Annotated in this window: 61 protein-coding genes and 1 tRNA gene (2 of these 62 only partly in view); 30 read left to right on the top strand and 32 right to left on the bottom strand. The window is 66.4% G+C overall.

The window, feature by feature from the left end:
* The 4 genes from SOM28_RS07880 to SOM28_RS07865 form a co-directional block, all read right to left on the bottom strand.
* Positions 1–54: the 5' portion of a Ppx/GppA phosphatase family protein gene (locus tag SOM28_RS07880; RefSeq protein WP_320467763.1), read on the bottom strand. It extends 933 nt beyond the left edge of the window; 54 of the gene's 987 nt are visible here — the first part of the coding sequence; its start codon is at positions 52–54; its stop codon lies beyond the left edge, outside the window.
* A gap of 90 nt (positions 55–144) precedes the next feature.
* Positions 145–1329, bottom strand: coding sequence for a GGDEF domain-containing protein (locus tag SOM28_RS07875; protein ID WP_229414883.1), 1185 nt, complete (start codon positions 1327–1329; stop codon positions 145–147).
* On the bottom strand, positions 1319–1594 hold the full coding sequence (locus SOM28_RS07870; RefSeq protein WP_123068906.1) for a hypothetical protein: 276 nt from the start codon (positions 1592–1594) through the stop codon (positions 1319–1321). The genes SOM28_RS07875 and SOM28_RS07870 overlap by 11 nt, the downstream gene beginning before the upstream one ends.
* A gap of 103 nt (positions 1595–1697) precedes the next feature.
* Positions 1698–2321, bottom strand: a complete 624-nt coding sequence (locus SOM28_RS07865; protein WP_123068905.1) for an exopolysaccharide biosynthesis protein — start codon at positions 2319–2321, stop codon at positions 1698–1700.
* 221 nt (positions 2322–2542) lie between these two features.
* Between SOM28_RS07865 and SOM28_RS07860 the strand changes: the two genes are divergently transcribed.
* On the top strand, positions 2543–3163 hold the full coding sequence (locus tag SOM28_RS07860; protein ID WP_320467762.1) for a PEP-CTERM sorting domain-containing protein: 621 nt from the start codon (positions 2543–2545) through the stop codon (positions 3161–3163).
* 230 nt (positions 3164–3393) lie between these two features.
* A complete protein-coding gene (locus tag SOM28_RS07855; protein ID WP_320467761.1) occupies positions 3394–4011 on the top strand; it encodes a PEP-CTERM sorting domain-containing protein in 618 nt (205 codons plus the stop codon).
* 1 nt (position 4012) lies between these two features.
* Here the strand turns inward: SOM28_RS07855 and SOM28_RS07850 are convergent, their stop codons facing one another.
* Together SOM28_RS07850 and SOM28_RS07845 are read right to left on the bottom strand one after the other, a co-directional pair.
* Positions 4013–4993: a tripartite tricarboxylate transporter substrate binding protein gene (locus tag SOM28_RS07850; protein WP_320467760.1), complete on the bottom strand. Its 981-nt coding sequence runs from the start codon at positions 4991–4993 to the stop codon at positions 4013–4015.
* A gap of 34 nt (positions 4994–5027) precedes the next feature.
* On the bottom strand, positions 5028–6089 hold the full coding sequence (locus tag SOM28_RS07845) for a porin (RefSeq protein WP_320467759.1): 1062 nt from the start codon (positions 6087–6089) through the stop codon (positions 5028–5030).
* Between the two features lie 123 nt (positions 6090–6212).
* On the opposite strand from SOM28_RS07845, the gene SOM28_RS07840 reads away from it, so the two are divergent.
* The 9 genes from SOM28_RS07840 (at position 6213) to SOM28_RS07800 (ending at position 17657) form a co-directional block, all read left to right on the top strand.
* Complete coding sequence (locus SOM28_RS07840) at positions 6213–6899, top strand: response regulator (RefSeq protein WP_040777660.1); 687 nt, start codon at positions 6213–6215, stop codon at positions 6897–6899.
* A gap of 4 nt (positions 6900–6903) precedes the next feature.
* The gene (locus tag SOM28_RS07835) at positions 6904–8355 is read left to right on the top strand and encodes a sensor histidine kinase (RefSeq protein ID WP_320467758.1); all 1452 of its coding nucleotides are present in this window, start codon (positions 6904–6906) and stop codon (positions 8353–8355) included.
* Positions 8356–8493: 138 nt separating this feature from the next.
* A complete protein-coding gene (locus tag SOM28_RS07830; protein ID WP_320467757.1) occupies positions 8494–10017 on the top strand; it encodes a CitMHS family transporter in 1524 nt (507 codons plus the stop codon).
* 184 nt (positions 10018–10201) lie between these two features.
* Positions 10202–11701, top strand: coding sequence for an ArnT family glycosyltransferase (locus SOM28_RS07825; RefSeq protein WP_320467756.1), 1500 nt, complete (start codon positions 10202–10204; stop codon positions 11699–11701).
* On the top strand, positions 11702–12631 hold the full coding sequence (locus SOM28_RS07820) for a glycosyltransferase family 2 protein (protein ID WP_320467755.1): 930 nt from the start codon (positions 11702–11704) through the stop codon (positions 12629–12631). It begins immediately after the preceding gene.
* A complete protein-coding gene (locus SOM28_RS07815) occupies positions 12624–13490 on the top strand; it encodes a lysylphosphatidylglycerol synthase transmembrane domain-containing protein (protein WP_320467754.1) in 867 nt (288 codons plus the stop codon). The genes SOM28_RS07820 and SOM28_RS07815 overlap by 8 nt, the downstream gene beginning before the upstream one ends.
* 104 nt (positions 13491–13594) lie before the next feature.
* On the top strand, positions 13595–14320 hold the full coding sequence (locus tag SOM28_RS07810; protein WP_414675159.1) for a fused MFS/spermidine synthase: 726 nt from the start codon (positions 13595–13597) through the stop codon (positions 14318–14320).
* Between the two features lie 146 nt (positions 14321–14466).
* Entirely contained in the window at positions 14467–17298 is a 2832-nt protein-coding gene (locus SOM28_RS07805) for a bifunctional diguanylate cyclase/phosphodiesterase (protein ID WP_320467752.1), read from the top strand.
* A 137-nt stretch (positions 17299–17435) separates the two neighbouring features.
* Entirely contained in the window at positions 17436–17657 is a 222-nt protein-coding gene (locus SOM28_RS07800) for a hypothetical protein (RefSeq protein WP_123069664.1), read from the top strand.
* Between the two features lie 22 nt (positions 17658–17679).
* On the opposite strand, the gene SOM28_RS07795 is transcribed toward SOM28_RS07800, so the two are convergent.
* Together SOM28_RS07795 and SOM28_RS07790 are read right to left on the bottom strand one after the other, a co-directional pair.
* Entirely contained in the window at positions 17680–18051 is a 372-nt protein-coding gene (locus SOM28_RS07795; protein WP_123069665.1) for a hypothetical protein, read from the bottom strand.
* Positions 18052–18110: 59 nt separating this feature from the next.
* Positions 18111–18251: a hypothetical protein gene (locus SOM28_RS07790; protein ID WP_183407431.1), complete on the bottom strand. Its 141-nt coding sequence runs from the start codon at positions 18249–18251 to the stop codon at positions 18111–18113.
* A 186-nt stretch (positions 18252–18437) separates the two neighbouring features.
* Here SOM28_RS07790 and SOM28_RS07785 point away from each other — a divergent pair, with 186 nt between their 5' ends.
* Positions 18438–18677 carry a hypothetical protein gene (locus SOM28_RS07785; RefSeq protein WP_320467751.1) on the top strand — a complete coding sequence of 80 codons (240 nt, stop codon included), beginning with the start codon at positions 18438–18440 and terminating at the stop codon, positions 18675–18677.
* An 18-nt stretch (positions 18678–18695) separates the two neighbouring features.
* Here SOM28_RS07785 and SOM28_RS07780 read toward each other — a convergent pair whose 3' ends face one another.
* Complete coding sequence (locus SOM28_RS07780) at positions 18696–18902, bottom strand: hypothetical protein (protein WP_123069667.1); 207 nt, start codon at positions 18900–18902, stop codon at positions 18696–18698.
* A 209-nt stretch (positions 18903–19111) separates the two neighbouring features.
* Between SOM28_RS07780 and SOM28_RS07775 the strand changes: the two genes are divergently transcribed.
* Both SOM28_RS07775 and SOM28_RS07770 read left to right on the top strand, forming a co-directional pair.
* Positions 19112–20008, top strand: coding sequence for an alpha/beta hydrolase (locus tag SOM28_RS07775; protein WP_320467750.1), 897 nt, complete (start codon positions 19112–19114; stop codon positions 20006–20008).
* Positions 20009–20025: 17 nt separating this feature from the next.
* A complete protein-coding gene (locus SOM28_RS07770; protein ID WP_320467749.1) occupies positions 20026–21027 on the top strand; it encodes a Kelch repeat-containing protein in 1002 nt (333 codons plus the stop codon).
* Between the two features lie 10 nt (positions 21028–21037).
* Here the strand turns inward: SOM28_RS07770 and SOM28_RS07765 are convergent, their stop codons facing one another.
* Complete coding sequence (locus tag SOM28_RS07765; protein ID WP_123069670.1) at positions 21038–22144, bottom strand: S-(hydroxymethyl)glutathione dehydrogenase/class III alcohol dehydrogenase; 1107 nt, start codon at positions 22142–22144, stop codon at positions 21038–21040.
* Positions 22145–22282: 138 nt separating this feature from the next.
* Here SOM28_RS07765 and SOM28_RS07760 point away from each other — a divergent pair, with 138 nt between their 5' ends.
* On the top strand, positions 22283–23314 hold the full coding sequence (locus SOM28_RS07760) for a GlxA family transcriptional regulator (protein WP_320467748.1): 1032 nt from the start codon (positions 22283–22285) through the stop codon (positions 23312–23314).
* Between the two features lie 16 nt (positions 23315–23330).
* On the opposite strand, the gene SOM28_RS07755 is transcribed toward SOM28_RS07760, so the two are convergent.
* Positions 23331–23633: a 2Fe-2S iron-sulfur cluster-binding protein gene (locus SOM28_RS07755; protein ID WP_320467747.1), complete on the bottom strand. Its 303-nt coding sequence runs from the start codon at positions 23631–23633 to the stop codon at positions 23331–23333.
* Positions 23634–23756: 123 nt separating this feature from the next.
* Between SOM28_RS07755 and SOM28_RS07750 the strand changes: the two genes are divergently transcribed.
* Both SOM28_RS07750 and SOM28_RS07745 read left to right on the top strand, forming a co-directional pair.
* A complete protein-coding gene (locus SOM28_RS07750) occupies positions 23757–24776 on the top strand; it encodes a L,D-transpeptidase family protein (RefSeq protein WP_320467746.1) in 1020 nt (339 codons plus the stop codon).
* A gap of 44 nt (positions 24777–24820) precedes the next feature.
* Positions 24821–25516, top strand: a complete 696-nt coding sequence (locus tag SOM28_RS07745; RefSeq protein WP_320467745.1) for a M23 family metallopeptidase — start codon at positions 24821–24823, stop codon at positions 25514–25516.
* On the opposite strand, the gene SOM28_RS07740 is transcribed toward SOM28_RS07745, so the two are convergent.
* The 5 genes from SOM28_RS07740 to SOM28_RS07720 form a co-directional block, all read right to left on the bottom strand.
* A complete protein-coding gene (locus tag SOM28_RS07740) occupies positions 25485–27323 on the bottom strand; it encodes a M4 family metallopeptidase (protein ID WP_320467744.1) in 1839 nt (612 codons plus the stop codon). The genes SOM28_RS07745 and SOM28_RS07740 overlap by 32 nt on opposite strands.
* A gap of 143 nt (positions 27324–27466) precedes the next feature.
* A complete protein-coding gene (locus SOM28_RS07735; protein WP_123069676.1) occupies positions 27467–28072 on the bottom strand; it encodes a hypothetical protein in 606 nt (201 codons plus the stop codon).
* Positions 28073–28099: 27 nt separating this feature from the next.
* Positions 28100–29284 carry a zinc-dependent alcohol dehydrogenase gene (locus SOM28_RS07730; protein ID WP_320467743.1) on the bottom strand — a complete coding sequence of 395 codons (1185 nt, stop codon included), beginning with the start codon at positions 29282–29284 and terminating at the stop codon, positions 28100–28102.
* Positions 29285–29461: 177 nt separating this feature from the next.
* On the bottom strand, positions 29462–30343 hold the full coding sequence (gene ypfJ, locus SOM28_RS07725) for a KPN_02809 family neutral zinc metallopeptidase (RefSeq protein ID WP_320467742.1): 882 nt from the start codon (positions 30341–30343) through the stop codon (positions 29462–29464).
* Between the two features lie 22 nt (positions 30344–30365).
* On the bottom strand, positions 30366–30548 hold the full coding sequence (locus SOM28_RS07720) for a hypothetical protein (protein ID WP_123069679.1): 183 nt from the start codon (positions 30546–30548) through the stop codon (positions 30366–30368).
* 148 nt (positions 30549–30696) lie between these two features.
* Between SOM28_RS07720 and SOM28_RS07715 the strand changes: the two genes are divergently transcribed.
* On the top strand, positions 30697–31632 hold the full coding sequence (locus SOM28_RS07715; RefSeq protein WP_123069680.1) for a methyltransferase: 936 nt from the start codon (positions 30697–30699) through the stop codon (positions 31630–31632).
* Here SOM28_RS07715 and SOM28_RS07710 read toward each other — a convergent pair.
* Complete coding sequence (locus SOM28_RS07710; protein ID WP_183407429.1) at positions 31622–32005, bottom strand: winged helix-turn-helix domain-containing protein; 384 nt, start codon at positions 32003–32005, stop codon at positions 31622–31624. The genes SOM28_RS07715 and SOM28_RS07710 overlap by 11 nt on opposite strands.
* 233 nt (positions 32006–32238) lie before the next feature.
* Here SOM28_RS07710 and SOM28_RS07705 point away from each other — a divergent pair, with 233 nt between their 5' ends.
* Positions 32239–32868, top strand: coding sequence for a response regulator (locus SOM28_RS07705; RefSeq protein ID WP_123069682.1), 630 nt, complete (start codon positions 32239–32241; stop codon positions 32866–32868).
* A gap of 61 nt (positions 32869–32929) precedes the next feature.
* Here SOM28_RS07705 and SOM28_RS07700 read toward each other — a convergent pair.
* From SOM28_RS07700 to SOM28_RS07680, 5 genes are all read right to left on the bottom strand, one after another.
* Positions 32930–33019, bottom strand: a tRNA-Ser gene (locus tag SOM28_RS07700).
* 89 nt (positions 33020–33108) lie between these two features.
* Entirely contained in the window at positions 33109–33831 is a 723-nt protein-coding gene (locus tag SOM28_RS07695; RefSeq protein ID WP_320467741.1) for an MOSC domain-containing protein, read from the bottom strand.
* A gap of 10 nt (positions 33832–33841) precedes the next feature.
* Positions 33842–34495, bottom strand: coding sequence for a MarR family winged helix-turn-helix transcriptional regulator (locus tag SOM28_RS07690; protein ID WP_123069684.1), 654 nt, complete (start codon positions 34493–34495; stop codon positions 33842–33844).
* A gap of 45 nt (positions 34496–34540) precedes the next feature.
* A complete protein-coding gene (locus SOM28_RS07685) occupies positions 34541–36070 on the bottom strand; it encodes a RimK family ATP-grasp domain-containing protein (RefSeq protein ID WP_320467740.1) in 1530 nt (509 codons plus the stop codon).
* A 71-nt stretch (positions 36071–36141) separates the two neighbouring features.
* Positions 36142–36690 (bottom strand): GNAT family N-acetyltransferase, encoded by a 549-nt coding sequence (locus SOM28_RS07680; protein ID WP_123069686.1) that lies wholly within the window; start codon positions 36688–36690, stop codon positions 36142–36144.
* A gap of 161 nt (positions 36691–36851) precedes the next feature.
* Between SOM28_RS07680 and SOM28_RS07675 the strand changes: the two genes are divergently transcribed.
* Both SOM28_RS07675 and SOM28_RS07670 read left to right on the top strand, forming a co-directional pair.
* Positions 36852–37541 (top strand): P-loop NTPase family protein, encoded by a 690-nt coding sequence (locus SOM28_RS07675; RefSeq protein WP_320467739.1) that lies wholly within the window; start codon positions 36852–36854, stop codon positions 37539–37541.
* A complete protein-coding gene (locus tag SOM28_RS07670; RefSeq protein ID WP_320467738.1) occupies positions 37538–38020 on the top strand; it encodes a GNAT family N-acetyltransferase in 483 nt (160 codons plus the stop codon). Before SOM28_RS07675 ends, SOM28_RS07670 begins: the two co-directional genes overlap by 4 nt.
* Here the strand turns inward: SOM28_RS07670 and SOM28_RS07665 are convergent.
* From SOM28_RS07665 to SOM28_RS07650, 4 genes are all read right to left on the bottom strand, one after another.
* Complete coding sequence (locus tag SOM28_RS07665) at positions 38010–38768, bottom strand: hypothetical protein (protein ID WP_320467737.1); 759 nt, start codon at positions 38766–38768, stop codon at positions 38010–38012. The genes SOM28_RS07670 and SOM28_RS07665 overlap by 11 nt on opposite strands.
* A gap of 97 nt (positions 38769–38865) precedes the next feature.
* A complete protein-coding gene (locus tag SOM28_RS07660; protein ID WP_123069690.1) occupies positions 38866–39387 on the bottom strand; it encodes a redoxin domain-containing protein in 522 nt (173 codons plus the stop codon).
* Positions 39384–39926, bottom strand: coding sequence for a carboxymuconolactone decarboxylase family protein (locus SOM28_RS07655; protein ID WP_320467736.1), 543 nt, complete (start codon positions 39924–39926; stop codon positions 39384–39386). Before SOM28_RS07655 ends, SOM28_RS07660 begins: the two co-directional genes overlap by 4 nt.
* Positions 39927–40177: 251 nt before the next feature.
* The gene (locus SOM28_RS07650; RefSeq protein WP_320467735.1) at positions 40178–41620 is read right to left on the bottom strand and encodes a catalase; all 1443 of its coding nucleotides are present in this window, start codon (positions 41618–41620) and stop codon (positions 40178–40180) included.
* Between the two features lie 234 nt (positions 41621–41854).
* Here SOM28_RS07650 and SOM28_RS07645 point away from each other — a divergent pair, with 234 nt between their 5' ends.
* The 5 genes from SOM28_RS07645 to SOM28_RS07625 are packed head-to-tail and all read left to right on the top strand — an operon-like array spanning position 41855 to position 44768.
* Positions 41855–42829, top strand: a complete 975-nt coding sequence (locus SOM28_RS07645) for a catalase family peroxidase (RefSeq protein WP_320467734.1) — start codon at positions 41855–41857, stop codon at positions 42827–42829.
* Complete coding sequence (locus SOM28_RS07640; RefSeq protein ID WP_320467733.1) at positions 42826–43395, top strand: sigma-70 family RNA polymerase sigma factor; 570 nt, start codon at positions 42826–42828, stop codon at positions 43393–43395. Before SOM28_RS07645 ends, SOM28_RS07640 begins: the two co-directional genes overlap by 4 nt.
* On the top strand, positions 43392–43607 hold the full coding sequence (locus SOM28_RS07635; RefSeq protein ID WP_221176147.1) for a zf-HC2 domain-containing protein: 216 nt from the start codon (positions 43392–43394) through the stop codon (positions 43605–43607). Before SOM28_RS07640 ends, SOM28_RS07635 begins: the two co-directional genes overlap by 4 nt.
* Before the next feature lie 52 nt (positions 43608–43659).
* Positions 43660–43908 carry a hypothetical protein gene (locus tag SOM28_RS07630; RefSeq protein ID WP_320467732.1) on the top strand — a complete coding sequence of 83 codons (249 nt, stop codon included), beginning with the start codon at positions 43660–43662 and terminating at the stop codon, positions 43906–43908.
* The gene (locus tag SOM28_RS07625; protein WP_123068861.1) at positions 43908–44768 is read left to right on the top strand and encodes an alpha/beta hydrolase family protein; all 861 of its coding nucleotides are present in this window, start codon (positions 43908–43910) and stop codon (positions 44766–44768) included. Before SOM28_RS07630 ends, SOM28_RS07625 begins: the two co-directional genes overlap by 1 nt.
* Here SOM28_RS07625 and SOM28_RS07620 read toward each other — a convergent pair.
* Genes SOM28_RS07620 through SOM28_RS07605 form a run of 4 tightly spaced genes read right to left on the bottom strand, consistent with a single transcriptional unit; the run spans position 44765 to position 47978 of the window.
* Entirely contained in the window at positions 44765–45052 is a 288-nt protein-coding gene (locus SOM28_RS07620) for an RNA-binding protein (protein ID WP_123068860.1), read from the bottom strand. The genes SOM28_RS07625 and SOM28_RS07620 overlap by 4 nt on opposite strands.
* Positions 45053–45068: 16 nt before the next feature.
* Positions 45069–45836, bottom strand: a complete 768-nt coding sequence (fabI, locus tag SOM28_RS07615) for an enoyl-ACP reductase FabI (protein WP_320467835.1) — start codon at positions 45834–45836, stop codon at positions 45069–45071.
* Positions 45836–47026 (bottom strand): acetate/propionate family kinase, encoded by a 1191-nt coding sequence (locus SOM28_RS07610; RefSeq protein ID WP_320467731.1) that lies wholly within the window; start codon positions 47024–47026, stop codon positions 45836–45838. The genes fabI and SOM28_RS07610 overlap by 1 nt, the downstream gene beginning before the upstream one ends.
* A 1-nt stretch (position 47027) precedes the next feature.
* Positions 47028–47978 (bottom strand): phosphate acetyltransferase, encoded by a 951-nt coding sequence (locus SOM28_RS07605; protein WP_320467730.1) that lies wholly within the window; start codon positions 47976–47978, stop codon positions 47028–47030.
* Positions 47979–48097: 119 nt separating this feature from the next.
* On the opposite strand from SOM28_RS07605, the gene SOM28_RS07600 reads away from it, so the two are divergent.
* Positions 48098–48664, top strand: a complete 567-nt coding sequence (locus SOM28_RS07600) for an isochorismatase family protein (RefSeq protein WP_320467834.1) — start codon at positions 48098–48100, stop codon at positions 48662–48664.
* Here SOM28_RS07600 and SOM28_RS07595 read toward each other — a convergent pair.
* Together SOM28_RS07595 and SOM28_RS07590 are read right to left on the bottom strand one after the other, a co-directional pair.
* The gene (locus SOM28_RS07595; RefSeq protein WP_320467729.1) at positions 48655–50160 is read right to left on the bottom strand and encodes a DASS family sodium-coupled anion symporter; all 1506 of its coding nucleotides are present in this window, start codon (positions 50158–50160) and stop codon (positions 48655–48657) included. The two genes, SOM28_RS07600 and SOM28_RS07595, sit on opposite strands and share 10 nt — an antisense overlap.
* 115 nt (positions 50161–50275) lie before the next feature.
* The gene (locus tag SOM28_RS07590) at positions 50276–50617 is read right to left on the bottom strand and encodes an ArsR/SmtB family transcription factor (protein ID WP_320467728.1); all 342 of its coding nucleotides are present in this window, start codon (positions 50615–50617) and stop codon (positions 50276–50278) included.
* Between the two features lie 100 nt (positions 50618–50717).
* Between SOM28_RS07590 and SOM28_RS07585 the strand changes: the two genes are divergently transcribed.
* The 3 genes in view from SOM28_RS07585 to arsH are tightly spaced (at most 19 nt apart) and all read left to right on the top strand, a layout consistent with a single transcriptional unit that may run on beyond the window.
* A complete protein-coding gene (locus tag SOM28_RS07585; RefSeq protein WP_123068854.1) occupies positions 50718–51191 on the top strand; it encodes an arsenate reductase ArsC in 474 nt (157 codons plus the stop codon).
* Positions 51185–52465 carry an arsenic transporter gene (locus SOM28_RS07580; protein WP_320467727.1) on the top strand — a complete coding sequence of 427 codons (1281 nt, stop codon included), beginning with the start codon at positions 51185–51187 and terminating at the stop codon, positions 52463–52465. The genes SOM28_RS07585 and SOM28_RS07580 overlap by 7 nt, the downstream gene beginning before the upstream one ends.
* A gap of 19 nt (positions 52466–52484) precedes the next feature.
* Positions 52485–52810, top strand: the 5' end (the start) of a protein-coding gene (arsH, locus tag SOM28_RS07575) for an arsenical resistance protein ArsH (protein ID WP_320467726.1). 391 nt of this gene lie beyond the right edge of the window; only the first 326 of its 717 coding nucleotides appear in the window; the start codon lies at positions 52485–52487; its stop codon lies beyond the right edge, outside the window.

The following is a 52810-nucleotide window of genomic DNA, read 5'->3' as shown; positions in this document are numbered from 1 at the left end:
CTCGACGGCGGCGTAGACAGGCGATTCAGGCGATTCGATCGATGAGGCTTGCATGGCATGTCCAGTTGAACTGGCCGCAGGATAAGCCGCGCCCATGACATGCGCGTGACGGCGCGGTGCAAACTCTCCCTTTGGAGAGACCGCTCAAACCTCGGCCAGCGTCTCGCTGGCCAGCTCCACCCGGTTGCGCCCCGCCTGGCGGGCCTGCTGCAAGGCCTCGTCGGCGCGCTGGAACAGGGTCGTGGTGCTATCCTCGGGGCGGATGGTGGTGACGCCGAAGCTGGCGGTCAATTTGATCATCGCGCGCTCGCCCTTGAACGGGGTCGACTCGATCGCGGCGCGGATGCGCTCGGCGACCAGCGCGGCCTCTACGAGGTTGGTGCGCGGCAGCAGGAGCGCGAACTCCACCCCGACCACGCGTCCCAGCTGGTCGCTGTCGCGCAGCTGGCGCCGGCACAGCTCGACCATCTGGCGCAGCACGACGTCACCGGCCGGATGGCCGTAGCTGTCGTTGACGCGCTTGAAACCGTCCGGATCGAACACCACCAGCGAGGTCGGCTGGCCCGGACGGCGCGCCAGCGCCATCCACGGGCCCAAGAGCTGGAAGAAGCCGCGCCGGTTCGGCGCGTCGGTCAGCGGATCGATCACCTCGGCGCGCTCGAGCGCGTCCTGCAGGCGCTCGCGGGTCAGCAGCAGCACGCCGAAGGCATTGCCGAGCATGAGCAGGTACAGGGCGCCGCTGGACAGCTGGCCCAGCAGTTCGCTCGTCAGCCAGCCCCAGCCGCCCGGAAGCAGCAGCACCGACAGGCCGCGCGAGGCCACTACCAGGGCCAGGGCCATGCTGGACAGCGCCAGGAAGCGCTGCAGCAGGCTGACGTCGCGCCAGCGCCAGGCCAGGGCCAGCGCGCCCGAGAAATAGAAGCCGCCCAGCAGCAGCGAGGCCGCCACGGCGCGCAAGGCTTCCTCGTCGATCAGGTAGCACAGGAAGAAACCGAGGATGGCGAGGCCGCCGACGATCATGGTCGGGGTGCGCCAGCCGCGTCGGCGCGCCGCTTCCCACGAGGCGCCGCCTTCGACTGCCACGCCGGCGAACAGCAAGGCATAGCCGCCCGGCACCGCGATCGGGGCCGGCACCACGCCGGCGTCGCCCAGGGCCAGCAGCAGCCAGGCGCCGCCCTGGATCTGTTTCGACAGGCTCCACAGCACCAGCGCCGGCGAGCGGGTCGGTCCGTGATTGAAGAAGGTCAGCAGCGCGCACAGGGCCAGGTTGCCCAATGCCAGTACCAGGACCATGGTCGACGCGTCCAGCATCATTGTGTCAGTACTCATGTTCGACGTTCAGGGTGCCGTCGCCGACCTTGCTGGCCCAGGCGCGGGTGAAATAGTCCCGCTCCGCGTCCAGGGGCGGTTCGTGCCAGAACACGATCAGGGTGCCCTTGTGATCGTGCAACTGGGTGACTTTATCGACGAAACCGCCATCGCCAAAGCCGTCCGCCAGCGCTGCCGCGTAACCGTACACGCGCTGCAGCCGCTCCAGGCGGTCGGGCTCGGCCACGGCATTGGTCGCGGTCATGGTGGGATGGTCCAGGAACATGGGCTCTCCGTCGAAGCGGCCAGCTTATCAGAAGAAGATGCTTTGCAACAAGCCAACTCTTCCGCCTCGACGTTGCTCCCGGACATCAACGCCTTTGCCGGGTTCAGCCGGCGAAGCGGTTGAACACCTCGCGGATGGCCAGGCCGCCGCCGCCGATCAGGACGGCGAAATACAGGATCGTCACGACATTGCTGACGTGGCCCAGCAGGATGCACAGGCCGTCGCGCTGCAACAGGCCGATGGCCAGGAACAGGATCGCCACCGCCGGGAAGGTATTGCTGAATGGAATCAGACCGAACGGCATCATCAGCAGCACCGCGCCCAGGATCAGGGCCAGGTTGTTGATGACCGCCATGGTGCCGCTCGCCACCAGCCACTGGATGCGGTTCGGGCGGCTGACCCGCTCGAGCTTTTTCAGCCACGACAAGGCCTTGCGCAGCAATGGGCGCAGCTTGCGGGTGCCGATGATGCGGTGCTCGATCTTCGACGGGATCCACAGGTTGCGGCCGAACAGGCGGCTGACGCTGATGAGCAGGATGGCGGCGCCGAACACGGTGCTGACGCCGGGGATCGACACCGGGATCAGGAACACCAGCGTCAGCAGGGTGACCAGGATCAGCAGGCCATCGTTGCCGACACGCTGTATCAGTTCGCTGAGAGTGATGCCGGTGCGCGGCAGGGAACGGACCAGCGAGCGGAGCGTCTGGGAAATCGGGGCACTGTTCATTGCGTTTCTATTCCTGGAGTCAATGACGGAGCGACAGTATACGCGCTACCGGGGGTCGGCACTGTCGATTGCCGGGCAATCGTCATTGTGCACCGCGCCGCCCTCTCACACCGCATGCGAATCCGCATCCATTTGCGCGGAGGCGACGTTGTTGTCAATACATGCCAATTCCCGGCATTGTGTTTACTAAACTGCAACTCCCCCAACCCGAAAGGATCGCCATGAAACCCACTTTTGCACTGGCCGCACTTGCCTGTGCCTTCCTTGCACCCGCCCATGCCGCCGTCGTCCATACCTCGTCCGCCGCATTCCTGCCGCAAGTGGCGGGCGGCGCCTACACCGAGACCTTCGACACCGCCCTTTCGGACGCGCCGCGCGCGTTGGACTTCGCGCAAGGGGATTATGCCTATACGGCGTTTGCCGGTCGTGGCCTGTACGGCGACGGCAACTTCCTGAGCACGTCGACCACCCCCAGTTCGCTGACCATCTCGTTCACGGGCGCCGACGTCACCGCCTTCGGCGCCAATTTCTACAATACCGGTGTCGACCTGGCCTTCCGCGCGACCGAGATCATCATCGCGCTCAGCGACGGCACGATCGCGCGCTTCACACCCAGCTCGGTCGAGGACAGCTACCGCGGCTTCACCTCGGACGTCGCCATTGCCTCCGTCACCCTCAGCAGCACGAACTTGCTCGATTTCGCCAGCCTCGACAACCTGACGGTCGGCGCCTGGATCGGTGAAGCGCCGGGCGAAGTGCCTGAGCCGGCCAGCCTGGGTCTGATCGGCATCGGCCTGGCCGGTCTGCTGGGCCTGCGGCGCCGCGCATCGTCGGCCAATTAGACGGAAATAGCCTGGCGCAAGTTACAGGGCCCCGCTTCCGGCAGAAGCGCGGTCCACGACAGGCGTCGGGAAATCTTACATATGGTCGAGAAAACGGCGAGGCGACGGCCAGGCAGGTCTTCTATCTTGATCTAAATCATTGTTCTCTAACAAATCTCGCGATCGGGCACAGGGCTTGCTTAACAGTATCCGCCGCAAACCACATAACCACGATAACGAAGGGATTTGTCATGAAACAGCTACTCGCACTGCTTGCCGTCTCCGCCTCGATGTTCGCCGCCCCTAGCCACGCCGCAGTGGTCTATACCTCAGCCGCCGACTTCCTGCCGCAAGTCGCCGCCGGCGCCTATACTGAAACCTTCAGCTCCCCTGATTTCAGCATCCCACCGACGATGAATTTTGCAGGCGGCGCTTATTCGTACTCCGCCTCCGCCCCTGACGGCGTATGGCTGAGCGGGAGTTTCCTGGGCACTTACAGATCCACCAACGCACTCGCCATCACGTTTACCGGCGCGACCGTGACTGCCATCGGCGGCAATTTCTTCAATTCCAGCAACGCCGATGAGTTCCTCAGCACCATGATCACCATCGCCCTCAGCGACGGCACCAGCACCTCGTTGTCCCCACTGTCGCTGGCGGACAGCTACCGCGGCTTCACGAGCCTGGTCGGCATTGCCTCGATCACCCTGACCGCCGCAACCGGCCTCAATTTCGCCTCGGTCGACAACCTGACGATCGGCACTGCCATCGGCGAGCTTCCTGTCGACGTGCCGGAACCGGCCAGCATCGCCCTGCTGGGTGCGGGCCTGCTGGGTGTCGGCGCCCTGCGTCGTCGTCGCCAGTCCTGAACTAGCGCTCGCGCAAGAGCTTGAACTGCCGCGCCTGGCGGTGATGGCCGGCGACCGACTGCTTGATGTAGCGGGTGAGCGCGTCGCCGGTGAGCGAAAACGGATACAGGCCGGCCCGGGCCCGCTTTTCGGCGAATTCCGGGCTGGCCTCCATATTGTCGAAAGCCTTTACCCAGCGCCGGTAGTCGGCCTCGCGCACGTCCGGCCCCATCCACACGCCGCGGATCACGGGCCAGACCACGTCGTAGCCCTGCTCGCGCGCGGTCTTCACATTTGCCAGCGCACCCGGTAGCCGCTGTTCGGACAGTACCGCCAGCACCCTCACCCTGCCACCGCCCGTGTACAGCAAGGCTTCGGAGGTGTCGCCCGACACCGCCTGCACGTGGTTTTCCTGCATCGCGATGAACTGCTCGCCGCCGCCCTCGAGGGCGACGAAGCGCATCTTGCGCGGGTCGATGCCGGCCATTTGCGCCAGCAGCGCCATCTTGATCCAGTCCTGGCTGCCGACCGTGCCCGACATGCCGATCAAGACTTTCTTGGGATCGCGCTTCAGGGCGTTCAACAGATCGTCGAGCGACTGCCAGGGCGAATCGGCGCGCACCGCGATCATGCCGTAGTCGGCGCCGAAGGCCGCCACCCAGCGCACGTCGTCGACGTCGGCGTCGCCGAATTTGCCCAGCGCGAGATTCAGTACCGAACCGCCGGAAAAGGTGACCAGGGTATTCGCCTCGGCGCGGCGCTGCGACACGATGGTGTGCCAGGCCACCGCGCCCACCCCGCCCGGCAGATAGCTCAGTTGCAGCTCGGGCGCGCCTGGCTGGCCGTGCAGGGCTTTCTGGGCCAGCTTGCAGGTCAGGTCCATGCCGCCGCCGGGCTTGGACGGGATCAGGCATTCCGCCCCGCGCGGCTGGGCGCCGCCGGGCGCGGCCAGCGCCAGGCCCAGGATGGCAAGGAAGGTGTGCACGAATCTCATGGGACGCATGATAGCGCCATGCCGGCCGCGGTGCCGGTCCGGCTCAGAAACGATGCTGCATGCCGGCGCTGACGCCGCTCTGGGTCGTGCCGAATCCGGGGTCGTCGCGCGACAGGCCGACGAGCTGGCCATGGTCGGCTTTCGCGTGCGCCACCGACAGATAAAGGTCGGTGCGCTTGGACAGCGCCAGCATGCCGCGCACGACGAACATCGTCGGGTCGGCATCCTCGAGGGCTGGCACGTCCTTCGTGTTCACGTGATAGACGGCGCCGGTCAGGGTCACGTTGTCGATCGTGCGCGAGATGCCACCCCAATACGTGTCGGCGCGCAGGTCGGCGCCGGCGCGGGCCGCGTCGAGCTTATAGCCGCGCATGCCGGCGGTGTAGCGCCACTTGCCTGTTCGATAATCCGCGCCCAGGTGGTAGGCGCGGGTTTCGTCGCGCGCCGGCAGGCCGGCTACCGCATTGCCGTTGATCTGCTCATACGAGGCCATCATCCCGAGGCCGCCATCGCCGAACCACGAGCCGCCCACCGCCAGCTTGCGGCCCTCGGCCAGGCTCCCCGAGCGCTCGCCCAGGCCGACCGTGGCGCCATAGGTGAAGCCGCCGCTTTTTCCCGTGTACTTGACCAGGTTGTCGAACTGGGTCGTCATGCCGTACTTCGACGGTCCGGTGGCGCTGGCGCCGGTGGCCCAGGAATAATTGGGCGCGAAGCCCAGCGGATCGAACTTGATCACCAGCTCGTAGGTGGTGGTGAACGAGCGGCCGATGACGATGCGCCCGAGCGAACCGTCCAGGCCGACCCAGGCCTGGCGCTTGAACACGGCGCCGTCGCTTTCGCCGGTATCCATCAGGATACCCCCTTCGAGCTGCCAGATCGCCTTCAGGCCGCCGCCCAGGTCTTCGCTGCCGCGAAAGCCCCAGCGCGAGGTGTTCTTGCCGCCCGAGATGACGCGCACCATCTTGCCCTGGTCTTCACCGGCATGGTTGACGTACTCGACGCCGGCATCGATCAGGCCATAGACCTGCACATTGCTCTGGGCGTGGACGGAATGGTTCAGGGAAAGCGCTGCCAGGACGGCGAGCGCGAGGGCCGACTGCTTCATGGTGTCTCCGAATCTTGTTATGGTTGTGCTGCTTTATCGCTCGACTATATGCGCCGCCAGCTTTCAGTTTGCTTTCAACACCTCCCCTTTCCACGGCCCCGCCATTGCGCTTACACTGGCGCGATGAGAATCCTGCTAGTTGAAGACCACGTCGAGCTGTCGCACTGGGTGTCGAAGGCGCTGCGCGACGCCCATCTGACCGTCGAATGCGCGAGCACCGGCGCCGATGCCGACGCCCTGCTGCACACCCAGGACTACGCGCTGGTGATCCTGGACCTGACCCTGCCGCGCATGGATGGCCTGGACGTGCTGCGCCGCCTGCGCGCCCGCGGCGGCGCGCGCGGCGGCACGCCGGTGCTGATCCTGACCGCGCGCGGCGGCCTGGAAGACAAGGTGCAGGGACTGAACCTGGGCGCCGACGACTACCTGGCCAAACCGTTCGAGCTGGCCGAACTCGAAGCGCGCGTCAAAGCGCTGCTGCGCCGGCGCAGCGGCAACGAGGCGCTGGTGCACCGCTGCGGCCAGCTCGCCTTCGACACGGTGTCACGCATGTTTTCGTATTGCGGCGAGCCGCTGGCGCTGACGCCGCGCGAGCATGCGGTGCTCGAAGCGCTGATCGCAAGACCGGGCCGCGCGCTGTCGAAGGAAAAGCTGTTTCAGGAAGTGTTCGCCCTGAGCGACGACGCCAACCTGGACGCCATCGAGCTGTACATCCACCGCATCCGCAAGAAGCTCGAGCGCCCGGGCGGCGATGCCGCCATCGTCACCCTGCGCGGCATCGGCTACCTGATGCAAGAAAAGCCTGCCTGAGGCCATGGCCCAGCGCATCTCCCTGCTGCAACGCGCCGCGGCCCGGCCGCTCGGCAGCCTGCGCCAGCAGCTGCTGCGCTGGCTGATCCTGCCGCTGGTGGCGCTGGTCGCGGCGAATGCCGTGTCGCTGTACCGCGACGCACTGGAGGCGGCCGACGTGGCCTACGACCGCTCGCTGCTGTCGTCCACGCGCGCGCTGGCCGAGCGTGTGACGGTGAGAGATGGCAAGGTGGTCGCCAACGTCCCTTATGTGGCGCTGGACAGTTTCGAAACCGATACCCTGGGCCGCATCTACTACAAGGTCACCGGCCTCGATGGCGAGACCGTCAGCGGCTACGGCGACCTGCCGCCGGTGCCGGCCAACGTGCCGCGCAGCGACCTGTATCCGGCCCTGGTGCGCTTCTACCACGCCAGCTACAACGGCGAACCGGTGCGCATCGCGGCACTGCTGCAGCCGGTCTACGACGATTCGATGCGCGGCATCGCCCTGATCCAGGTCGGCGAGACGCTCGACGCGAGGAATGCCCTGTCGCGCGACATCCTGCTCAACACCCTGTGGCGCCAGGCACTGCTGGTGCTGGCGGTGGCAGCGCTGGTGTGGTTTGCGGTGCGCCTGGTGCTGCGGCCCCTGATGCGGCTCAAGAACGAAGTCGAGACGCGCCCGCTGTCCGACCTGTCGACCATCGACCAGGCGCTGGTGCACAAGGAGGTGCGGCCGCTGGTGGCGGCCATGAACGGCACCATGGCGCGCATGCAGGACCTGATCGCCAGCCAGCGCCGCTTCATCGCCGACGCCTCGCACCAGCTGCGCACCCCGCTCGCGGTGCTCAAGACCCAGGCCGCGCTGGCCCTGCGCGAAAACGATCCGGAGGCGATGCGCGCCATCGTGAGTTCGATCGCCGGCACCACCGACTCGGCGATCCACCTGGCCAACCGCCTGCTGGTGCTGGCGCGCATCGAGCATGGCGGCGGCGGAGAGCAAGTGCAGCCGGTGGCGCTGGCGGCCATTGCGCGCCAGGTGGGCCTGGAGCTGGCCCTGCCGGCAGTGCAGAAGGGCCTCGACCTGGCGCTCGAAGCGCAGGCCAACGCCGACACCATGGTCGTCGGCCGGGAACTGCTGCTGCACGAACTGGTGGCGAACCTGGTCGACAATGCGATCCGCTACACACCGGCTGGCGGCAGCGTGCTGCTATGGGTTGGGCGGCGCGACGAGCATGTCGTGCTGGCCGTGAGCGACAGCGGCCCCGGCATCATCGAGGCCGAGATCGACAAGGTGGTGATGCCTTTCTACCGCGCCCAGTCCACGCTGGAAGCCAATCCCGGCGGCACCGGCCTCGGATTGGCGATCGTGCGCGACGTCGCCAGCCTGCATGGCGCCACCCTGGCGCTCGGACGCTCGGACGCTGGCGGCCTGAAAGTCGAGGTGATCTTCGATGTGCCGCGCGCTGAAAGCTGATTGAAAGCTTGCGCGGCCTATAGTTGGCGAAAACGGGGCCCAGCCCCATTACGACAACGATCGGAGACATCATGAAGCAGCCTGCTTTCGCGCGCGCCGTCCTGGCCACGCCATCCCTTATCCCCCGCGGAGCATGACATGCTGACCATCCTCGCCTATTCGATGATCGTCGTCTTCATGTTCCTGATCATGACCAAGCGCCTGCCGGCGCTGGTCGCGCTGATCGTCGTGCCGATCGCCTTCGGCCTGATCGGCGGCTTCGGCGCCGGCCTCGGCCCGATGATGCTGGAAGGGATCCGCTCGCTGGCCCCCACCGGCGTCATGCTGATGTTCGCCATCCTGTATTTCGGCATCATGATCGACGCCGGCCTGTTCGATCCGATCGTGCGCGTCATCCTGAAACTGGTACAGGGCGACCCGATGAAGATCGTGGTCGGCACCGCGGCGCTGGCGATGTTCATCTCGCTCGACGGCGACGGCGCCACCACCTATATGATCACGGTGTCGGCCATGCTGCCGCTGTACATGCGCCTGGGGATGAGCCGCCTGGTGATGGCCTGCGTCATCATGCTGGCCGGCGGCGTCTTCAACATCCTGCCGTGGGGCGGCCCGACGGCGCGCGCCGCCACTGCGCTGGGCGTGGACGTGAGCGACATCTTCGTGCCGATGATTCCCGCGATGGCGGTGACCGCCGTGTGGGTGCTGTTCGTCGCCTATATGCTGGGCATGAAGGAGCGCAAGCGCCTGGGCACCGTAAGCCTGCCGGGTCAGGCCAAGGCAGAGGTCAGGAAAGCGGCGCCGGCGCCCGTCCTGCAGCCGGCCTTCAATGAACTCGCCGTGGCTGGCAGCATGAACGGCACCACCGGCCAGTGGAGCCCTGCCCTGGCCGCCGCCACGCGCGAAGGCAATGTGCATGCCTTCTCGGCCGGCCGCATCGACACGGATGCCAGCGCAATCGGTGGATCGGGCGGCTCGGGCAATTCGGGCGGTGGCGACGAGCCGCCGGTCGGCGTGTCCTCGCTCGACACCGCGCGTCCCAAGCTGATCTGGGTGAACTTCCTGTTGACCGTGGCGCTGCTGGTGCTGCTGGTGCTGGGCGCCCTGCCGCTGCCGGTGCTGTTCATGATCTTCTTCGCGATCGCCATCACCGTGAACTATCCGGGCCTGGAAGCGCAGAAGGCGCGCATCGAGGCGCATGCGGCCAATGTACTGCCGGTGGTGTCGCTGATCTTCGCGGCCGGCATCTTCGTCGGCATCCTGCAGGGCACGAAAATGGTCGACGCCATCGCCCTGAGCGTAATCGCGGCGGTGCCGGACTGGATGGGGCCTTATATGGCGATCGTCACCGGCCTGCTGAGCATCCCGTTCACCTTCTTCATCTCGAACGATGCCTTCTATTTCGGCGTGGTGCCGGTGCTGGCCAAGGCGGCCGAGGTGTATGGCATCACGGCGGCGGAGATCGGCCGCGCCTCGGTGATCGGCCAGCCGGTCCACCTGCTCAGCCCGCTGGTCGCATCGACTTACCTGCTGGTCGGCATGTGCAAGGTCGAATTCGGCGACCACCAGCGCTACACCCTGATCTGGTCGATCTCGGCCTCGCTGGTGATGCTGGTCGCGGCCGTCATCTTCGGCGTGGTGCCGCTGATGGGATCAGGAGCCTGAGGTCATTTTCTGAAATGGATGCGATGGCGACTGTGCCCGGCCAGGCGACGGCTTGCGCATCCTCGATCTTCTCAAGTGCCTTCAATCCGGTCGATGTTTGATCGTTCGCGTCCCTCGCCTCTTCATTCGCTGCTGCAATCGCCTGGAACACTCAATACTGAGCATATCAGCGTAGAGGGCGACCATGACAGAAGGAATCCGGATTGACGCCCGTGACGCGGCACACGCGATTCGCGGCGAACAAGGCCATCTCCTTGCTGCACTGCTAGCCTACTTTGCCGCGCACCTGTTGATCCAGATGACGGTCAATGGCTCGCTGGAGCGGGACGAGGCCGAGATCGTATATCTTACGCAGCAACTGCAGCTTGGTTACGGCACCCAGCCGCCGCTGTACGCATGGTTGCAGTGGCTGGCATTCTCGATGTTCGGTCTGAACTGCTTTTCGCTGGCACTGCTCAAGGTTCTGATCCTTGTTGCCCTGTACCTCGGCATGTACCGGACGGCGCTCCCGCTGATCGGCGTCCATGGTGCGTCGGCCGCCGCCGCCTCGCTCGTACTTTTCCCGCAGATAGGCTGGGAATCGCTGCGCGACCTGACCCACTCCGTGCTCCTGACCAGCATCGCCTGCGCAACGCTATGGTGTTATTTCGCCGTGCTGCGCAAGCCCCGTGCAGGGCGCTACGCGTTGTTCGGCCTGCTGGTCGGACTCGGCCTGCAGGCGAAATACAACTTCGGCATTTTCTTGACCGGACTGATCTGTGCCAGCCTCCTCGTGCGCGAGCATCGGGACGTCCTCTGGAACCGCAAAGTCGTGATCGCGGCAGGAGCCGCGTTCCTGGTGTTCCTGCCACATGGCGTGTGGTTGATGCAGAACCTGGACGCCGCCGCCACCGGCACCATGCGCAAGCTGGCGGAAGGCACTGGAGAAGCCGGCTACCTGAACAACGTTGGCGCCGGGCTGGCGAGCCTGCTGTCGGCAGTCCTGGCATTTGCGGTGCTGCCGGTGCTCGTCTACCTGCTTGCCTTGCGCGGCCTGCACAAGCAGATTGCACTCGATATCCGCTCGCCGGAAAGTCGCTTTTTCCTCTGGCTGTACGCCAGCTTTCTAGCGGTGCTGGTCGCTATTGTCTTCACAGGCGAGGTCGGGAAGATCAAGGATCGATGGATGATGCCGCTGCTGTTCTCGCTGCCGCTGGCATTGTTTGCCGTCGCACCTGGGTTGTCGCGACAGGCCGCTTTCGAGCGCCTTCGGCCGGTCGTCGTCGGGGTCGGCTTGCTTGTTCTCATACTGCTACCGATGCGCACCTGGTTCGGACCGGCGCTTGGCAAGGTCTCCCCACCGCACCATCCCTACCCGGAACTGGCCTCGGAACTCGTGCACCGTTTCCCGGCGACGACTACGGTGGTTACCACAGGGACGCTCATCGCCGGGAATCTTCATTTTGAACAGCCCCACCTGCGGACCCTGCTGCTGGAGCACGCTATCCGTAGCGAGGAGCGACTTGCCGGGCAGGTCCTGCTGGTCATGGACGAGGACGCAAAGATAGGCTGGCTTGACCGCTTCCGCCTGGCCTACCCACAAGCCCAGGTCACGGAGCAGGGCCGGATCCGTCTCGGCTACCGTTTCGGGGGCGAGGGAAGCATGACCTTCGAATACGTCCATCTCAAAGTGGAGGACGACTAAATGCTGCTGTCAGTCGTGATTCCGGTAATGAACGAACAGGGCAATATCGCGCCGCTGGTAGATTGCATTGCCGCCGCCCTGTCCGACATCGAGCATGAGGTGATTTTCGTCGATGACGGCTCGCACGACGACACGATCGCCGAAATCGAGCGTTACGCGCGGCCCAACACCCGGGTCCTGGTTTTCAACCGCAATTACGGGCAGACGACAGCGATGGCTGCCGGTATCGATGCAGCGCGCGGCGAATTGATTGTCATGCTCGACGGCGATCTGCAGAATGATCCCTGCGACATACCGCTGATGATGGAAAAATTGGCGTTGGAGAACTGGGACGTGGTTGCCGGTATCCGCACCAAGCGCAAAGATGGCTTTTTGCTGCGCAAGGTCCCGAGCAAGATTGCGAATTTTCTCATCCGCCACTCGACAGGTGTGTTCATCCGTGACTATGGCTGCACGCTGAAGCTGTTGAAGGCAGACGTCGCCAAGGGCCTGAGCTTGTATGGTGAGCTGCATCGCTACATGCCGGTACTGGCGAGCATGTACGGCGCCCGCATGACCGAGATGGAGGTGCGCCACCACGCGCGACACGCGGGTGTGTCGAAATATGGCATTGGTCGCACCCTCAAAGTCGCCAGCGATCTGCTGCTGATGCTGTTCCTCAAGAAGTATGGTCAGCGCCCGATGCATTTTTTTGGCGGCGCCGGCCTGTTCCTGTTTTCGACGGGCTGCCTGGTTAACCTCTGGCTGCTGCTGCAAAAGCTGATGGGAGAATCCATTGGCGGCCGGCCACTGCTGATATTGGGCGTGCTGCTCACGTTGGCCGGCATCCAGCTGATCACTACCGGCTTCGTTGCGGACCTGATGATGCGGACTTATTACGAATCGCAGAAGAAGAAGCCCTATACGATCAAGAAAGAGATTTGTGTTTAGTGGCCGTAAAAAGCTCGCACTGCAGGTCACGATCACTGCGATCCTGGTAGCACTGGTATTACGGCAGCTTGACATGACCCAGTACCGGCATCTATCGCTGACAGGGCCTGTCCTGGCCGGACTGCTGGTCGGCGTCGTGTTGTTTAATCTGTCAAAGATTGCCGGAGCTTTGCGACTCAACATCTACCAGCGCCACGTTGGAATCCGAATTGGCGAAGTCGATAACCTGAAGCTGTATTACGCCGGCATGTACCTTAACCTTGCGCTGCCTGGCGGCATCGGCGGCGACGGGTACAAGATATTGGTATTGCGCCGTCAGGGCGCGGCATCAGGAAAAGTGCTGGTCGGGATCACGCTGTTCGACCGTTTCAGCGGCCTGCTGGCCCTTCTGCTCCTTGGCTGTGCTTTAGTGCCACTCCTTGGTCTCACCTGGCCGAGTCACACAGTTCACGCCTGGGTGGCGGGCTGCCTGATGATCGTCGTGGCCCTGGTTCTGTCGCACCGTTGGCTGTTGAAGATGCGGTGGCCCGGGGTTTTCTCCGCCTGTTGCGGCGCTCTCGTGGTCCAGACCCTCCAACTTGCGTGCATGGCGGCCATCATTGCCGGATTAGGCGTGCCGCTCGGTCAGTATCCGCACTATTTGGCCGTGTTCCTCGCATCTTCAATCGCCGCGGTCCTGCCCGTCACCATTGGCGGCCTTGGCATGCGCGAGCTGACATTTCTTTATGGGCTGCGCCTGCTCGGCCTGGGATCGGAGGTCGGGGTGCTGGCCGCAACCGCGTTCTTTCTGATTACCGCAGGATCGTCGCTGATTGGGGCTGCGTTGCTTCCAAGGAGTTGGGAAACGCTGCGCGCGTAGGTAACGTCCCCAAACTGCGCCGGCGAGGCGCACCGCTCGCATATACTTCCTCCATGCCCGCTCCGCTCCCCCGCCCTGCCAGTGACACCACTCGCCCGCCCCTTGTGCGCACCGAAGGCGACCGCCGCACCCTCGAATTCACGCCCGGCGACGTCCAGAGCGAGATGCTGGTCTCGCGCCCCGACGCGCTGGTGCTGGAATACACGCGCGCCATGATGTGCTTCGCGCTGTTCGTGCCCGATCCGCGCCACATCGTGATGGTCGGCCTGGGCGGCGGCTCGCTGGCCAAGTTCTGCTACCGCCATTTTCCACGCGCCCGCATCACCGTGCTCGAGATCCGGGATGACGTGATCGCCCTGCGCGACCAGTTCTGCCTGCCGCGCGACGACGCCCGCCTGCGTGTCCTGCACTGCGACGCGGCCGACTACCTGGCGAGCATGCCGGGCAGCTGCGACGTGCTGCTGGTCGACGGCTTCGACAGCCAGGGCCTGCCATCTGCCCTGGCGGGCAGCGCCTTCTACGCAGCCTGCCGGCGCGCCCTGCATCCGGGCGGCGTGCTGGTAGCGAACGTGTTTACTTATGATCCCCAATATGCTGGCGCGCTGCAGCGACTGCGCACCGCCTTCGACGGGCGCCTGGCCTGGTTTACCCGCATCGCCGGCAATAACCGCATCCTGTTCGCGATCCGCCCCGCCCACCCGGACACCACGCCGGGCCGCGGCGAACGCCTGCTTACCCGCATGGCATGCAAGGAAGGCCGCGGCCTGGGCTGGAGCAACCGCCTGCTGGCGCGCCTTCTCATCGCCTGGCTGGCGCGGCGCCGGGTGTGAACGTGTGGACGAATTGTCTCGCACGATAGGATTCGTTTGCGAGCCCATCGCGTTTATGACACACTTGCGCGGATTAATGCCTACCAGCAAGCAGTTTTCTGTCAACACACCCACACAGTCAGACGATAGTCCAGGAACACGACCCGATGCCGCGCCGACCGATCCGTTCACTGACACTCGCGGCGGCCCTCACATTGGGCGGCGGCCTGGCCGCTTCCTTCGGCCTGTTCGTGGGCGTCAGCCACCTCGAGTACGACAATATGGCGCTGGCCTTCGGCCAGCGCGCCGACGAGCGGGTGGCGGCGGTGCGCCAGGGGATGGACGGGGCGATCGAAGTGCTGGCGGTGACCAACCAGCTGTTCTCGAACGGCGAGCCGGTCAGCCGCGAGCGTTTCGCCGACTTCACCTCGCGCCTGCTGGAGCGGCACCGCTTCATCCAAGCCTTCCATTACCACCGGGTGGTGCCGGCCAACGAGCGCGCGGCGGTCGAGGCCGAGCTCCAGCGCGTGCGGCCGGGCGCCGTCTTCACCGAAAAGACACCGAACGGCCTGGCGCCGGCGCCGGCGCGCGGCCGCTACCACGTGATCGAGTACGTCGAGCCGATGGCCGGCAACGAGGGCGCCTTCGGCCTGGACCTGGGCCGCGATGCATCGCTCATGACTGCGCTCGACGAAGCGAAGAACAGCCGCCAGCCCACTGCGACCAGCCTGTTCACGCTGGTGCGGACCGGCACCATCGCCTTCGACCTGGTCATGCCGGTGTTCGGCAAGCGCGGCGAACTGCTCGGCAATACCGCGGCCGTCGTCCGCGGCAAGGAACTGGTGCACCAGTCGCTGCTCGAGACCGGCCTGCTGGACCGCACCGACATCTTCGTGTCGGTGTATGCCGGCGAGCACGCCGATCCGGCGGCCTTGCTGATGTCGACCGGCCCCACCGCGCCCCGGGCGCGCCCGGCGCTCATCAGTTGGCTGCGGCCGGACCATGGCGCCCGCGCCACCGTGCTGAAGGCCGGCGGACGCCCATGGCGGGTCGAGGTCGCCGCCGCGCCGCGTCCCTTCCTGGCCGACCACATGGCCTCGGTGGCGCTGCTGGCGGGCGGCATCCTGGTGACCCTGCTCGGCACCGCCTTCGTCCAGTCGGCGGGGATGCGCGCACGCAAGGTCCAGCAACTGGTGCGCCAGCGCACCTCGGACCTGCGCCGCAGCAACCGCCGCCTGATCGAGGACATGGCCGCGCGCGAGCGCGCCGAAAAGGCGCTGCTGCAAAGCGAGCAACGCTTCCGCCAGCTGGTCGCGATGTCGTCCGACTGGTATTGGGAGCAGGACCGGGATTTCCGCTTCACGATGATCACCGGCGGCTTCACCGAGAAGTCCGGCGTGGCGGTTCAGGGCCTGATCGGCAAGACGCGCTGGGAATACGTGCCGGGCCTGCTCGACAACGAGAGCGGGCGCGAGCACCTGGCCAGGATGCAGGCCCACGAAGCCTTCGCCAACCTCGAATACCAGATCGTCGACGACCACGGCGACACCCGCTGGTTCTGCGTGAACGGCCAGCCCGTGTTCGATGACGATGGCGTGCTGCAGGGCTACCGCGGCACCGGCAGCGACATCACCGAGCGCAAGCTGACCGAGCAGCGCGTGCACCACGTGGCCCAGCACGACGTGCTGACCGGCCTGCCCAACCGCTCGCTGCTGCAGGACCGCCTGGGCCAGGCGATCGCCTACGCCAACCGCGGCGGCCGTCCGGTATGGGTGATGCTGATCGACCTCGACCGCTTCAAGTTCGTCAACGACAGCATGGGCCACAAGGCCGGCGATGTGCTGCTGGTGACGGTGGCGGCGCGCTTGCGCTCGTCGCTGCGCGATGCCGACACCGTGGCGCGCCTGTCGGGCGACGAATTCGTGGTGATCCTCAACGAGCATGCCGACGAGCCGCTCGCTCCGGCCATCGTGCAGCGGGTGATGGATGCGGTGGCGCAGCCGGTCATGCTCGGCAACAAGGAATTCTTCGTCACCTGCTCGATCGGCGTGGCGGTGTATCCGAGCGAAGGCACGTCGAGCGACAACCTGATCGAACATGCCGACATCGCCATGTACCGCGCCAAGAAACTGGGCCGCAATAACTTCCAGTTCTACACCCCGGCCATGAACGAGGAGTCGCTGGAGCGGGTGCGCATCGAAAGCGCGCTCAGGAATGCCCTCGAACGCAATGAATTCGTGCTGCACTACCAGCCGCAGGTCGACCTCAAGAGCGGCCAGATCGTGGGCATGGAAGCGCTGATCCGCTGGAACCATCCGGAACTGGGCATGGTGCCGCCGAGCCGCTTCGTCGGCGTGGCCGAGGAGACCGGCCTGATCGTCCCGATCGGGGCCTGGGTGATGCGCACCGCCTGCGCCCAGAACAAGGCCTGGCAGGAGGCCGGCTACCAGCGCCTGCGGGTGGCGGTGAACCTGTCGGCGCGCCAGTTCGGCGCCCCCGACCTGCTGCAAAGCCTGGAATCGGCGCTGAACGACACCGGCCTGGACCCGGCCTGCCTCGAGATCGAGCTGACCGAAAGCCTGTTCATGAGCGACGTCACGCCGGCGGTGGAGCTGCTGCACCGGATGAAGGCGCTTGGCGTGAACCTGTCGATCGACGATTTCGGCACCGGCTACTCGAGCTTTTCCTACCTGTCGCGCTTCCCGATCGATGTGCTCAAGATCGACCGCTCCTTCGTGGCCGACATCACGCATGACGCCAACGACGCCGCGATCGTGACCTCGATCATCGCCCTGGCCCACAACCTGAAGCTGGCGGTGATCGCCGAGGGAGTCGAAACAGCGGAACAGCTCGATTACCTGCGCAGCCGCGGCTGCGACGAGATGCAGGGCTATTACTTCAGCAAGCCGCTGGCGGCCGACGATTTCGAGCAACTGCTGCGCCAGCGCCGTGCGCTGCCGGCGCAGATCGTCGAGCAGGAAGCGTCGCTGCCCGTTTAAATCGTCGCTGAGGCGGCGCCGCAACGCCCCTATCCGGGAAGCATGAGAATTGCCTTCTCGAAAACATTTCCATAGCCATTTGATTATCGGTGGACGTACAATACTCGTGCCTATATTGCACTGACGGAGTACGAACCATGATGATCAACGAGACGCCCGACGCGGCAAGCGTATCCGGCGTGCAGGCGGGCCACAGGCAGCGCGTGGACGGTCGCACGCGCGACCTGGTGAACCAGGCGATAGCGTCGATCCCGACGCTCGGCCTGGCGCGCGCGGCGGAATTCCTGGCCACGATGAACGTGCCGGCCGAGGTGGCGGTGCGGGCGCTGGTCTATCCGAAGCTGCGGCGCGCCAGCTAGTCACCGGCGTCGCCGCGGAAAATCAGCGGCGTTCTTCCTGCTGGTCGATGTCGGCCAGCGATTCGCGGCCGCGCTCGCTCAGCGCATGGCCACCCGCCTCGAGCGGCAGGATATGCGATTTGCGGCCCAGGAAACGCAGCACATCGTCATCGACCGCCGCCATCGGATCGGCCGCGAGCGCGCGCAGGCCCAGCACACAGCGGCGCAGGAACAGCACTTCTTCGCCCTTTTCGGTGAGCGTCAGCCGCTTGTCGCGGCCAAAGGACATCAGCTTGATGCCGCACAGGCGCTTGGTGTTGCGCCCGACGCAGGCCGTCGCCAGATCCTGCTTGCCACCACGGCGCACCAGTTCCAGCGCGTCGTATTCGTCCGTCGTCAGCTTTTCGTTTTTCATTACCGCATTCAGTTAAGCAAAGGGCGCATGGTACGCGCCCCGGCCCATCGCGGCAACCTTCAGCGCAGCGAACGCAGCGCGTACCAGCCGATCCCGGCGCCGGCAATTACCCCGAGCACCAGCGCCAGCCGGCCATGGGCGGAACCCAGCAGCGGTCGGCGGCCCAGGTAAATCTTGTTGTACAAGGTCGAACCCATCATCTCCTCCTGTTTTTTTATTGTTACAAGCTCATTATAGAAACCGCATTGTTGCCGCTATGTGACAGCGAGCACACGCGCGTCGCGGACGACGAAAAAGCAACACCATGGGCGGCTTCCTGCCGCGCGCCGGGCCTGCAGGTGGCCTGTTAGGATCGTACGACATTGACAACTTTAGCGGAGCACAGCATGAACGACCCAACGCCCAGTATCGATCCCAAGAACAAGGGCCGCGCGATGTACGACGAGGCGGACATCGGTAGCGGCGAACGCTCTCCGGGGCAGCATGAAACCGATGAAATGATTCGCGGAATTCCTCCATTGCCATCCAACCGGCAGGCCGACGAAGGCGCGCCGAACAGTGGCAAGGAGAACAATGAAGGCGGCGGTACGCCGGAGGGCAACCGCCAGGGGACGCCCGGCGTCTGATCCGGGGCGCACAGGTTTCTAGTTCGCCCGGATCGGCGGTTCGGGCAGGCGTGGCTCCTCGACCGGGGCATTGACTGGGTCGGGGACGTCGTCCGGCACCGGTGGTGGCGCGGGTGGCGCCGGCGGTTCGCCGGGATATTCCGGATCGGGTGTGGAATGGAAGTGCTGGCCGACGCGCTCGTGCCGGCGCTCTTGCCTGGAATCGTACGACTGTAGTTCGCTCATATGGGCCTCTCAGGTTGGACGCGCGCCGCGGCGATGCAGGCGGGCGCGCGATGACATGGAAGGCAACGCCGTTGCCTGTGGTGCACTCGTGCGCAGACTAGCACGGATCAAGCAGCCCGGTTTTTCGATTGATCCACCACCAATGCAATGTTCTTCAGCAAGAACAACTCGGCTATAGTGGCGTTTTATCCAATTAGGCAATATCTCACATGCGCCTGGCCAGCCTGCTTCCTGCCCTCCTGCTCGGCGCGCTCCTGAACGCCCACGCCGCCGCTCCGATGAAACTCGACGACTACCTGGCCCTGACCGGCCCTGCCCCCAGCGCCAAGCTCGCCTATGGCCCCGCTCCCTCGCAATACGCCGAACTGTTCGTGCCGCAGGGCGCGGGACCGTTCCCGGTGGCGGTGCTGGTGCATGGCGGCTGCTGGACCAGCAAGTTCGGCGGCATCGCCCAGTTCCGCAATATGGCCGGCGCCCTGGCCGCGCACGGCATCGCCGTCTGGAATGTCGAATACCGGCGCGTGGACGAGGAAGGCGGCGGCTATCCCGGCATGTACCTCGACATGCATGCGGCGCTCGACCTGCTCGCCGCCAATGCATCGGCGCACAAGCTGGACCTGGCGCGCGTCGTCGCGGTCGGCCACTCGGCCGGCGGCCAGCTGGTGCAGTGGATCGCGGGCCGCTCGCGCATCCCGGCCGGCAGCCCCCTGTACCGCGCCGATGGCCTGAAGGTCGACCGCATCGTCAGCCTGGGCGGCCTGGCCGACCTGCGCCACGAGGCGGCGCTGATCAAGTCCAGCTGCGACCGCGATATCGCGCAACTGGCCGGCACGCCGAGTTCCGAACGGCCGGACGTGCTGGTCGATACCAATGCCGCCGACCTGATGCCCAACGGTAGCCGCACCTGGCTCGTCACGGGCGCGCTCGACACCATTTCTCCGCCGCGCGTGGCCCACGACTACGCGGCGCGGGCAAAAGCGGCCGGAGATAAGGCCGAGGTCGTGATCCTGCCGGATGCCAGCCACTACGATGAGGTGGCCGCGACCTCGCCCGCCTGGCCGCAGGTGCTGCGGGTGATCGAACAGGCGCTTGCCATCCAACAGTAATCCAGGGAGTCTCCATCGTGAAACCGATCATGCCGGCACTGCTGGCGATGAGCTTGCTCGTTACGTCCGGCGCCGCCCTGGCGCAATCCTGGTCGCGCGTGGCCGACGCCTCGCTGGCGCGCCAGGAAATCTATCCGACCGTGTTGAACGACAATATCTACGTGGCCGGCGGCATCCTGAGTGTGGCGCCGGGCTTTACCGATCTCTTCGAAGCCTATGACGCGGGAGCGGATCGCTGGACCAGGCTGGCGTCGCTGCCCGAAGCCCGTCACCACATCGCCCTGGCCGCGGCCGGCGGCAAGATCTACGGCATCGGCGGCTTCTCCGGCGCGATCCCCGACTGGCGCGCCCATGCCTCGGTGTTCGTCTACGATCCGAAATCCGACCGCTGGTCGACCGGTCCTTCGCTGCCGCAAGCACGGGCCGAAGGCGTGGTCGCAACCGTCGGCGGCAAGATCTATTTCATCGGCGGCCGCATCCCGACCAGCCCCGAAGCAAAGCACATCAGCCAACACGTCGACACCAACCGGGCCGAGGTGCTGGAAGTGGGCACCGGGCGCTGGTCGCCCATCGCCGATGCCCCCAGCGCGCGCAATAGCGCGGCCGGCGCCGTGATCGACAACAAGATCTACGTCGTGGGTGGGCGCCAGATGGTCGCGCAGGCCAACGGCAGGTCGCGGCCGGTCAATGTGGCGACCCTGGAGGTGTACGACCCGGCCAGCGACCGCTGGGAGACCCGGGCGCCGATGCCGCTGGCCCAGGGCGGCCTTGCGGCGGCTGCCCACGATGGAAAGCTGTACGTCTTCGGCGGCGAGCAGTTCGTCCCGCAAGCCAAGGTGTTCGCCGAATCCTGGGTCTATGACCCGGCACTGGACCGCTGGTCGGCCCTGCCGGCCATGCCGACGCCGCGCCATGGGCACGGCGCGGCCGTGGTCGGCAAGCGCATCTTCCTGATGGGCGGCGGCGAGAAGGTCGGGGTGGCGGCCAGCGCCGCGCACGAAGCGCTCGCGCTGCCGTGATCCGCGTTCCTCAGTAGAGCACCACCGAGCGGATCGATTCGCCGCTCTTCATCAGGTCGAAGCCTTCGTTGATGCGCTCGAGCGGCAGGCGGTGGGTGATCAGGTCGTCGATATTGAGCTTGCCCTCCATGTACCAGTCGACGATCTTCGGCACGTCGGTGCGACCACGGGCGCCGCCGAAGGCCGAACCCTTCCACTCGCGACCGGTCACCAGCTGGAACGGACGGGTCGCGATTTCCTGGCCGGCGGCGGCCACGCCGATGATGAAGGACTGGCCCCAGCCTTTATGCGTGCACTCGAGCGCCTGGCGCATCAGCGTGGTGTTGCCGACGCACTCGAAGCTGTAGTCGGCGCCGCCGTCGGTCAGCTGCACGATGTGGTCCACCACGTTCGCGACCTCGTTCGGATTGATGAAATCGGTCATGCCGAACTTGCGGGCCATGGCTTCGCGGGCCGGATTGATGTCGACGCCGATGATCTTGTCGGCGCCGACCATCTTCGCAGCCTGGATCACGTTCAGGCCGATGCCGCCAAGCCCGAACACGACCACATTGGCGCCGGCTTCCACCTTGGCCGAGAACAGCACCGCGCCAACGCCGGTGGTGACGCCGCAGCCGATGTAGCAGACCTTGTCGAACGGCGCATCGCTGCGGATCTTGGCCAGCGCGATCTCGGGCACCACGATGTAGTTCGAGAAGGTGGACGTTCCCATGTAGTGGAACAGCGGCTTGCCGTCCAGCGAGAACCGCGAGGTCGCGTCGGGCATCAGGCCGCGCCCCTGGGTCGAGCGGATCGCCTGGCACAGATTGGTCTTGCGCGACAGGCAGAATTTGCACTGGCGGCACTCCGGCGTGTACAGCGGGATGACGTGGTCGTCCTTCTTCAGCGTGGTCACGCCCGGGCCGACGTCGACCACGACGCCGGCGCCCTCATGGCCCAGGATGGCCGGGAACAGGCCTTCCGGATCGGCGCCCGACAGCGTGTAGTAATCGGTGTGGCAGATGCCGGTGGCCTTCAACTCGACCAGCACCTCGCCCTCGCGCGGGCCTTGCAGGTCGACTTCTTCGATCGTCAGCGGCTGGCCCGCCTGCCATGCGACGGCTGCTTTTGTTTTCATGGTGATCCTCGCTTGCATTGTTTGAATAGCCCGCAGTATGCGCGCCGTGGCCGGCGTTTTGCACGCCGGGGCGCGAGAATGGCAGGATTTTGCCGCATGAAGACTGGATTTTGCCGCCCGCGGCAGCGACAATGGCGCATGACCAGCACGCCCCCACCTGCCATCGACGCCAGCACTGAGCGTACCCGGACCGTCGACATCGTGGTCTACCCCGGCTTCAAGGCGATGGAGGCGGTCGGGCCGATGTCGGTGTTCGAGTACGCCAACCTGCATCTCGCGCGGCGTGGCCGCCCACCCGGCTATGACGTGCGCATAGCGTCGAGCCGTCTCGGCCCTGTCCCGTCAGATACCCTGATGTCGCTCGAAGCGACCAAGGTCTTGAACACACTGGCCCTGCCCGACAGCGCGATCGTGGTCGGGGCCCGCCACATCGAGGCGGCGTTGACGGACGGCGCCGCGATCGTCGACTGGGTAGCAGCGGCCTGCCCCCGTATCGAACGCCTGGCCTCGCTCTGTTCGGGCGCCTTCTTCCTCGCCGCCGCCGGGGTGCTCGACGGCAAGCGCGCCACCACCCACTGGAGCGTGGCCGAGCGCCTGCAGGCGGCCCATCCCGCCATCGCGGTCGAGGCCGACGCAATCTTCATCCGCGACGGCAAGCTGTGGACCTCGGCCGGCGTCACCGCCGGCATGGACCTGGCGCTGGCGCTGGTCGAGGAAGATTTCGGCCGCGACCTGGCGCTCGAGGTGGCCACCGAGATGGTGGTCTACCTGAAGCGCCCGGGCGGCCAGTCGCAGTTCAGTTCCTACCTCAAGAGCGAACGCACGGCGCGCCCGAACATCCGCGAATTGCAAAACTGGATCCTGGACAATCTGCACGAACGGTTTACGACGGCGCAGCTGGCGACCAGGGCGATGATGAGCGAACGCCACTTCGCCCGCGTGTTCCAGCAGGAGGTGGGACTGAGCGCCCAGGAATTCATCGAGGCCAGCCGTTTCGAGCGGGCTACCCACCTGCTGGCCGACCTTGCGCTGCCATTGAAGACGGTGGCCGCGCGCGCCTGCTTCAGCGACGAGGCGCATATGCGGCGGGTATTCATGAAGAAGCTGGGCATCACGCCGAAGCTGTACCGCGAACGCTTCGCTACGACCGGGCTCGACAGCGCTGCATGAGCGCCAACTGAGCGCGTCAGTCGAATGAAACCCGACGCGCCAGCGGCAAATCTACTACTAAATCGCTGCGCGCCAGCGCTACACAGGGCAAAATAAACCCTTCCCGCTTCTCGTCGAACGACAGGCCTGGCCACTCGACCGTGTAGGCCACCGTGCCGGCCTGCAGGCGGCAGATGCAGGTGCGGCAAGTGCCGTTGCGGCAGGAGCTGGGCGCATCGAACCCGGCCGCCTCCAAAGCCAGCAGCAGGGTCGTGTCTTCCTGCACAGAAAAACTGGCGCCGAGGGGCGCGAGGGTGACGGTATGGCTGATGGTCGGCATGGTCCGTCGATTGTAGCGCCGGGTGGAACAAAGCGGACGAGTTTGAAGAGTTCGTTCACGCACAGACCCGGTTGATTCATGTCATTACGCTAAGGTTTCCAGAAGCATATTGCAGGAGACCATATGAAAAAAGCCACCGCACTGACCCTGATCGCCGCCCTTGGAGGCGTTTTCCCTTCCGCCTTCGCGCAACAGCCAGTCGGCCAGCCAGCTCCTGTCCAGCAGCAACAAACTGCAGCGGGAACACCCATGCAGGCCGCGCCTGGCGCAGTCCAGGACCCCGCCATTGCCGAACAGGCCGAATTCGAACGCCTGCTGCGGGCCCAGGTGCTGCTCGAACGCCAGTACCTGTCGCCGGGCGAACTCGACGGCGCCTATGGCTCGAATATGCGCCAAGCCCTGAACACCTTCCAGGCCCAGCGCAATCTCCCCGTCACCGGCAAGCTCGACGAAGCTACCTGGAACGCACTGAACACCGATCCCAGCCCGACCCTCGCCGAATACACGATCGAAGCGGAAGACGTGGCCGGTCCCTTCCAGCCGATCCCGGACACCATGATGGGCAAGGCCAAGTTGCCCGCCCTCGGCTACGCCACGGCGCTCGAAGGCCTGGGCGAAAAATTCCATGCCAGCCCGGCCCTGCTGCAACGCCTGAACCCCGGTAAATCCCTGTCGCAGGCCGGCGAAAAGATCGTGGTGCCGCACGTGAGCGGCAAGCAACCGCTGGCGCCGGCAGCCAGGGTCGTGGTGCGCGATTCGACCAAGACCCTGCAGTTGTTTGACGCCGGCGGCCAGTTGCTGGCCCAGTATCCGGTCTCGACCGGCAGCAAGCGCGATCCACTGCCGATCGGAAACTGGAAGATCAATGGCGTGCACGCCAACCCGGTCTACAACTACAACCCGAAACTGTTCTGGGACGCCAAGCCGGGCGACAGCAAAACCCAGATCAAGCCGGGCCCGAACAACCCGGTCGGCGTGATGTGGATCGATCTCTCGAAACCGCACTACGGCATCCACGGCACCCCGGTGCCCGGCCACGTGGGCAAGACCGAGTCGCATGGCTGCATCCGCCTGACCAACTGGAGCGCCGCCGAAGTGGGCGCGGTGGTCGGCGAAGGCACCGAAGTCGAACTCGTCAAATAATCTTTGGATCAACTCCCGGCGAGACGCGCCGGACGGAGAACGCGATGAAATGGCTGATGACCTTGATCGTTGGTGCGCTGCTGGGCGCCGGGGTGTTGTTCGTGCTGCTGAGCGACGATTCCAGTTCGCCGGCGCCGGAGCTGGTCGCCGCGGCGCCACCGGCCTCGAAGCCGGCCGGCGTGCCCGCGGCACAGATCGAGGGCCAGCTGCCGCCCGCGCCGGTGGTCGAACCGAACCTGCTCGAGGCCAACCTGCCGCTACGGCCCGAAGTCGCGGAAGGCGCCGCGCCCATGGCGCCTGCCACCGTGCCCGGCAAGCTGCTGGTGCCGGTCCAGGGCATCGCATCCAGCCAGTTGACCGACACCTTCTACCAGCCACGCGGCGAACAGCGCCAGCACGAGGCGCTCGACATCATGGCGCCGACCGGCACGCCGGTGCTCGCCGCGGCCGACGGCAAGGTGGTCAAGCTGTTCCAGAGCAAACCCGGCGGCCTGACGGTCTACCAATTCGATCCGGGCGAGCAGTACGCCTATTACTACGCCCACCTCGACCGCTATGCCGACAATCTCAAGGAGGGCATGGAGGTCAAGCGCGGCGACATCGTCGGCTACGTCGGCGCGACCGGCAATGCCGACCCGGCCGCGCCGCACCTGCACTTCGCCGTCGTCGCGCTGACGGCCGAGAAGCAGTGGTGGAAAGGCACCCCGCTCAATCCGTTTCCACTAATGTCCGACCAGTAGCGCGCTTCTCCACTGCGGCTCCCGACGGCGTGGGCACCGGCTCGTCGACGTCGAGCCCCACATTGATCGCGGCATAGGCGCGCTGCACCGCGATCACTTCGCGTCCGCCGGCGCCATACAGGTCGCTGGCCGCTTCGATCATCTTGGTGCGTGCGTCGGCATAATTGGTGCTTGACGTGAACTTGGTCGTGTTGGCGCGGAACCAGATGCGGAAGGCCTTGTCGATGCCGATGCCCGTCATCGCCAGCGGCTGCTTGACCAGGTAGCGGCTCCAGGCGTCGTTGCCGTTCTCCGCGCTCGATCCCTTCGCAAGGAAGTAGAACATGCGGTTATTCGGGCCGCTGCTGTAATGGACGTCCAGCCGGCGCAGGCTCGTGCTCCAGGCATCGTGACTATTACCATCCTTGCTGGGCTTTATCATCCAGCGCAGCGGGGTTCCGGTGCGGCTGATCTCGCTGCCCAGCATCCAGTCGTTGCCGGTCTCGGGAATCACGTCGCCGGTGCCGCCGCCGCGCGCATAGGCTTCGACCACCTCGCCCGCGATGTCCGAACTCGATTCGTTCAAGCCACCCGGTTCGCCCGAATACACCAGGTTCGAGGTGGCGGCCGTGATGCCGTGGCCCATCTCGTGGCCGACCACGTCGATCGAGCCCAGGTTGGTGAAGAACGTGCCGTCCCCGATGAACATGCAGCGGCAGGTATCGCTGTAATAAGCGTTGTCGTAGCCGCGGTTGACGTGCACCGCGATGTGGGTAGCCGTGTCCTGGCCGTCCAGCGCCAGCCAGCCCAGCACGTTCTTGTGCATGTCATAGGTGTTCTTCAGGCCCCACATGGCGTTGACGGCGGCGGTCTGGCCGTTCGGTCCCGTGGTGCTGCCACCCTCGACGAACTGCTTGCCGTCGCCCCAGGTGTTGACGGTGTTGGTGTACACCCGGCCGCTCGCCGTGCCGTGGTTGGCGTTGGTGATCGCCATCGCGCCGAACGATCCGCCTTGGCCGCGCTCGGGGTCGAGCATCTGGTAGACGTTATTGGCGAAGGTGGTGCTCAGCGGTACGTCGCCGTTGTACTGGCTCTTGCCGATGCCTTCCACCGTCTGCAGCATATTCCAGCGGTCGATGATCTCGCCGTCGCGTGCGTTGACGACGACGTCGTAGTACAGGGGCTGTTCCCCGCTGCGCATCCTCAGGCGCACCAGCCAGGCCAGCTCATAGCGGTCCACCGTCTCGACCAGGTCGACCGCGTTCAGCTCGGACTCGAGCTTGCCCTCGGCGCCGGGCGCGCGTTCGTCGCGCATCATCGGGTAGATCAGCAGTTCGGCGGTCGGCGCGACCACGTTGACGACGCCGTCCGGCATGTCGCGCAGCGCGGCGGCGATCGCGGCCTTGCGGTTGATGGTGGGTTTCACATTGAAGCCGGCGGTGGCGCGCTGCATGCGGTTAGCGGGACCGCGGCCGAGGTGCAGGCGGCGCGGCGAGGCACTTTCGGACACGATCTGGCGCCGCGCATCGAGCACCACCACGGATTCGGAGCCGAAGATGCGCAAGCCCTTGTACAGGTGGGCGACGCGCACCACGTGCGTTCCCTGTACGCCCGGGTGCTGGGCCATCACCTTGTAGCCGTGGTCGGCGTCGAGGCCGATCGCCGGGCGGCGCGCCGCCAATTGGTTGACGACCTGGGCCTGGGCCTTGCCGTCCAGCTTGAGCGGCGGCCCCATCATCGGCGCAGCGAGCGCATCGGGCACCTGCACGGGCGCGAACAGGACGGCAGCCGCCAGCAGGGCTGCCTTGAGAAGCGGTTGCGGGATCATCTCGTCTCCATCCGGAATGCCGGGCCGGGGGGCGCCGGTCATCGACCATGATGGACGAGTTTGTAAAGGTGGGTTTGCTCAAGAACAATGACCGTGTTGCCACAAATCGGCAACACGGTCATCATTCGGATACAACGGGCAAATCAGCGATAGCGGCGGTCGCGCCGTTTCATCAGGTAGCAGGCGGCGCCGACCACGGCCGCGCCGATCGCCACTTTCTTGGCCAGCCCGGCCGGATTGTGCTTGAGCTCTGACTTGATGCCCATCTCGGCCAGGATATTCGGCACCTTGCCCTTGGCCAGGTCGTCGCCGATGCCCTCGACCATATTCACGCGGTCGGCCAGCAGCAACAGCAGCCAGTGGCGCACGTCATTCTCGGTACTCTTGAAAGCCAGGCGCCGGATCGCGCCGGACAGGCCCGACGGCGGCTGCACCGTCCCGAACAATGGCGTACGGCCTGGACGCTCGGTCGAGACCAGCACCTCGACGTGCTGTTCCTGCGGTACCGGATCGCCGTCGGGGACGTTGATGAAACGCGGCGGCGTGCGCTCCATCGGCACGCCGGGACGGTTCTTGCGGTCGAGGTCGGCGCCCCAGCCCTGGATGTGCTGCAACTGGTCGCGGGTCGGGCGGCGCGGCGCGATGGCGCCGTGCACGTGGCCCACATGGCCTTCGCCGTCATGCTCGCCCGGTGCGTGGTGGCCGTCGTGCTGGTCGTTGGCGGCAACGATGTCGTGTCGTGTTTCCATGGTTTCTCCTATGATCGGTCGCCGCGCTCAATGGCTGGCGCTGGCCTTGACGGCGCGTACTTCGTTGGCGCGTGGAGGGATCAGGACGGTCTTGATACAGTTGTCCAATTTGCTCGAGAAGATGTGATAGGCGTCCGACACTTCTTCCAGCGGCACGCGGTGGGTGATGATCTGCTTCGGATCGATCCGCCCCGCGCGGATGTGCTCAATCAGGCGCGGCAGGTGGCGCCGCACGCTGGCCTGGTTCATGCGCAGCGTTAAACCCTTGTTCAGCGCATTGCCGATCGGGACCGCGTTGAAGGTCGGACCATACACGCCGACGATCGACACGTTGCCGCCCTTGCGCACCGAGTTGATGCACCAGTGCAGCACGGTCGCCGCACCGGCCTGCATCATCGTGTAGACGCCGGTGATGGTCTGCATGGTGTTGCCGGCCGCTTCACAGCCGACCGCGTCGATGCAGACGTCGGCGCCCATCCAGTCGGTCATCTTCTTGATGTGCAGCGCCATGTCCTTCACGTCCTTGAAGTTGACGACCTCGCACTGGGCGTAGCGCTTGACGAATTCGAGGCGGTACTCCACGTGGTCGACCACGATCACCCGCCCCGCCCCCATGAGCCAGGCCGACTTGGCGGCAAAGATGCCGACCGGCCCGGCGCCGAACACGACCACCGTGTCGCCTTCCTGGATGTCGCCCATCTCGGCCGCCTGGTAGCCGGTGGGCAGCGCATCGGTGAGCAGGACCGCGTCATCGTCGTGAATGTCGTCGGGGATGACCATCGGGCCGACGTCGGCCATCGGCACCCGCACGTACTCGGCCTGGCCGCCATCGTAGCCGCCCGCCGTATGCGAATAGCCGTAGATGGCGCCGACCGCCGTCGCTTGCGCGTTGGTGTTGTGGCAATTGCCATATAACTCGTGCTGGCAAAAGAAGCAGGAGCCGCAAAACACATTGAAGGGCACCAGGACCTTGTCGCCGACTTTCAGCTTATGCACGCCCGACCCGACTTCTTCGACCACGCCGATGAACTCGTGCCCGAAGGTGTGGCCGACCCGGGTGTCGGGCACCAGGCCGTGGTACAGGTGCAGGTCCGAACCGCAGATGCAGGCCCGGGTGACGCGCACGATGGCGTCGCCGGGATGCTCGATGACGGGGTCGGGCTTGTGATCGGCGCGAACCCGGTATGGCCCGCGGTAGTTCATTGCCAACATGAATGCTCCTTCACAATTCGATTTGTGACGGCTCGTGCGAGGACGAGCTGATGTGACACAAACTTATGTCAAAACTTCACGAATTGCGATAGGCGCACGGAAACGAACGCGGTTTTTAACCGTCCTTATCGAATAAAATCAGGTAATTATGTTTAGAAGGCAACGAATTAACGAAATTTATAGCTTTTTGGCATCAAATGTATTGCAAGCCTCGACCTGCCCGCTTTCCAGCCCGCGCTCGAACCAGCGCACCCGCTGGGCCGAGCTGCCGTGGGTGAACGAATCCGGCACGACCACGCCGCGCGCCTGTTTTTGCAAGGCATCGTCGCCGATGGCGCTGGCCGCGTTCAGGGCCGTCTCGACGTCACCCTGCTCCAGGATTTTTGCGCGCTGGTTGGTGCGGTTGACCCACACGCCGGCGAAGCAGTCGGCCTGCAGTTCCAGGCGCACCGACAGCGCATTGCCCTGGGTCTCGCTGGCGCGCTGTTGGGCAGCGTGCACTTTGTTGGAAATGCCCAGCAGGTTCTGCACATGGTGGCCGACCTCGTGCGCGATCACATAGGCCTGGGCGAACTCGCCCTCGACGTTGAAGCGCTGCTGCATGGTGCGGAAAAAGCCCAGGTCGATATAGACCTTGGCGTCAGCCGGACAATAAAACGGGCCGGTCGCACTCTCGCCTGTACCGCAGGCGGTGGCGGTGCGGCCTTCGAACAACACCAGCCGGGCCGGCGTGTACTGCGCGCCCTGCTCGCTGAACAACTGGGCCCAGGCATCCTCGGTATACGCCAGCGTGGTGCGCACGAAGCGCGTCTCGCGATCGTCGGCGCGCTCGGCGCGCGGCTGCTCGACCTGCGCCTGCTGCTGTGGCGGCGCACCGCCCGACAGCAGGCCGAGGATGGTGGCGGGCGATACGCCAAGGAAATACGAAGCGACCAGGGCGACGACGATCGTGCCGATGCCGATCGAGCGGCCGCCGAAGCCGAAGCCTCCACCGCCGCCGCCGCCATCGCCACGCCGGTCTTCTACATTGTCGCTTTCACGGTCGCCTTCCCAACGCATCGAATCTCCTTGTGTTTGCTGCTCAGTTGCCGCCGCGCCTGAGGTTGCAGGTGTCGGCACGTTCGCGCGCGTCCTTGCCGCGCAGGTCGTCCAGCGCACCCAATCCGGCGCGTAGCTCGTCGTGCAGCGCGCGCTCGCGGCGCTCGCGTGCGATCTCGCGCGCCATGCGGCTGCGCGGCACTTCGTCCAGTTCCAGGCTCGTCATGATTTCTCTCCCACTTTTTAATTTTTCCGGCCGCTTTTCCGACGTCGTCCGGTTGATCACATAATGCACCAAATCCGGCCTGCGCACGCACACATCCTGCGTGCGCGGGCGTACGGACCGGCCGTGGCGCCTGTGCCACGCTGGCGCAATGAACTCATCCAATGCCAACGCCCTGCTCGCCCTCGGCACTGCCCTGCGCCAGGCCGGTTATCGCTTCATGACGGTCACGCCGTCGACCCACCGCCGCATCAACAACCGTCCCGGCAACGAGCGCGCGCACGACCTGCGCGGCGTGTTCGGCTGGAGCCGGCCGTTCGACCGTGCTCTGCTGCCGGCGAGCGTGCTCGCGCTGATGGCCGATGCCGGCGTGCTGGAAGAAAACGAGGATGGATTGCGTTCGCTGGTGCGGGTCTCGACCCTGGACGATATGCTGCTGTTCCACTCGGCCTGGCCGACGCGCGACGACGACAGCGTGTTCTTCGGCCCCGACACCTACCGTTTCGTCACCGCCATGCGGCGCGGCTTCGCCTTCGTCGGCGCCGGGCCGGTGCGCGCGGTGGACATCGGCTGCGGCGGCGGCGCCGGCGCGCTCACCATTGCCCGCGCATTTCCGCACGCAGAGGTGATCGGCGCCGACATCAACACCAGGGCGCTCGAACTGGCAATGGTCAACGGCCGCCTGAACGGGGTGTCCAACCTGGCGCTGGCCGAGAGCGACCTGTTCGACGGCCTGCAGGGCGACTTCGATCTGGTGGTGTCGAACCCGCCCTTCGTGGTCGATCCGGATGCGCGCCGCTACCGCCATGGTGGCGGCGAACACGGCGCCGAACTGTCGCGCCGCATCGTTGAACAGAGCCTGGGACGCCTGCGCCGCGGCGGCAGCCTGATGCTCTACACCGGCGTGGCCCTGTCCGGCCCGGGCGACCACTTCCTGGACAGCCTGCGCCCGACCCTGGCGGCGCAATGCGATACCTGGACCTACACGGAGCTCGACCCCGACATCTTCGGCGGCCAGCTGGGTGAACCGGGCTACGAGGACGTCGAACGGATCGCGGCGGTGTGGCTGCACGCGGTCAAGCGCTGAGCGCCTCCTCCTCCTGCCAGCCATCATCGGCGCCGTAGAGCGTCAGGGGCCGGCGCACCGGAGCGGTGAAGCAGTAGCCCTGGCCGGCGACGTTGACCAGCCAGGGGCAGTCGCCGCCGCCACCGAGCACCTTGCGCAGATTGACCACCTGCGCGCGCAGGTTGACGTCTTCCACCACCGTGTTCGGCCACACGCCCTGTATCAGCGCGCGCTTGCTCAGCACCTCGCCGGCGTGGGTGGCCAGCAGCACCAGCAGGTCGAACGCCCTGCCGCCGATCGCGACCGCCTGCCCGTCGCGCCGCAGGCGCCGCGCCGCGGGCACCAGCTCGAATTCCAGGAATGCCAGCGTTTCGTATCCAGGTCCGCCTTTCATTTCGTTCTCCCTCGCTGATTGACGATGCCGCCGTGACGCCGTGCGCCGTCCCGCTACTTGTATTGATTTGTAAGCGGGAGTCGGCATAATGAGAGGATAGCGTTCACATTCCACCTCCAGCAGGCCCGATCGGGGGGGACGTGACGACATTCGCCAACACGATCGATCAGGAAGTTCATGGGAAGTACCACCGTCATTTTTGCGCCGGGCTTGCGCCGCGCCGGCCAAGCGCAATGAGCGAGCGCGCCACGCCAACTATCCGGGTACTGCTGGTCGACGACCATCCCTTGATGCGGCGCGGGATCGCGGGCGTGCTCGAGGACGAGCCGGACATCGCGATCGTGGCCGAGGCCGACGACGGCTTCAAGGCCCAGGAACGCTATTTCGACCTGCTGCCGGACGTGACCCTGATGGACCTGGCGATGCCGCGCTGCGGCGGCATCGAGGCGATCCGCGCGATCCGCGCCAGGGACCCGCAGGCCTGCATCATCGCCGTCACCACCTATGCCGGCGACGGCCAGGTGCAGCGGGCGCTCGAAGCCGGCGCCTCGGGCTATGTGCTCAAAAGTTCGTTGGGGGCGGGCGTGGCCGAACTGGTGCGCGCGGCCCATGCCGGGCGCCGGGTGCTGGCGCCGGACCTGGCCCAGCGCCTGAACCAGGCCAGGCCGGAACAGCTGACCGCGCGCGAACGCGACGTGCTGGCCCTGGTCGCCCAGGGCCTCGGCAACCGCGAAGTGGCGCGCGAACTCGGCATCGCCGAAGAGACGGTCAAGGGGTACCTGAGCAATGTGCTGCAAAAGCTGCAGGCCAGCGACCGCACGCACGCGGTAGTGATCGCGCTGCGGCGCGGGATGCTGGACTGAGAGGCGCCGTGACGTCCCGAAATGAAAAAAGCCACCTTGCGGTGGCTTTTTTCATGCTGCTTGGCGGAGAGGGTGGGATTCGAACCCACGGTACGGTCGCCCGTACGCCTGATTTCGAGTCAGGTACATTCGACCACTCTGCCACCTCTCCTGAATCGGTGTTGCGTGGTCGCGTAAGCGAGGCCGCATTATAGCGGACGCCTGGCGAAAACTGCAAGGCTTGCGCGCCAGGAAAAATTTTCATGCCGGCGGGCCGTTCAATCGCAGATGCCAGTCCTCGATCCGCCCGCTCGCCAGGCGCCGCTCGAAGGTCATGCGCCAGCGCTCTGCCAGCGGCGCCAGCCGGGACGCCTCACTCCACTCGTCACGCAGGCCGGGAGCCCGGGCATCGTCCGGAAACATGGCCGCGATCGCCCGCGCCAAAGGCCAGTCGGGACATGACCGATCGACCAGCTCGAACGAGTCGCCTGCCGCCAGCCACCCTTCGCGCAGCACGCGGTAATACCAACCGGTGCGGCCGCTGGCCTGCAGCGCCAGCGCCGCGTCGGGCCGGGCGAAGCGCAGGTTGACGCGAAAGCACGGCTGGCGCCCTTGCGACACCTGCACCAGCGTCTCTCCGACGCGGAACACATCTCCCACGTGCACCTCCCGCTCGCTCATGCCGATGGTCGACACGTTTTCGCCGAACGCCCCGGCAAGGTAAGGCACCGGGCTATCCGGATACCAGGCGCGCCAATGCGGGTAATGCTCGAACGCGTAGTGGTGCAGCGCCTTCTCGGGCCCCCCGTGGTAGATCCGGTCGCCCTGCTCGTCACCCTCGAGGCCATCGAGCGCCAGCCACAAGGCGCCCTGGCGCACCTGTTTGCCGATGCCGCTCAGGACCTCGAGCGTGCCAGGCTTGCCCATCATGCGCGCGCGGCCGGTCAACAGCGCCTCGATCGGGCGCGCCTGGAATGAACTCATGGTTTCCTCGTCAGGCAAAGATGGCCCAGTTGCGCTGCTGGGTGACAGGATCGGTCGGCTCGTGCTCGGCGCAATCGATGCGCAGGAAGGAAATGGGCAGCGGCGCCCCCACCAGCGCGCAGTGGTGCGGCACTTCGGCGCCCGGGTATTTATTGGCCTCGAAGTGGCGGCACGACAGGCAGGCGCGCAGCTCGGGGAAGCGGTCGGTCTTCTGCAGTTCGGCGATCAGCTTGAACAGGCCGGTGAGCATCTGCACCTGCTGGCCGGATGGCAGCCGCGACGCCGCATTGTCGGCGAACGACAGCGCGTGGCCAAGGCGCTCGGCCACCCGCTCGCCGTCGGGCGTGAGATGCAGCGCGGTGGCGCGGCCATCGTCCTCGGCGCGCGCCTTGCGCACCAGGCCCTTGTTGACCAGCGCGGCTACCGAATCGCTGGCGCTGGCCGCCGAGATCGACAGCTGCTTGGCCAGCCACGACAGGCGCACGCCGCGCGTGCGGTGCTGCAGCAGGTGCAGGATTTCGGCCTGGGCCGGATTGAGGCCTTCGCTGGTCGAGACTTCCCACATGCCGGCGCGCAGCACGGTCGCGATGCGGCCGATGGCGGTGACGATGCGGGCGGAGACGTCGGGCGTGCTGTCCCAGGGGGTTTCGGGTTGGATGTCCATGTGCTTCAGGATAGCAAAGCACGCGGGTTTGTCAAGGAGTCCTAATTAGAGATTTGCCCCGTGCAGCAGGTCCAGGCGGCGCACGAAGTCGCGCAGCACGATCCGGTACAGTTCGTCGCCCAGCACGCTGTCCTCGGCGCCGGCATCGATGTTCGGATTGTCGTTCACCTCGATCACCACCGGCCCGCGCGGCGTCATCTTCATGTCGACGCCATACAGGCCGTCGCCGATCAGGTTAGCGGCCCGCAGCGCATAGTCCAGCAGCTCGGGCGGCGCCTCGCCCAGCGGTACGGCGGCCGCCATGCCGAATTCGGCCTTGCCGCTGGCGTCGCGCTTGGCGACCTGCCAGTGGCCTTTCGACATGAAGTATTTGCTGGCGAAGATGGCTTGCCGGTTCAGCACCCCGATGCGCCAGTCGAAATCGGTGTACAGGTATTCCTGCACCAGGATCAGGGCCGACTGCCGCAGCAGTTCCTGCGCCACGCGACGGAACTCATCCGCATCGCGCACCTTCACGACGCCGCGCGAAAAGGCGCCGTCCGGGATTTTCAGCACCATCGGATAGGCTATCCTGGCCTCGATGGCGGCCAGCGCGCCGGCATCGACCTTTTGCAGGGTCAAGGTCAGCGGCGTGGGGATGCCGTGCCGGCGCAGCAGGTCGGCCAGATAGACCTTGTTGGTGCAGCGCAGGATCGACGATGGATCGTCGATCACCACCAGTCCCTCGCTTTCGGCCTTCTTCGCGAACAGATAGGTGTGGTGGTTGATGGCGGTGGTCTCGCGGATGAACAGGGCGTCGAATTCGGCCAGATGCGAGAAATCCAGCCGTGACACCGGCGCGACCTCGAGGCCCAGTTCGCGGCCCACGGCGGCGAAGCGCGCCAGCGCAGCCGGATTGCTCGGCGCCAGCTCCTCGTGCGCGTCATGCAGCATGGCGATGCGATAGCGGTAGCGGCGTGCGGCCGGCGCGCGCCGCGGCAAGCCCTCCCAGGCGGCCGCCAACGCGGCGCAGGCGCTGCGTTCGCTGTCGCCCAGCGCGCCCGGGCCGTGCATCCGGATCGCGGCGATATGCCAGGCGTCGCCACGTGCGAAGTCGACCCGCAGCAGCGGCGCCGGGAACGTGTCGAAGATGCTGCGCGCCAGGGCGGCCAGCGGCGCGTAGTCGGTCATGCCGAAACGGATATCGAGCGAGAACGCGACCGGCATCGGCACGCCGCCGGCGCCGCCGAGCGCCTCGTTCAGGGCGCGGTCGAGTTCACCCGTGTCGAGGGTATAGATCGCCTTGCGCGACAGGTCGTTGATGGTCTTCACCGACGGCAGCACCTGCTGCCCGCGGGCCTGCGCCATCAGCGAGCAGTAGTAGCCGACCGACAGATATTTGTAGCTGCCGCACAGGTTGATCACCAGGGCGCCCTCGTCGGACGCGCATCCCGCCAGGAAGTCGTCGGCCTCGATCACGGTGCAATCGCCATCGGGCGTGCGCCAGTCCCGCGCGTGGTCGACGACCACCAGGCGGCGCGTTCGCGCCTCGCTGTCGGGATCAGGCTCGGAAGAATTCGTGGAGTGCGTGGTCATGGGGGCGATGCCGGAGTTGGGTTGCCCGCCACTCTAGCGGCGCAGCCATAAAAACCGTATAAAGAACCGGCCTACTCATGGCAAGCGAGTGTAAACGCCCACAGGTCGACATCGCGGGTCGCGCCGCCGACGTGCCAGCGGGCAGGCAGGCGTCTTTCGCGGCGAAAGCCGAGGCGCGCCAGCAGCGACTGCGACGCGACGTTGTGCGGCGTGACCTCGGCCTCGATGCGTTCCAGTCCGAGCGTCCCGAGACCATGTCCCAGCATGGCCTGCAGCGCCTCGCGCGCCATTCCCTTCCCCCAGTACGGCGCGGCCAGCAGGTAGCCGAGCGTGGCGCGCCGCTGTTCGGGCGCGATATCGTATAGCGCGCAGCTGCCGGCCAGGCGGCCATCGAGCCGCGCCTCGATCGCCAGGTGCAGCGCCCGGCCACTCGTTAGATCACGCTGCGCCTCATCGATCGCCGCCTGCGCCTGCGCCAGCAAGGACCAGGGCGGGTGAATCCAGTGGCGCATCACTTCGGGGTCGGCGTACAGCGCCAGCAGGTCCGGCGCATCGCCTGGGCGCAGTGCGCGCAGGCGAAGGCGTTCAGTGAGCAGGTCGGAAAGGCGAAGGTCGGGCATGGCAGCTCCAGGATTGATCGAGGACCGGCACCTTATCCCGGCATCGCCGATCGCGTCAGCGCACGTTTACACGGCATTGATCTCCGATCCCCAGTCTTTTTCCCGGTTTTTACGGCCGCCCCGCTACGCTTGTCACCATCGAAACTGGACTGGAGGCCATCATGATCATCGCCATCGTCAACCAGCACGGCAATCCCGACCGCAGCGTCATCGCGCGCAATCTCGCGGTGCTGCGCGCGCGCAGCGGGCGCCGGGTATGCCTGATGAACACCGCGCGCGACGATGGCTGGGGCGCCGAACGCGGCGCCGCGGCGCTGCGGCCCTGGATCGACACGCGCCAGGTCGGCAGCCGCGCGGTCAAGACGCGGCTGGCCGCCCTGCGCCCGCTGTTCAACGACATCCTGATCGACGCCGGCGCGCGCGACACCGAGGAATGCCGCTGCGTGCTGGCCTCGGCGCGGCTGGTGGTGGTGCCGGTGCGCGGCGCCGAGATCGATCTCGATTGCCAGTACCGCTTGCTGGCCCGCCTGAACGCAGCGCGCGTCTTCAATCCCGACATGCGGGTGCTGTTCGTCGCGGTCTGCGGCGCCGACGGTCCCCGCATGGAAGAACGCGCGGCGGTGCTGGCCCACGTGACGCGGGTGCAGGACGCCAGCCTGGCCAACGTCGTCCTGCACCAGCCGGCGGCGCATGACTACGGCCCCGGACGCTGCGTGAGCGACGCCGAGACCTGCGACCCCGAGTCCGCCGGCGAGATGCACGCGCTGTACGACGAGGTATACGCCACCTTGCCGAAGCTGTCGACCTTGCCGGCGGCGCAGCTCGGCGCGGCGCATGCATTATGGGGATGAAGGCCAACCCGATCCGGCGCGCCACCCTGGATGACGTCGCGGCGCTGGTCGGCATCGAGGACGCCAGCTTTCCCGGCAACCGGCTCGACCGGCGGCGCTTTTGCTACCTGCTCGCCAGCGCGCACGGCGCCCTGCTGGTCGACGCCGCCGACGACACGTCCTTGCGCGGCTACGTCCTGCTGCTGTTTCGCGCGAACTCGACGATCGCGCGCTTGTATTCGATCGCGACCCACCCCGAACACCTGGGCCGGGGCGTCGGCGCGGGGCTGGTCGATGCCGCCGAACGCCAGGCGCGCATCCACGGCTACACCTGCCTGCGCCTCGAGATCCGCGCCGACAATGCGGCCTCGCTGGCGCTGTTTCGCGGACGCGGCTACCGGGAATTCGGCCGCCACGCCGCCTACTACCACGACGGCATGGATGCGCTGCGCCTGCAAAAACCGCTGCCGCGCATCCCTGCCGGCGGCCTTACTGGTTGACCTTGCCCGGCAGGCTCAGGTTGCCGGAGGCGACCTTGAACACATCGGCCACGCAGACCAGCGGATTGTGCACGCTCTCGTTGATGCGCAGCGCCGCCGTCACGCCGTCGAAGCTGGCGTTGTTGAGCACCGTGATGTCGTCGAACGGCACCTTCACTTCGAGCGTGTCGCCCTTGAAGACCGGGCTGTAGGCCGGGCTGTCGATCAGGATCGGGAGGCCCGGCCAGGTCTTGGGCAGCTTCGGCTTGGCGCCTTCCGGGATGTCGACGATCTTGAGCGCGTCCTTGCCGCAGGCGACATCCTTGGTCAGCACTACCCAGTGCGAGTGCCACAGGTCGCCGTCGTTATCGAGCTTGCCGTCGCCGTTCTCGTCGTACAGCGGAGTGTCGTCGAAATCCGGGTGCGAGGTCACGGCGAAGGCCAGGATGCCGGCGCCGCGCTCGAAGCCCACGGTCGACGGATCCATCGTGGTCGGCCACACATACGAAAACACCTTGCTGCCGGCCAGCTTGCCGGTCTTGGCTGGCTTCGATGCGCCGGCCTTGCCCGAGACCGCCACGTGGAAGGTCGCGACATTTCCCTCGGTCGTGATCTTGGTGTGGTGGATGTCGAATGGCGCTTTCACGCCCTTGGTCGGGGCGCTCTTGATGCCGCCGTTGTGCTCCTTCTTGTGCTCACCCTGATGGGCGAAGGCGCCGAGCATGGTCAGCGACAGGGCTGCGGCGATGGTGGTCTGGATCAGCTTCATATCAGGTTCTCTTTCTTGTTTTGCGAGTGAATCGAATCGTTCTGTGGTGGCCGGCGGCGCCCCCGCTCCCAGGGGGCGCGCCGCGCCGGTGCTGTTGCTAACGCACGCTGCAGGCGTCGCCGTCGCAACCCGTGGCCTCGACGGGTTCGGCCAGCAGCCGGCCGATCAGCGCGCCGACCTGCATATCCTCGGCCCGGCCGAACAGGCTGTGACGCAGCACGCCCTGGCGGTCGAACAACAGCAAGGTCGGCGTGCCGCGCAAACCGTAGCGCTCCATCGTGCGCGGCACCGGGCCGGTGTCGCTGGCGCGGTCGATGCCGACCGGGAAGCCGATGCGGTACTCATGGACGAAGGCTTTCAAGGCGCCCTCGTTCATGGCCTCGTGGTGTTCGAACACCGTGTGCAGGCCCAGCACCGCGACCTCGTCCTGTCCGAACAGCTGGCGGATGCCCTTGGCCTGCGGGATGCCGTGCGAGACGCAGCCCGGGCACAGCATCTGGAAGGCGTACACCGCCACCACCTTGCCGCGCAGGGAGGCCAGGGTCGGCGCCTGCGTGGCGTTCAGCCAGCCGCTGACCTCGAACTCGGGCGCGGCGGTGTCGTAGAGTGGCGCGTTCATTTTGCGCGCAGCTTCACGCCGGGGAAATCGACCGACACGTCGAAGGCCACGTTCACGTAGTTGGTGAACAGGTTCAGCGCCACGTGGGCCATGATCTCGACGATCGCACCGTCGTCGAAACCGGCATTGCGCAGGGCCTGCACCTCGGTCGCGTCGACGTGGCCGCGCTTCTCGACCACGGCCAGCGCGAAGCGCAGGGCGGCGGCGGTCTGCGGGTCGCTCGACTGGCCGGCCTGGGCTTGCGCCATCTCGTCCTTCGTCGCACCGGCTTTCTGGCCCAGGGCGGTGTGGGCCGCGAGGCAGTAGTGGCAGTCGTTGCGGTCGGCGATCGCGACGGCGATCTGCTCGCCCAGGCGGGCGCCGATGGTGCCGCCGCCGAGGGCGCCGAACGAGCCCCACATGCTGGTCAGCGCTGCCGGTGAGTTGGCCACGCCGCGGAACATGTTCGGCACGACGCCGAAGGCGCCCTTGATCTGTTGCAGCAGTTCGCCACTGGTGCCTTGGGCGGTGGTCGGGTTGACGAGTTCGATACGGGACATGATGTTTCCTTTCAGTCGAGTGGCCGGGTCGAAGGGTGCGGCCACATCACCCATTTATAAAGGAGTCCTAACTATTAATCTTTAAAAAAAGAGCAGTCATGCTGCCGACCTCGCGACGCCCGGCATGCGGCGGCATGCGCGGGACGTCTGGCTTCTCTACTGCCTGGATGCTGCGATGTCGGCTGCCTGACTGCCCGAGAACACAGGATAGCAGCTGCCGGATTAATGTCAAGGACTCCTAATTGAAATCTTCAGATGCCTTCATCGTGGCGGGCGATGGCCAGGGCCACGCCTTCGCCATAGGCCGGATCGCACAGCGTGCAGTTGGCGACATGGCGCGCCTTGACCTCGCTCGAGGCGCGCGCGATGGCGCGCGCCGTGTTCTCGAACAGCAGGTCTTGCTGGGCCGGCGACATCTTCCTGAACAACAGGGCCGGCTGCGAATAATAGTCGTCGTCGACACGGTGGTTCCAGTGGTCGGCCGCGCCTTCGAGCGACAGCGGCGGCTCGCGAAAGTCCGGCTGCTCCTGCCACTGCCCATGGCGGTTCGGCTCATACGCCGGCGTGCCGCCACGATTGCCGTCGACCCGCATTGCGCCATCGCGGTGATAGCTGTGCACCGGACAGCGCGGCGCGTTCACCGGGATCTGATGGTGGTTCACGCCCAGCCGGTAGCGCTGGGCGTCGCCATACGAGAACAGGCGGCCCTGCAGCATCTTGTCGGGCGAGAAGCCGATGCCCGGCACCACGTGGGCCGGGCTGAACGCGGCCTGCTCCACTTCGGCGAAATGGTTCTCGGGGTTGCGGTTCAGTTCCAGCACGCCGACCTCGGTCAAAGGATAGTCTTCGTGCAGCCAGACCTTGGTCAGGTCGAACGGGTTGTAGCGATAGGTCGCGGCCTCTTTCTCGGGCATGATTTGCACATACAAGGTCCAGCGCGGGAAGTCGCCCGCCTCGATGCTGTCGTACAGGTCGCGCAGGTGGCTTTCGCGGTCGCGTCCGATCAGGGCCGCGGCGTGCGCATCGTCCAGGTTGGCGATGCCCTGCTGCGTCTTGAAGGTGAACTTGACCCAGAAGCGCTCGTTGTCGGCGTTGATGAAGCTGAAGGCATGGCTGCCGAAGCCGTGCATGTGGCGGTAGCTCTTGGGGATGCCGCGCTCGCTCATGATGATCGTGACCTGGTGCAGGGCCTCGGGCAGGCTGGTCCAGAAATCCCAGTTGTTGTCGGCGCTGCGCATGCCGGTGCGCGGGTCGCGTTTCACGGCGTGGTTCAGGTCGGGGAACTTGAGCGGGTCGCGCAGGAAGAAGATCGGCGTGTTGTTGCCGACCAGGTCCCAGTTGCCCTGCTCCGTGTAGAACTTCATGGCGAAGCCGCGGATGTCGCGTTCGGCGTCGGCGGCGCCGCGCTCGCCCGCCACCGTCGAAAAGCGCATGAAGAGCTCTGTCTTCTTGCCGATTTCCGAGAACAGCCGCGCCTTGGTATAACGCGTGATGTCGTGGGTCACGGTGAAGCTGCCATAGGCGCCGGCGCCCTTGGCGTGCATGCGGCGCTCGGGGATCACTTCACGGTCGAAGTGGGCCAGTTTTTCAAGGAACCAGACGTCCTGCAGCAGCAGCGGGCCACGTGGCCCGGCGCTCATGGTGTTCTGGTTGTCGACGACGGGTGCGCCTGCGGCGGTGGTCAGCTTGTTCATCGCGGTCTCCTTCAGTGGATGGTGGGGTTTGCGTCTTGTTCGTGTTGCGGTAAGCTGGAATGAATGTTAGGACACCTAACTTAAAATGAGAAATTGGAAATTCCTCTGGACGTGATTGGGAATATTGATCAGCCAGCGCATCGGCACAGGCCCGCGAAAAAAACGACACGGCGCTGTAACGAAACGGCGGATGCGCCGACTTATCGCTACCCACCATTCGAACAGGAGTCCATCATGAACAACACACTCGCCGCAGCCGTGCTGGCCATCGGCGCCGCCGGCGCCCCTCTCGCACAAGCCCAGGACACCAGCCCCGCCGCCCTGGTCGACGCCCTCAACGGCACCTTCGGATCGCACGCCGGCATGCGCGCCTCGCACGCCAAGGGCTTCTGCGCGGTCGGCCAATTCCAGCCCGCGAAGAGCGCGCGCGACTTCGCCGACGGTCCGCTATTCGGGCAAAAAAGCGTGCCGGCCAATGTCCGCTTCTCGGTTGGCGGCGGCAATCCGAAGGCGTCGGACAAGAGCCGCAGCGTGCGCGGCATGTCGATGCGCGTGGCGGCCGGCGGCGAGACCTGGGACCTGCTCCTGATCTCGGAGCCGGCCTTCTTCGCCGCCACCCCCGAGTCCTTCGTCAGCTTCCTGCAGGCGCGCGTGCCCGATCCGGCCACCGGCAAGCCCGACCCGGCGAAGGTCGCCGCCCACAACGCCGCCCACCCCGACGGCACGCGCCAGCCGGCCCTGCTGGCCGCGCATGCGGCGCCAAGCTCGTATGCCAGCACGCCCTACTTCTCGAACAACGCCTTCGTGTTCAGCGGCCGCGGCAAGAAGACGCAGCATGCGCGCATCGTCGCCGAACCCTTCGTCGCGGTGCAGTACCTGACTGCCGACGAAGAAAAGACCCTGCCCGACCTGTTCCTGCAGGACGAGCTGGCCAGGCGGCTGGGCGCGGACACCGTCGGCTTCACCCTGTATGCCCAGTTGCCGGCCGCCGGCGATTCGCTGCTCGATCCGAGCACCGTGTGGCAGGGCGCCGGCAAGGTCGAGCTGGGCCGCCTGCTGGTCAAGGGGCAGGCGCCGCAGGATGCCTGCAACGGCGTGGTCTATATGCCGTTGGCGCTGCCGACGGGAATCGCGGCCAGCGACGATCCGATCCTGCACGCGCGCGGCGCCGCCTACGCGGTCTCGCTGTCGCGCCGCCTCAAGCAATGATGGACGAGGCGCGCGACCCGTGGCAGGCCCTGGCCGGCGAGCGGCCTTTCCTGCTGCGCCTGGCGCGCCTGCAGCTGGGCAGCCAGGCCGATGCCGAAGACGCCGTGCAGGACACGCTGATCGGCGCGGCGCGCGGCTGGAACGGCTACGCCGGCCGCGCCACCCTGCGCAGCTGGCTGACCGGGATCCTGCGCCACAAGATCGTCGACCTGATCCGCAGCCGAAGGCCGGGGCCGGACGCGCCCGTGCTCGTCCCGGATGGCGAGGCCGAATTCGACGGCCTGTTCACGCCCGACGGCGCCTGGCATCCCGACACCTTCGTCGACACCATGTGCGGCGCCACCCTCGCCGCCCAGCGCCAGCTGCTCGACATCGTCGAGCTGTGCATGCGCCGCCTGCCCGGGGACACGGCGCGCCTGTTCCTGATGCGCGAATACCTGGGCATGGAACTGAAGGAAATCGAAGAGCACTGCATGCTCACCAATGCCAACCTGCGCGTGGTGCTGTACCGCGCGCGCATGCGCCTGCGCGAATGCACGGTGCGCAGCTGGGGAGAACCCGAATGAGCGACAACATCACCACCCCGATCACCTGCCGCGACACCACCTGGCTCGTCTCCAGTGCGCGCGACCAGCCGCTCACGCCGCAGCAGGCGCGCCAGCTCGCCGCGCACCTGGCCGGCTGCGCCGCCTGCCAGGTAGCCTCGCGCCAGTTCGCCCAGCTGTTCGCGCAGCTGGACACCCTGCTCGCGCGCGATGCGGCGCCGGACGATGCTTGACAGGACGCGCCATTGAATTATCATTAGGAATCCTAATAATATTGAGGCAATCATGTCCCAGCTTCCCTCCCCATCCACCGACGCTCCCATCCTTTATCACGACGGTTGCCGCCTGTGCCTGGACATCGCGCTCACCCTCGGCGCCGCCATCCCCGGCCTGCGGGTCGTGGACCTGTGCCTGCATCCGGGGCTGACGCCGCAGGCGAAGGAACGCGGCGTGACCGAGTTACCCAGCCTGGTCATCGGGGCCAAGGTGCTGCCGGTCGCGCCGCACTCCACCCTTGCGCATACCCAGGCCTGATGGCGACCCCGATCACCATCCGCGCCCGGGATGGCTACCTGCTCGAGGCGGACCGCTACGAGGCGCAGGGCCCGCTGCGCGGCCACCTGGTCGTGGCCGGCGCCACCGCCGTGCCGCAAGGTTTCTACCGGCGCTTCGCCGAACATGCGGCGGCGCGCGGCTATGCGGTCACCACCTTCGACTACCGCGGCATCGGCCGCTCGGCCCCGCCGTCGCTGGCGGGCTTCGGCGGCGATTTCCTGGACTGGGCCCGGCTCGACCTGGCGGCGGTGGTTGATTCGGTGCCGCACGGCGCCGCCCCGCTGCTGCTGGCCGGCCACTCCTTCGGCGGCCAGGCGCTCGGCCTGCTGCCGAACCACGAGCGGGTCGCCGGCCTTGTCGCCTTCGGTACCGGGGCCGGCTGGCATGGATGGATGCCGCCGCTGGAGCGGCTGAAGGTGCACTTCCTGTGGCGCGTCGCCGGTCCCTGGCTTGTCTGGCGCCACGGCTACCTGGCCTGGAGCCGAATCGGCATGGGCGCCGACGTGCCGCGCGGTGTCTACCGCCAGTGGAAGGGCTGGTGCCGCTTCCCGCGCTACTTCTTCGACGATCCGGCGATGCGCGAGACCGCGCTGGGCTTTGCCCGCGTGACCACGCCCATCGTCGCCTACAATGCGCTCGACGACCGCTGGGCGCCGCCGTCCTCGCGCGACGCCTTCATGGCCGGCTACGGCGCTGCGCTCGTGAAGACGGTGAACGTCGCCGACCTGCGGCTTGGCCACATGGGTTACTTCAGGCCGCAGGCCCGGCCCTTGTGGGATGCGGCCCTGGACTGGTTCGAAGCGCTCGTGGACGATCGCGCCCCACAGCGCAAAGACTAGCGGATATCGACCCGCTGGTGCGGCTCGAACTCGTGGTAAATGTCTGGCTGGTGCAGCGGGATGTACATGTGCAGGCGTTTGCCGCGGTGGAAGACGCCGCGCAGCGTATTGCACGCTTCCCAGGCACGCTCGTAGGAATCGGCGATGTGCAGCACGGCCCACGGGCTGTCGGGCGAGCCTTCGCGGATCATCTCGACGTGGCGGATGTGGAAGTAAGGCGCGAAGCTTTCGATGATGGCGGTTTCGCAGGCGTCGCCGTGCAGGCCGGACAGGATGACTTTCATGGTGTTGCTCCAGGGTTCAGGCGATGATGTTCAGGCCACCGTCCACATAGACGGTGCTGCCGGTCAGGCGGCGCGCGAAGTCCGAGGCGAGATAGGCGCACACCTGGCCGACGTCGTCGATGTCGACCAGTTCTCCCAATGGCGAACGCGCCACCGCATCGCTCAGCAGCAGGTCGAAATCCTTCAGCCCAGAGGCGGCGCGCGTCTTGAGCGGCCCCGGCGAGATGGCGTGCACGCGGATGTCGCGCGGTCCGAGTTCATGGGCCAGGTAGCGGCAGCTCGATTCCAGCGCCGCCTTCACCGGTCCCATCACGTTATAGTTCGGCACCACCTTGTCGGCGCCGTGGTAGCTCATCGCGAACATGCTGCCGCCCTGCGTCATCAAGGGCGCGGCCAGCTTCGCCATGCGCACGAAGGAGTGACACGAGACATCCATCGCCTGCAGGAAGCCGTCCAGCGAGCAGTCGAGCAGGCCGCCCTGCAGGTCGGCCTTCGGCGCGAAGGCGATCGAATGCACGAGGATGTCGAGCTGTCCTAGCTGCGCCAGTTCCGCGAACAGCGCTTCCAGCTGTCCCGGTTCGCGCACGTCGAGCGGCAGCAAGCGTGCGCCGATTTGCGCGGCCAGCGGTTCGACGTGCGGGCGCGCCTTGTCGTTCAGGTAAGTGAGCACCAGTTCGGCGCCCAGCGCATGGAAGGCTTTGGCGCAGCCCCAGGCGATCGAATGCTCGTTGGCGACGCCAACCACCAGCGCGCGCTTGCCTTCCAGGATGGGATGATGGTGCATCATGCGGTCTCCAGTAAATCGATGGTATGACGGGCGATCATGAGTTCTTCGTTGGCCGGCACCAGCCACACGGAGACCCGGCTGGCGGGCGCGTTGATGCGCGCGACGCCAGGCGGCGGCGCGGCGTTCAGGCTTTCATCGAGCTCGGCGCCGAGCCAGGCGGCGTCGCGGCAGACGGCGGCGCGCAGGCGCGCGCTGTTCTCGCCGATCCCGCCCGAGAACACCAGCGCGTCCAGGCCACCCAGCGAGGCCGCCAGCGAACCGAGTTCGCGGCCGATCCGGTAGACCATCAAATCGATCGCGAGTTGCGCGCGCGGATCGCTGCTCGCCTCCAGCGTGCGCATGTCCGACGACAGGCCGGACACGCCCAGCAGCCCCGACTCCTGGTACATCAGGCGCTGCACGCTCGACACCTTCATGCCCAGTTCCTCGATCAGGTAGATCACCACGCCCGGATCGAGGGCGCCGCAGCGCGTGCCCATCGGCAGGCCGTCGACGGCGGTGAAGCCCATGGTGCTGGCCACGCTGCGCCCGCCGTGCATGGCGCACATGCTGGCGCCGTTGCCGAGGTGTGCCGCGACCACCCGCGCTCCTGCCAGCGCGGGGTCATGCTGCGGCAAGGTGGCAGCGATGTATTCGTACGAAAGACCATGGAAACCGTAGCGCCGGATGCCAAGATCGGTGATCTCCGGCGGCAGCGCGAAGGCCTGGGCCAGCGCCGGCTGCGCCGTATGGAAGGCGGTGTCGAAGCAGCCGACCTGCATCAGGCCGGGCGCCAGCGCCATCAGGGCGTGCACCGGCGCCAGGTTGTGCGGCAGGTGCAGCGGCGCGAGCGGCACCAGCCGTTCCAGGCGCTCGAGCACGGTCTCGTCGAGCCGCTGCGGGCCGCTGTACTCGACGCCGCCGTGCACGATGCGGTGGCCCACCGCGCGCACGCGGTAGCCATCGAGTTCACGTTCGGCGAAGTCGATCAGGAAGGCCATCCCTGCATGGTGGTCGAGCGCGTCCGGCCAACTGTGCTCGCCGACCGTGGCGCCGTCGGCGTCCTGGGCGATGAAGCGGGTCGCCCCGCGATACAGGTTCTCGATCCGGCCCTTGAAGGCCAGCGCCAGGTCGGGCAGGCGATGCACCGAGAACTTGATGCTGGACGAGCCGGCGTTGATGACGGCGACGCAGTCGCTGGCTCCCATCTCAGCGCCCCGCCAGCCTGGCGCTGGCCAGTTGATGGCGTGCCAGCAGCACCGCCACCGCGCACGAGGCCAGGCGCGCCGCCACCGTGTCGGCGCGGCTGGTGAGAATCAGCGGCACGCGGGCGCCGAGCACGATGCCGGCCGCCGCCGCGCCGGCCATGAAGCTCAGGCTCTTGGCCAGCATATTGCCGGCTTCGAGGTCCGGCGCTACCAGCACGTTGGCGCGGCCCGCTACCGGCGACACCAGGCCCTTGATGGCCGCGGCCTGCAGGTCGATCGCATTATCCATCGCCAGCGGGCCGTCGAGCACCGCGTCCGTGATCTGGCCGCGGTCGGCCATCTTGCACAGGGCCGCGGCGTCGATCGTCGATGGCATCTTGTCGCTCACGGTTTCCACCGCCGCCAGGATCGCCACCCGCACGCCTTCGAAGCCGAGCACCCGGGCCAGGTCGATCGCGTTCTGCACGATGTCGCGCTTGGCCGCCAGGTCGGGAATGATGTTGATGGCGGCGTCGGTGATGATCAGCGGCTCGCCGCGGCCCGGCACGTCCATCACGAAGCAGTGGGACAGGCGCCGCGCCGTGCGCAGGCCGGTGGAGCCCGACACCACGGCGCCCATCAACTCGTCGGTATGCAGGCTGCCCTTCATCAGGACCGACGCCCTGCCCTCGCGCACCAGCTCCACCGCGCGCGCGGCCGATGCGTGGCTGTGCTCCGTGTCGAACAGTGCCAGCGCGCCGATATCGAGGCCGGCCGCGTCGGCCGCGGCGTGGATGCGCGCTTGCGGACCGACCAGCAGCGGCTCGATCAGGCCGATCCGGGCGGCGTCGAGCGCCGCTTCGATCGCATAGCGGTCGCAGGCATGCGCCACCGCCACCGTGACCGGCCCCTGCGTCCGAGCGGCGGCGATCAGCCGGTCATAATAGGGATGCGTCGTGTTCACCGGTTCCATGACTGTCTCCTCGTGCTGTGACCGCAAGATGGTAGCATTAGATGGTACCAAAGCAACGGTTTTATGCTGCGTCGCAACAAAACTTAATCTGGTTTAAGAAAATTCAAGACCGAATGACGATGAATGCAATCGATGCCGGGGCCAGCAGTCTGGTGCTGGTCGACTACCAGGCCCGGATGATGCCAGCGATCCACGGCGCGCACGACGTCGTCGCCAAGGCGCTGGTGCTGGCCCGCGCCGCCGCATTGCTCGAGGTGCCAGTCCTTGGCACGGTGCAGAACCACGAACGGCTCGGACCGAATACCGACGCGCTGGCGCGGCTGTGCGTGCAGACGGTAGCGAAGACGCACTTCGACGCCTGCGAAGATGGCCTGCTGGCGGCGCTCGACGCGCAAGCCCCGGGCCGCCGGCAAGTGGTGATCGCCGGCTGCGAAGCCCACGTGTGCCTGCTGCAAACTGCGCTCGGACTGCTGCGCGCCGGCCGCGACGTCTTCGTGGTGGAGAACGCGAGTGGCTCGCGCCGCCCGTCGGACCACGCCGCCGCCATGCGCCGCCTGCAGCATGCCGGCGCGACGATCGTGACGCACGAGATGGTGCTGTTCGAGTGGCTGCACGATTGCCGCCATCCGCGCTTTCGCGAAGTGCTGGCGCTGGTTAAATCAGAGCCTGTGAGCGCTTACCAGTAGCCGAGTATCTTCCACCAGGCGCCGCCGACGATCGCGAACACCGCCAGCTCGAACACGCACATGATGAAGCCGATGCGCCACCACGCTCCCATCGTCACGTAGCCGCTGCCGAAGATGATCGGCGAGGTACCGGTGGCGTAGTGGGTGAGCGTCATCATGATGGCCGAGGCGGCGGTCATCATCAGCAGGAACAGCACCAGGTACTCTCCCGGCACCAGCGCAGCGCCCACCGACAGGAAGGCGAACATCATGGCGCTGATGTGGGCAGTGGTGCTGGCGAACAGGTAGTGCGAGAACACGAAGGCCAGCACCAGCACGGTCGCCGCCGCTCCCCACCCCATGCCGCTGGCGGCGATGGCGTCGCGCATGCCGTTCGAGGCCCAGGCGATGACGCCCAGTTTATTGAGCTGCTCGGCCAGCATCACGAGCGCGCCGAACCAGATCAGCGTATCCCAGGCGCTTTTCTCGGACAGCACATCGTCCCAGTCGAGGGTGCCGGTGATGATCAGCGTGAACAGACCGAGGAAGGCGACCACAGTGGGATCGAGCGTGAACGCCGGCCCGAACAGCATGGCCGGCACGTTTGCCCACAACACCAGCAGCAGGCCGAAGGTGCCGAGCATGACTTTCTCCTTGGCCGACAAGGGGCCCATGCGCGCGAGTTCGCTGCGCGCGAAGTGCACCGCATCCGGCGTCTTCTTGAGTTCGGGCGGCGCCAACAGATAGACCACGAGCGGCATCAGGAACAGGCAGACGAGGCCCGGCAGCACCATGCACAGGGCCCAGGTGGTCCAGCTCAGGTGAAAATTCTGGCCGCTGGCGCGGGCGACGAAGTCGACCACCAGCGGATTGGGCGCGGTGGCGGTCAGGAACATCGCCGAGGTGATCGGGTTGGCGTGGTAGTTGACCAGCGCCAGATAGGTGCCCACCTTGCCCTGCGTGCCCTTGGCCGGATCGGAATCGAAGGCGCTGGCGATCGACTTCATGATCGGGTGCACGATGCCGCCGCCGCGCGCGGTATTACTGGGCGTGAACGGCGCCAGCACCAGCTCGCATACGGCCAGGCCATAGCCGATGCCGACCGTGCGCTTGCCCAGCAGCGCGATGAACTGCAGGCCGATGCGGTTGCCCAGGCCCGTCTTCTTGAGACCGCGCGAGATCAGCACGGCGACCACGATCAGCCAGATGAGCGGGCTCGAAAAACTGCCGAGGGCATCGGCCATCGCGCCCTTGGACGAACCGGACGTCACCTGCGACAGCGAGACGATGACGATGGCCATCAGGGCCATGACGCCGATCGGCATCACCTTCAGGATGATGGCGACGATGGTGGTGAGGAAGATGGCGACCAGGCCCCAGGAGTCGGGGTTCAAGCCCTCGGGATGGGGCAAGGCGAGCAGCGTGACGAGGACGGCGGTGGTGATGAGGGCGGGAACCAGGCGGAACGGCACGGCCTGGTTAAAGTAACGAAACATGGCCTGCAATTGCGACAGCATGACGATTCCTTCCTGACGGTATAACCAGATAACAACTACTGGTTAACATGTTAGCAGAGGAATGTTGCGACGCATCAATTGTTGACCGGGATGGTCGGGAACGGCGTAGGCGCTCTTAGCGTTTGGCGGTCGGCGGTGAGCAAGCGCTGCCCGACGTGTCGATCCCGCAGGGGACGCCGGCGCAGCAATTCTCGGTAAGGAAACCGACCAGTTCGCTCATGGTGTCGAACTGCGCCGTGTAGATCATGAATCTTCCTTCCTGGCGCGCCGTCACCAGGCCGGCATGGCTCAGCTCCTTCAGGTGGAAGGACAGCGCCGACGAGGAGATTTCCAGTTCCTCGCCGACCTTCCCGGCCGCCAGTCCCGACGGGCCGGCCTGGATCAGCAGGCGGAAGATCGCCAGCCGCGATTCCTGGGCCAGGGCGGCGAGCGCCGCCAGTACCTGTTTGGTTTCCATGTTCGACGTTCCAGTTGAATAATTTCAGGTGCTCGATTATAGTCGAACATCATCTCAATATCTCTTGAAACGTTGAGATCAATCCGACACCATCCATGCCATGAACTTCCTGTTTCTCTGCACCGGCAACTCCTGCCGCTCGATCCTGAGCGAAGCCGTGTTCAACCATCTCGCCCCGCACGGCTTCAAGGCCATCAGCGCCGGCAGCCAGCCGACCGGCCGGCTCAACCCGGATGCGCTCGACCTGCTGCGCCGTCATGGCATCGCGGTCGACGGCTATGCCAGCAAATCCTGGCACGACCTGCCGCTCACGCCGGACGTGGTGGTGACGGTATGCGGCAATGCCGCCGGAGAGACCTGCCCGGCCTACCTGGGCGACGTGGTGCGCACGCATTGGGGACTGAGCGACCCGAGCGAGGTTCAGGGAACGCCCGCGGAAATCGCGGCAGCCTTCGAGGCGACCTACGCGATCGTGCTGGCCCGCATCGGGGCACTGTTCGCGTTGCCGCTGGCCGAACTGGCGGGCGACCGCGCCGCGCTAAAGGCAGCGCTGGACCGCATCGGCGCATGCTGACCGCCTCGCTCATCTTCGTTGCCACGCTGGCGCTGGTGATCTGGCAGCCGCGCGGCCTGGGCATCGGCTGGAGCGCGGCCGGCGGCGCCGTCGCCGCCCTGCTCTTCGGCGTGGTCCAGCTGTCCGACATCCCGGTGGTCTGGGACATCGTCTGGAACGCCACCGGCGCCTTTGTCGCGGTAATCGTCATCAGCCTGCTGCTCGATCGGGCCGGCTTCTTCGAGTGGGCCGCGCTGCATGTGGCGCGCTGGGGGAAAGGCGACGGCCGGCGCCTGTTCGTCCTGCTGGTGCTGCTCGGCGCAGCGGTCGCCGCGCTGTTCGCCAACGACGGCGCGGCGCTGATCCTGACCCCGATCGTGATCGCCATGCTGGCCGCGCTGCGCTTTCCGCCGCGCGCGACGCTGGCCTTCGTGATGGCGGCCGGCTTCGTCGCCGACACCGCCAGCCTGCCGCTGGTTGTGTCGAACCTGGTCAATATCGTCTCGGCCGACTACTTCGGCATCGGCTTCGCGCGCTACGCGGCCGTCATGGTCCCGGTCAACATGGTCTCGGTTGCGGCGACCCTGGCCATCCTCTACCTGTTCTTCCGCAAGGACATCCCGCGCCACTACGACCTCGCCCAGCTGCGCATGCCAGCCGATGCGATCCACGACCGCGCGACCTTCGCCGCCGGCTGGTGGGTGCTGGCGCTGCTGCTGGCCGGCTTCTTCTGGCTGGACGATGCCGGCGTGCCGATCAGCGCCGTCGCGGCCGGCGGCGCCATCATCCTGCTGGTCGTCGCCGCGCGCGGCCACCACATTCCGACGCGCGCCGTGCTGCGCGGCGCGCCGTGGCAGGTCGTGGTGTTCTCGCTCGGGATGTACCTGGTGGTGTACGGCCTGCGCAACGCGGGCCTGACCGATGGCCTGAGCACCCTGCTCGAGCGCTGCGCCGCCTATGGCGTCTGGGGCGCGGCGCTGGGCACCGGCTTCATCGCAGCGATCCTGTCGTCCATCATGAACAATATGCCGACGGTGCTGGTCGGCGCGCTGGCGATCGACGCCACCGCCACGCAAGGTGCGGTGCGCGAGGCGATGATCTATGCGAACGTGATCGGCAGCGACCTGGGACCGAAGATCACGCCGATCGGCAGCCTCGCCACCCTGCTCTGGCTGCACGTGCTGGCGGCCAAGGGCATCCGCATCTCGTGGGGCTACTATTTCCGCGTCGGCCTGGTGCTGACCTTGCCGATCCTGCTGCTCACGCTGTGCGCGCTCGCGCTGCGCCTGGGTTGAACCTTTTTCGAGAACGACCATGGACCAGATTCCCGACCTTCCCAATCTTGACCCGGCGCGCCTCGACCTGCCGGCCGCCGAACGGCTCGCTCCCGCGGACGGCATCGACCATCCGCCGCGCATCCTGATGCTGTACGGCTCGCTGCGCGAACGCGCGTTCAGCCGCCTGCTGACCGAAGAGGCGGCGCGCATCCTGCGCCACTTCGGCGCCGAAGTGAAAGTCTTCGATCCCACCGGGCTGCCGATGGTTGGCAGCGTGCCGGAGTCCCATCCGAAGGTGGCCGAACTGCGCGAACTGTGCATCTGGTCCGAAGGCCAGGTGTGGTGCAGCCCGGAGCGCCACGG

Origin of the sequence: Massilia sp. CFBP9026 (assembly GCF_034045165.1) — a bacterium.
GTDB lineage: Bacteria > Pseudomonadota > Gammaproteobacteria > Burkholderiales > Burkholderiaceae_D > Telluria > Telluria arenae.
Note: the sequence above shows the minus strand (reverse complement) of the source record. Positions and strands in the feature narration are given on the sequence as shown.

What these genes read in the sequence shown, in the direction of transcription:
- SOM28_RS07875 (WP_229414883.1), bottom strand. Translation starts at nt 1,329, where the DNA reads ATGAGTACTGACACAATGATGCTGGACGCGTCGACCATGGTCCTGGTA.
- SOM28_RS07870 (WP_123068906.1), bottom strand. Translation starts at nt 1,594, where the DNA reads ATGTTCCTGGACCATCCCACCATGACCGCGACCAATGCCGTGGCCGAG.
- SOM28_RS07865 (WP_123068905.1), bottom strand. Translation starts at nt 2,321, where the DNA reads ATGAACAGTGCCCCGATTTCCCAGACGCTCCGCTCGCTGGTCCGTTCC.
- SOM28_RS07860 (WP_320467762.1), top strand. Translation starts at nt 2,543, where the DNA reads ATGAAACCCACTTTTGCACTGGCCGCACTTGCCTGTGCCTTCCTTGCA.
- SOM28_RS07855 (WP_320467761.1), top strand. Translation starts at nt 3,394, where the DNA reads ATGAAACAGCTACTCGCACTGCTTGCCGTCTCCGCCTCGATGTTCGCC.
- SOM28_RS07850 (WP_320467760.1), bottom strand. Translation starts at nt 4,993, where the DNA reads ATGCGTCCCATGAGATTCGTGCACACCTTCCTTGCCATCCTGGGCCTG.
- SOM28_RS07845 (WP_320467759.1), bottom strand. Translation starts at nt 6,089, where the DNA reads ATGAAGCAGTCGGCCCTCGCGCTCGCCGTCCTGGCAGCGCTTTCCCTG.
- SOM28_RS07840 (WP_040777660.1), top strand. Translation starts at nt 6,213, where the DNA reads ATGAGAATCCTGCTAGTTGAAGACCACGTCGAGCTGTCGCACTGGGTG.
- SOM28_RS07835 (WP_320467758.1), top strand. Translation starts at nt 6,904, where the DNA reads ATGGCCCAGCGCATCTCCCTGCTGCAACGCGCCGCGGCCCGGCCGCTC.
- SOM28_RS07830 (WP_320467757.1), top strand. Translation starts at nt 8,494, where the DNA reads ATGCTGACCATCCTCGCCTATTCGATGATCGTCGTCTTCATGTTCCTG.
- SOM28_RS07825 (WP_320467756.1), top strand. Translation starts at nt 10,202, where the DNA reads ATGACAGAAGGAATCCGGATTGACGCCCGTGACGCGGCACACGCGATT.
- SOM28_RS07820 (WP_320467755.1), top strand. Translation starts at nt 11,702, where the DNA reads ATGCTGCTGTCAGTCGTGATTCCGGTAATGAACGAACAGGGCAATATC.
- SOM28_RS07805 (WP_320467752.1), top strand. Translation starts at nt 14,467, where the DNA reads ATGCCGCGCCGACCGATCCGTTCACTGACACTCGCGGCGGCCCTCACA.
- SOM28_RS07800 (WP_123069664.1), top strand. Translation starts at nt 17,436, where the DNA reads ATGATGATCAACGAGACGCCCGACGCGGCAAGCGTATCCGGCGTGCAG.
- SOM28_RS07795 (WP_123069665.1), bottom strand. Translation starts at nt 18,051, where the DNA reads ATGAAAAACGAAAAGCTGACGACGGACGAATACGACGCGCTGGAACTG.
- SOM28_RS07790 (WP_183407431.1), bottom strand. Translation starts at nt 18,251, where the DNA reads ATGATGGGTTCGACCTTGTACAACAAGATTTACCTGGGCCGCCGACCG.
- SOM28_RS07785 (WP_320467751.1), top strand. Translation starts at nt 18,438, where the DNA reads ATGAACGACCCAACGCCCAGTATCGATCCCAAGAACAAGGGCCGCGCG.
- SOM28_RS07780 (WP_123069667.1), bottom strand. Translation starts at nt 18,902, where the DNA reads ATGAGCGAACTACAGTCGTACGATTCCAGGCAAGAGCGCCGGCACGAG.
- SOM28_RS07775 (WP_320467750.1), top strand. Translation starts at nt 19,112, where the DNA reads ATGCGCCTGGCCAGCCTGCTTCCTGCCCTCCTGCTCGGCGCGCTCCTG.
- SOM28_RS07765 (WP_123069670.1), bottom strand. Translation starts at nt 22,144, where the DNA reads ATGAAAACAAAAGCAGCCGTCGCATGGCAGGCGGGCCAGCCGCTGACG.
- SOM28_RS07760 (WP_320467748.1), top strand. Translation starts at nt 22,283, where the DNA reads ATGACCAGCACGCCCCCACCTGCCATCGACGCCAGCACTGAGCGTACC.
- SOM28_RS07755 (WP_320467747.1), bottom strand. Translation starts at nt 23,633, where the DNA reads ATGCCGACCATCAGCCATACCGTCACCCTCGCGCCCCTCGGCGCCAGT.
- SOM28_RS07750 (WP_320467746.1), top strand. Translation starts at nt 23,757, where the DNA reads ATGAAAAAAGCCACCGCACTGACCCTGATCGCCGCCCTTGGAGGCGTT.
- SOM28_RS07745 (WP_320467745.1), top strand. Translation starts at nt 24,821, where the DNA reads ATGAAATGGCTGATGACCTTGATCGTTGGTGCGCTGCTGGGCGCCGGG.
- SOM28_RS07740 (WP_320467744.1), bottom strand. Translation starts at nt 27,323, where the DNA reads ATGATCCCGCAACCGCTTCTCAAGGCAGCCCTGCTGGCGGCTGCCGTC.
- SOM28_RS07735 (WP_123069676.1), bottom strand. Translation starts at nt 28,072, where the DNA reads ATGGAAACACGACACGACATCGTTGCCGCCAACGACCAGCACGACGGC.
- SOM28_RS07730 (WP_320467743.1), bottom strand. Translation starts at nt 29,284, where the DNA reads ATGTTGGCAATGAACTACCGCGGGCCATACCGGGTTCGCGCCGATCAC.
- ypfJ (WP_320467742.1), bottom strand. Translation starts at nt 30,343, where the DNA reads ATGCGTTGGGAAGGCGACCGTGAAAGCGACAATGTAGAAGACCGGCGT.
- SOM28_RS07720 (WP_123069679.1), bottom strand. Translation starts at nt 30,548, where the DNA reads ATGACGAGCCTGGAACTGGACGAAGTGCCGCGCAGCCGCATGGCGCGC.
- SOM28_RS07715 (WP_123069680.1), top strand. Translation starts at nt 30,697, where the DNA reads ATGAACTCATCCAATGCCAACGCCCTGCTCGCCCTCGGCACTGCCCTG.
- SOM28_RS07710 (WP_183407429.1), bottom strand. Translation starts at nt 32,005, where the DNA reads ATGAAAGGCGGACCTGGATACGAAACGCTGGCATTCCTGGAATTCGAG.
- SOM28_RS07705 (WP_123069682.1), top strand. Translation starts at nt 32,239, where the DNA reads ATGAGCGAGCGCGCCACGCCAACTATCCGGGTACTGCTGGTCGACGAC.
- SOM28_RS07695 (WP_320467741.1), bottom strand. Translation starts at nt 33,831, where the DNA reads ATGAGTTCATTCCAGGCGCGCCCGATCGAGGCGCTGTTGACCGGCCGC.
- SOM28_RS07690 (WP_123069684.1), bottom strand. Translation starts at nt 34,495, where the DNA reads ATGGACATCCAACCCGAAACCCCCTGGGACAGCACGCCCGACGTCTCC.
- SOM28_RS07685 (WP_320467740.1), bottom strand. Translation starts at nt 36,070, where the DNA reads ATGACCACGCACTCCACGAATTCTTCCGAGCCTGATCCCGACAGCGAG.
- SOM28_RS07680 (WP_123069686.1), bottom strand. Translation starts at nt 36,690, where the DNA reads ATGCCCGACCTTCGCCTTTCCGACCTGCTCACTGAACGCCTTCGCCTG.
- SOM28_RS07675 (WP_320467739.1), top strand. Translation starts at nt 36,852, where the DNA reads ATGATCATCGCCATCGTCAACCAGCACGGCAATCCCGACCGCAGCGTC.
- SOM28_RS07670 (WP_320467738.1), top strand. Translation starts at nt 37,538, where the DNA reads ATGAAGGCCAACCCGATCCGGCGCGCCACCCTGGATGACGTCGCGGCG.
- SOM28_RS07665 (WP_320467737.1), bottom strand. Translation starts at nt 38,768, where the DNA reads ATGAAGCTGATCCAGACCACCATCGCCGCAGCCCTGTCGCTGACCATG.
- SOM28_RS07660 (WP_123069690.1), bottom strand. Translation starts at nt 39,387, where the DNA reads ATGAACGCGCCACTCTACGACACCGCCGCGCCCGAGTTCGAGGTCAGC.
- SOM28_RS07655 (WP_320467736.1), bottom strand. Translation starts at nt 39,926, where the DNA reads ATGTCCCGTATCGAACTCGTCAACCCGACCACCGCCCAAGGCACCAGT.
- SOM28_RS07650 (WP_320467735.1), bottom strand. Translation starts at nt 41,620, where the DNA reads ATGAACAAGCTGACCACCGCCGCAGGCGCACCCGTCGTCGACAACCAG.
- SOM28_RS07645 (WP_320467734.1), top strand. Translation starts at nt 41,855, where the DNA reads ATGAACAACACACTCGCCGCAGCCGTGCTGGCCATCGGCGCCGCCGGC.
- SOM28_RS07640 (WP_320467733.1), top strand. Translation starts at nt 42,826, where the DNA reads ATGATGGACGAGGCGCGCGACCCGTGGCAGGCCCTGGCCGGCGAGCGG.
- SOM28_RS07635 (WP_221176147.1), top strand. Translation starts at nt 43,392, where the DNA reads ATGAGCGACAACATCACCACCCCGATCACCTGCCGCGACACCACCTGG.
- SOM28_RS07630 (WP_320467732.1), top strand. Translation starts at nt 43,660, where the DNA reads ATGTCCCAGCTTCCCTCCCCATCCACCGACGCTCCCATCCTTTATCAC.
- SOM28_RS07625 (WP_123068861.1), top strand. Translation starts at nt 43,908, where the DNA reads ATGGCGACCCCGATCACCATCCGCGCCCGGGATGGCTACCTGCTCGAG.
- SOM28_RS07620 (WP_123068860.1), bottom strand. Translation starts at nt 45,052, where the DNA reads ATGAAAGTCATCCTGTCCGGCCTGCACGGCGACGCCTGCGAAACCGCC.
- fabI (WP_320467835.1), bottom strand. Translation starts at nt 45,836, where the DNA reads ATGCACCATCATCCCATCCTGGAAGGCAAGCGCGCGCTGGTGGTTGGC.
- SOM28_RS07610 (WP_320467731.1), bottom strand. Translation starts at nt 47,026, where the DNA reads ATGGGAGCCAGCGACTGCGTCGCCGTCATCAACGCCGGCTCGTCCAGC.
- SOM28_RS07605 (WP_320467730.1), bottom strand. Translation starts at nt 47,978, where the DNA reads ATGGAACCGGTGAACACGACGCATCCCTATTATGACCGGCTGATCGCC.
- SOM28_RS07600 (WP_320467834.1), top strand. Translation starts at nt 48,098, where the DNA reads ATGAATGCAATCGATGCCGGGGCCAGCAGTCTGGTGCTGGTCGACTAC.
- SOM28_RS07595 (WP_320467729.1), bottom strand. Translation starts at nt 50,160, where the DNA reads ATGCTGTCGCAATTGCAGGCCATGTTTCGTTACTTTAACCAGGCCGTG.
- SOM28_RS07590 (WP_320467728.1), bottom strand. Translation starts at nt 50,617, where the DNA reads ATGGAAACCAAACAGGTACTGGCGGCGCTCGCCGCCCTGGCCCAGGAA.
- SOM28_RS07585 (WP_123068854.1), top strand. Translation starts at nt 50,718, where the DNA reads ATGAACTTCCTGTTTCTCTGCACCGGCAACTCCTGCCGCTCGATCCTG.
- SOM28_RS07580 (WP_320467727.1), top strand. Translation starts at nt 51,185, where the DNA reads ATGCTGACCGCCTCGCTCATCTTCGTTGCCACGCTGGCGCTGGTGATC.